The sequence below is a fragment of the Thermosipho japonicus genome, assembly GCF_014201655.1.
GTDB classification, from domain to species: domain Bacteria; phylum Thermotogota; class Thermotogae; order Thermotogales; family Fervidobacteriaceae; genus Thermosipho; species Thermosipho japonicus.
In genome coordinates, this window is the sequence record NZ_JACHEX010000006.1 from 1 (window position 1) to 53,796 (window position 53,796).

A 53,796-nucleotide genomic window follows, 5' to 3' on the forward strand; every position below is an offset into this window, starting at 1 on the left:
TTGCTAAATTTATCACTAATATCAGGTGTAATTTCTCCTGTGTCATCAAAGGTTGTGCCATCGCTTAATATTAGGTATGTCCCTAGATAGCCTTCCTTTTTTAGAGAATTTTTTGCATTCCTAACTCCCCAAGAAATTTGTTTTTTTCCAAGGTCGGTTGTTGAGTTCATCAAATAAGGAGCAAGAGAGCCACCAGTAGCGTATTTGTATAGAGGGTCAATGATAGTTTTAAGGCCAGCTTGAATGTCTTTTGAGATAGAAGTTAAAACAAGGTGATTAATTTTTTGAGCACTTTGTGAGATATTTTTAAAAGAAAGGTAAGAAGATATTGTTACGCTAGTAACAGTTGCAAGAATTGAAACAAGAACAAGCGCAAGTACTAACTTTACTTGTAATTTCATTCAAAACACCTCCAATAGGTTCATTTTACATTATATTATATCATATACTATTTTATCAGTTTTTTAATTGTTTAGAAGTCTTTTTCTTTAGGGAATACGTGCTTGATATACGATTATATTTATTTTTCTTTTCTATTTATGTTTATTTTAAACTTTTTGTTTTTTTAGTAACAAGTTTGTAAGAGGGGATTTTTGGGTTTGAAAATAATCCCCTCGTTTTTGAGGGGATTATTTTTGTCAATATAGATGGCAGGAGACAATGTGATTTTTAACTTTTTTTAGAGGAGGTTCTACTTCTTTGCAAATATCCATTGCATATGGACATCGTGGGTGAAATTTGCAACCTTTTGGAGGGTTAATAGGATTTGGAACTTCACCTTCGGGAATAATTTTTTCCTTTTTTCTTTTTGGATCAGGTTCTGGAACAGCTGAAATTAATGCTTTGGTATATGGATGCAATGGTTCTTTGTAGATTTCTTTAAAATCACCAATTTCTACTATTTTTCCAAGATACATAACACCAATTTTGTTACATATGTATTTTGTTGTTGCAAGGTCGTGGGTGATAAATAGGAAAGTTAAATCAAATTCATTTTTCAGATCTATTAATAATTTTAAGAGCTGAGATCTAACAGAAACATCGAGCATTGCAATTGCCTCATCAGCAACTACAAACTTTGGTCTTAAAATCAAAGCACGTGCTATAACTATTCTTTGCATTTGCCCGCCGGATAATTCGTGAGGATATCTATAGTAAAAATCTTCAGGAGGTGATAAATTTACTCTTTCAAGCATTTTCATTACAAGCATTTTTCTCTCCTGATTGCTACCACCTATATTATGAATTTCAAGACCATGTTTGATTGCATCGCCAACTTTCATATATGGATTCAATGCTGCCATAGGATCTTGAAATATTATTTGCATGTTTTTCCTAAATTTTCTTAATTCTTCTTTTGAAAGTTTGGTAATATCGGTATCTTCAAAAAATATTTTTCCAGAAGTTGGTTCAATTAATCTTAAAATTAACCTCCCTGTGGTAGTTTTACCACTTCCTGACTCTCCAACCAACCCGAATGTCTCGCCTTTTGAAATACTAAAACTAACTCCATCAACAGCTTTTACAAATCTTTGAGGAACTCTCAAAAGAACTTCTCCAACCGTTCGTTTAACTGGAAAATATTTTTTTAGATTTTCGACTTTAATCATTGTTTCACCTCACTATATAACCAGCATTTAACTTTTGATTCATCAACCTCAACTACCGGTGGTTCCTTTAGTTTACAAATTTCTTTTTTGTATGGACATCTATCTACGAATCTACATCCAATTGGTGGATTTGAAAGATCGGGTGGGGAGCCAGGTATGTATTTTAAGTCTAAGTCGTTTATGTTTGTGTTTGGAATACTTTGTAGCAGTAATTTTGTGTAAGGATGCTTTGGCTTATAGTACAGATCTTCACTTCTAGCTTCTTCTACGATATGTCCACCGTACATAACGCAGATTTTATCAGCCATTTCAGCGACAACACCTAGATCGTGTGTGATTAGTATCATTGACATATTGTATTCTTTTCTTAGTTCATTTAGTAGTTTCATAATTTGTGCTTGGACAATAACATCTAATGATGTTGTTGGTTCATCGGCTATTACAAGAATTGGGTTTAAAACCAGTGTAAGAGCAATCATAACTCTTTGTCTCATTCCACCACTGAATTGGAAAGAATATTCTTTCATTCTTTCCGGTTCAATTCCAACCTTTTCGAGAACTTTTGCTGTTCTCTTTCGAGCTTCTTCTTTTGTTATTTCTGGTTCATGTGTCTTTAAAGTTTCATAGAATAATTTTTCTATTTTCATTACAGGATTAAGTGAAGTCATTGGGTCTTGGAAAATCATTCCTATTTTTTTGCCCCTTATTTTCCTCATTTTATATTCGGGAAGATTTATAAGTTCCTGATTTTCTATCTTTACACTACCATCGTAATATGTTGTTGGTGGAAGAATTTTTAATAATCCCTGCCCAAAAGTTGATTTTCCGCATCCCGATTCTCCAACAAGGCCAACGGTTTGACCTTTTTCTATATTTAAACTAATATTGTCTACAGCTTTAACAAAACCTTTTTTTGTTTTGTAGTAAATTTTCAAGTTTTTTGCTTCAAAAAACACAAGATCACCTTCTTTCCCTTATAGTAGGATTTAATAATTCATTTAATCCTTCACTAAACATGGAAAAGCCAAGAACAACTGTTATAATAGCTATTCCGGGGAATAGAAGGCCCCACCAAGCCCTACTTAAAACGAATCTTTGACCATTACTTAGATCGAATCCCCAGTCAGGGGTAGGAGGCGCGATACCTAAACCTAAGAAAGAAAGCCCTGCTTCAGTCATTATTGCATCTGCAAGGTTCATTGAAAGTACAACCACTATAGATGGTAAAACATTTGGAAAGATATATTTTAAAAGTATTTCACTATTTTTTGCACCTAATGCCCTTGCAGCCTCTACATATAGTTCATTCTTTACTGAGGAAACCTGGTTTCGTATCACTCTAAAGTATGTAGGAGTATACACAACTGCAATTGAAATTGAGATATTTATTATTCCAGGTCCCAGTACTGCAGCTATCGCTATTGCAAGTATCAATCCTGGAAATGAATAAATTGCATCCATTATTAATGTTAATGTTCTATCTAAAGTTCCACCGATAAATCCTGAGATTAATCCGAGAGGAACTCCTATTCCTGCAGCGATTGCAACAGCAATAAAAGCGATCATAAGTGCAATTCTTGCTCCGTATATTACCCTACTTAATATATCTCTTCCAAGATTGTCGGTTCCAAAAACAAATTGGTCATTAGGTGCTGTTAGAGATCTACCAACTCTTTGTGTAGGATCATATGGTGCAATTTGTGGAGAAAATATTGCAAGTATAATGAAAAATATTAAGATCATCGCACCGATGAATGTTAGCCAACCTGTTCCTGTTCCAAACAAATCACTTATAAATTCTCCTATTCTTTCGCTAATAAATTTTTTTCTCACATTATCACCTCTTAATACCTTACTCTAGGATCAACTAAAGCGTTAACAATGTCTATAATAATGCTTATAATCACAACAAAAATAGCAAAAAATATTATTGTACCCTGAATAGCTGGAAAGTCTCTGTACTTTATTTTTAAAACAAGATAACTACCAATTCCAGGCCAAGAAAAAGTTGTTTCAGTTAAGACTGCCCCTGCAAGTAGCAATGCAAATTGCATACCCATAATTGTAAAAATTGGGACAAATGCGTTTCTTACAGCGTGTCCATATAAAATAACTTTTGGTTTTAAGCCCCTTGCTTTTGCTGCTTTTACAAAATCTTTTGAGAGCATTAAGACAGTGTTGTTACGTACCATTCTTAAGAAAATACTCGAAATAACAAGTCCTAAAGTAATACCAGGAAGAAGAAGGTGTTTTAAAACATCCCAAAAAGCTTCCCAGTTCCAATTAAGGATACTGTCTAATAACAATAAACCAGTTTTTATATCCAAACTTACACGTGGAGATAATCTACCACCTACTGGAAGCCATCTTAGATAGATTCCAAATAGCAGTTGAAGCATTAATCCTAGCCAGAAAACTGGTACAGCGTATATAAAGATAGAATAAACTCTTGCAGAAATATCCAAGGTTTTATCTTTTCGCCACGCAGCCTCAGCTCCCCAGAAAATTCCGATAATTAATGCAAAAATAAAAGAGAATATTGTTAATTCCAAAGTAGCTGGGAATCTATCTTTTATTTCGCTCCAGACAGGTCTATTAGTCAAAGTTGAAATTCCAAGATCACCTTTTGCAACATCTTTTAAATAGTCGAAAAATTGAACTACTATAGGTTTGTCAAGACCAAGTTCATGCCTTTTCGCCTCAATTACTTCAAGTGGAGCCTTACCACCAAGAATTGCCAAAACAGGGTCACCAGGAATTATTCTAAGTATAAAAAATATCATTACTAAAAGAATTAAAATCATTGGAAGTGCTAATATTATTCTCGTTATTATGTAGCTTTTTAAGGACACATTATCTCCTCCTTTAAAATATCCCGCCCGCAAGGGGCGGGATATTTCTGTAACTTATAGTATTATTTTCTTTCAAGTATGTAATAGCGGAAGATTTGTGTTGGTTCAAGAACAATTCCATCAATGTAATCATGTGCTTCACAGTCTGCAGAACCTTGCCAGAGAGGAATGTAAGGAGCTTCTGCTGCATGGATATTTTGAACAAGTTTGTATATCATTTCACGTGAGAATTGGTCTGTAGCAGCTCTTGCAGCAGTCATTAAATCTTCTACATTTTTATTTTCGTAAAATGAACCCAAAGATTTTGCACCGTTAATACTTAAGAATGGCCATAAATAATCGTCTGGATCAAGGTAGTCTGGATACCAACCGAGTAAGAAGAGACCCATAGTTCCATTTAAGAAATATTCAACGTAAGTTGACCATTCAGCATATTTTATATTTACTTTTATAACACCTGTTTGTTCTAAAGATTCTTTTAATACTTGTGCAACGTCTGCCTCAGTTGTTCCATAGTGAGATGGAGTATACCAGAGATCTATTACAAGGGGATTGTCCTTAGTATAACCTGCAACCTTTAGAATTTCCACGGCTGCTTTTAGATCTCTTTTTGGGAATACATCTTCATGGCTCCACATTCCAGCTGGAACCATTGAATATAACGGTTTTGCAAGGCCTACAAATATATCATTAACTATAGTTTCTCTATCAACAGCAAGTGCAATGGCCTGTCTTACAAGAGGATTATCAAATGGTTTTTGTTTTACATTGACAACAAGGTATCTTATTTGTGGGCTTGGACCAAGATAAACTTTTATACCAGGTACATTTTTAAGGTCTAATATGTCTCTTGGATCTAGGTGTCTGTATGCTATGTCGACTTCTCCGGTTTCTAGTGCTAATCTTAATTGTTGTGCATTTTCATAGAATTGGATAATAATTTTTGGTGTTTTTGGTTTTGGACCAAAATATTTTGGATTTTCTTCTAATACAAGTCTTACATCTCTGATCCATTCAGTAATTTTGTAAGGACCAGAGGCAGATGGAGCTCCCTCATAGAATTTATCTTTAGGAAATACTTTTGGATTCACTGGAAATGCAACTGTATAACCCAACACGGAAACAAATGCTGAATATTTATTTTTTAAAGTTACTCTGAAAGTAAATTTGTCAACAACTTCTGTTTTTTCAACTGCGTCAGTTAATAAAAATGCAGGATCTCCATTGAGTTTCATTACCCTGTCAAATGAATATTTAAAAACATTTGCATCAATTTGTGTTCCATCTTCAAAATATGCATCTTTTCTTATATGGAATGTATATACAAGTCCATCATCAGAAACATCCCAACTTTCAAATAACCACGGTTTTATGTTTGCTGTTCCAATTTCATAATCTACCGGTCCAGATAAGATATTTTGAAGGATATTACTCGAAAAGTAATCATAACAATTTGCAGGATCAAGCGTTCTTATTTTGTCAGTTGTTCCAACTACAATAACATCTTTCGATGCAAAAGAAAATACAACAAGCAGCAACCCGATGATAATCATGAATTTTTTCATGAAAATCCCCCCTCGTCAAGTTTGGTAATCTTATTTTATCATAAAGTAATATTTAAAATCAAATGTTAACAAATGAAATTTTTTATTAAACTAATGAAAGTAAAAATTTTTAAAAAAGTATTTTTATAAAAATCTTTGTTATTGGATAAAAATGGTCTATATTTGAGTTTTTAAATGCCTAACTTACTATTTTTAAACTAGAGTTTATTGTTTGTTTAAATAAAAGTATGTTATAATTTAATAAAATTGCAATATAAGATAATAATATCAATTGGAGGAAAAATATGAGGCTAAAGTTAGAATTTATTTCGGATGATGACATAATCTTGCCGGTTGGTTTCAACAAGTATATACAAGCATTAATTTATAATTTATTTAGTATAAAATTAAGAAAATTTGTTCATGAAGAAGGATTTAGGGGAAAGAAAAAGTTCTCACTCTTTTGTTTTTCATCTATTTTAGAAAGAGGAAAATTTTTCAAAAATATGAAAGTCTTTAATTTTGGAAAAAAGATAAGTTTTTTTATTTCATCTCCTGTTAATATGCTAATGGAAGATTTAGTTACGAATTTATTCAAAGGTGATGAATTTATGTTAGGTGAAAATAAAATATATTTATCATCAGCTATGGCTGTGATAAAGAACGTTTCTGGAAATAGTATTAAAGTAAAAGCTTTAACGCCAATTGAAGTTCATAGAACATATAAAGAAAGTGGAAAGAATAAGACTAGATATTTTACCCCATTTGAAAGTGAATTTGCAGAGTTAATAAACCTTAATATAAAGAACAAATGGGAAGCATTTTATAAGGAAAGGTTAGATAAAGATATTGAAATAGTTCCACTTTTTGATGATGAAAGATACAAGAGTGTTGTTTATTATGGTTTTGGTGAAAAAAGGTTTGTTATAGAGGGCTGGAAGGGAAGTTATCTATTAAAAGGAGATAAAGAAATTCTTTCTTTTGTATACGATACAGGGCTTGGTAGTAAAAATTCACAAGGATTTGGATTTGTAGAGTAAGGGAGGGATTTAATGTTAAAGCAGATGATAGATTTTTCAAAAAGATTGAGAAATGAAAATTATTATTCTCAAGATGAAAATGTTAATGAAAATATTGTTTTTGTAATTATTCCTATAGAAAGTAAAAAGAACTTTTATTATGTTTTAAAAGATAACTTTTACGACAGGCTTGATTTACTAGAAAGAGCAAAAAAATATGACGATATTGATGATGAATTTAAAATGATTTTAAAGAATGTGCAGTTGTTAACAAAAAAGCTTCCTGGAGATGAAAAAGGGAATAAAAGTATTGGATCAAATAAGGGTACAAATTCCTATAACTTATTTATATTTCAAGGAGTTAAGGGTGATTTATCTGCAAAAATAATGAAGGTTTATAATGAAAAGTTTTTAAAAAAATTTAAAAATGAAGTTGAAGAATCTATTTTAGAAAAGCTTGTATTTACAAAAGAAGAAGCAGATTTACTCTTTGAAAGTGTAAAAGAAGCATCGATAAAATTATTTGAAAAAGATTATCAAAGTATATACGGAAATTTTTATTTTGTGTTTGAATTGGAAGATAAGAAAGTCTATGAAGATTTTTATTTAAATTATTTAAAACAAAAGGTTTTCGTTGGAAAAAGTGCTGAGAAAAAAGAAGGAAAATGTCCAACATGTGGCAAGGAAGGCATTATTTCTATACCAGATGCGTTTAATACGTTGAATGATAAAAAGCCGTTTTTACTTCACCTTGGAAGACCTATTGGATATAACGTTATGATTTGTCAAGATTGTGCACTTGAGCTTATAGACTTTGTTGGAAAGTTTTTAAGTCGTTTTACAATATTTCCTTTGTTTATGGATGAAAAGATTCAACAGATGGAGATAAGATTTTTGAAAAGCGATGATCAGAAAATGGGATTTAGGGAAATTTTAGAGCAAATACATGAGGAATTTGATAAAGAAGATATGCTGCTTGATTTTTATCTAATAATACACAAAGATGATTTTGTGTACGTAGATTATGTGTTTAATTTTAAGTATGACTTTAATGGAAAGAGTATTTTTGAGATAGAAGATAAATTAGATAAACTATTTGATAAACGTTTAAAGAGTAATTATTTTAATCAAGTAAATATTAAGGATAGTTTACTTGCAAAAAACATTCTCAAATATCGAGAAATTATTTTTGATTTTGTATATAGAGCAAAATATGATTCGTTGAATAAAAAAGTAATTGATGATATTTTCTATGACTCACTGAGTTGCTATTTGAAAGGTTTACATAATGAAGAAAAGAGATCTTTAAAGCAAATTAAAAGTGCTTTTGAAAGTTATAAAAGTTTAAATAAAATATTTGGGGGTGATTTCATGGAGAACTTAGAAAATATCGAAATGGAAAAATTGGAAAAAATAGAGAATAACTACCAATACTATTATCTTATTGGAAAATTGACAAGGTATCTTCTTGAACAATCAAAAACATCGGAAAAGACTCACGGTTTAGTAGAACCATTTATTAATGTTAACAATTCAAAGGTTTTACTTGAAAGAGTTTTTGAGCTTTTTAACAAGTACAAACATGCAGTTGATTTTAAAGATGAAAAGTTTGACAAGACTTTCAGGATAATTTTGAACTATTTTAACAGCGGAAAATTACCAGAGCAGGTAACGAAAAATGATAAGTTTTATTTCTTTGAAGGGTATTTTTCAGGGAAAAATTTATAGAGGAGGGATCTGAATGTTTTCAAAAAGATGCTATGGAATATTTATTTTAAAGAGTGAAAATAGCAATTGGAATGCCGATTTTACTAAATATCCAAGAAGACTTCCAGATGAAAATGCAACAATATTTGCAACTGATAAATCTGCTAAATATGCGATAAGGAAATATTTCGTTGATTTAGGAGAAAGGGTTTTTGTTTGGAGAACCTTTAAAGAAAATGGCCAGCCAAAATCTCTTGAGGAGACATATAAATATTGGTTAGAAGTTTTAAAAGATGAAGTGAAAAAGATAAAGATAAAAGTAAAAAATAAAAAAACTAAAAAGGAAAAAGAAGAGGAAGTGGTAGACAAAAAAGACTTTTTTAATAAATTTATAGATGTAAAATTATTTGGAATAACTTTTGCTGTTGGTGATGAGCAAATGTCGATTACAGGTCCTCTTCAAATAAGCTATGGAGTAAATAGATACAACGTTAATGTTCCCTATGTTGTAGATATTGCCTCACCTTTTAGAAACAAAGAAAATGACATGCAAACAACTCTTGGAAATGAGATAAAGAACTTAAAATCTTACTACGTTTATGATTTTGTATTAAATCCAAGAAATTTACCAGAAGGTATGGAGATTAGTGATAATGAAATTGAAAAATTAAAAGATGCATTGAAAAAATTTGCTACTAATTTAAATACAACTTCTAAAATTGGCACAGAAAATGCTTTGCTTTTGTTTGTAACTTTAAAAGAAGGTTCAAAATTAGTTCTTCCAACAATGAAGAATTTAGTTGATATAAGTGAAAGTGAAGTTTTGGATCTTTCAAAAATTTCAGAGTTATTGAATAAGTACAGAGATGAAATAGAAACGGTTGAAGTTTATTACAATGAAAACATCTGCAAGGTTAATGGAATAGGTGAGAGCTGGAGAAAGGGTGATATTTTACTTTGAGGAGGGCTATTCATGAAAGCCTTTTGTTTTGATATAAAAGCCGATATGGGTTTTTTTAAAAAGAACGATTCAAATGCTAGGGTATTTACTACTTACAATTTTATTCATAAACCTGCAGTTTTAGGGATTTTCGGTGCAATTTTAGGATATGGTGGTTACGATAGAGATAAAAAAAATAATAGTATTGAATACTATGAAAAGCTTAAGAACTTTAAGATAGCAATAAAGCCACTGTATAGAAAGCCTTTGAAAAAAACGGTGGTTATATTTAACAATTCATCTGGCCTTGCATCACAAGAACCAGGAGGTGTACTTCAGGCAAAGGAACAAATTATTGTCGAAAGTTTAGGATATACAATTTTTGTCCCCTTTTTTGAAACATTTAGCGAAGATGAAAAAGAAATCTATGAAAAATTAGAATATATGGTTAAAAATAAATATGCAGAATATCCTATATATTTTGGAAAAAATGAATTTTTGGCATATTTTGAAAATTACAAATCACTTAACGTTGAAGAATTAGAAAGAAAAGAAGTAGTTGTTAACTCTCTTGTTAAAATGAAAGATGTTGATTTTTTTGTAAAAACCGATGAGGAAGAATTTGGTTTGTTTGAAGATCATAAAGGAGAGAAAAGTGTAACGATAATTGAGGAATTACCATACGATTTTGATGAAAATTATATGTATGTAAAAGATTTATTCATCTTTACAGATAAAGAGTTGAAAATAAAAAACAACGAAAGTTTTTGGAGGACAAATGATAATGAAGTTATTTACGTTTTCTAAGTCCATAAATGATAAAATGGCTCATAAAAATGATGAAAAATTTGAGACTTTTATTGAACATGTTAGAAAAACAGAATTTTATTTGAAGCAATTAATAGAAAAACATGGTATTGAAGAGATATTAAAAAATTTATTTTATGAGTTTGAAATCAATGATTCATATATTGAAACTGTGTATGAGTTTATTAAATACCATGATATAGGAAAGTTAACTGAAGAATTCCAGAGTGGTTTAAGACTTGGAGATATTTCAATTACTCACAGTGATATAGGATTTTATACAATTTCTTCACTTTTGACAGATAAAGTGTTGTCAGGAAAGTTAAAAGAAAAGGAGTTTGTGTTTTTACTTCTTATTTCAACTGTGGTGTCAAGACACCACAGTTTTTTGTTAGATATTAACGAAAGTATTTATTGGAATGAAGAAAAAGAAAAGTATGTAAGTTATATTCTTGAGTTTTTAGAAACTGATAATGATAAGGATAGAATAATAAACATGACAAAAAGTGTTTTTGGTAAATTAAATATGAAAAAAATGAGAAAGGTCATCAAGATAGAATTTTTCTTGATTTATAAGCTATTGAATTCTTTACTTATTACTTGCGACTATCTTGCAACCATGGAATTTATGAAAGGTGTAAAGTTTATTCCAAAAATAATAGATGATGATTTGAAGAATGAAATTTTGGAGAATATATCCTCGAGAAAAATTAATGGAAATTTTAACCCAACTATAGATGAAAAGATTGATAAGCTTAGGCTAATGAAAAAAGAAGAAATTTTTGACTTAAATACTTTAAGAAGCGTCATAACTGCAAAAATTGAGAAAAAATTTGAAAACAGTAAAAAAGATGTATTTTTTATTGAAGTTCCAACAGGAGGTGGAAAAACAAATATTTCTCTGAGATTGGTTAGAAAGTTGTTGGAAAAAAAGAAAAAGGTGTTTTATGTAATACCTTACGTAAATATAATTGAACAAAGTTTCGATTACTTTTCCAAATTTGTTCCGAGCGAATATATAACAAGATATGATCATAAGTATATTGATATATCAAATGATGAAAACAAAGAAAAAAGTTATACTCAAACATTATTTTTGAATTTCCCATTTGTTTTTACGACTCATGTAGGATTTTTTGATATGTTCTTTAGAAATGGAAAGTCTGATAATTTTAATTTTTATCAAATAGCAAATAGTGTAATTATTTTGGATGAAGTGCAAGCGTACAATCCAAAATTTTGGAATACACTTTCAAATCTTTTTTATTATCTAAGTAAATATCTAAACACAACAATAATTATAATGAGTGCAACGCTTCCTGATTTTACAAAGTTTATTGAAAAAGAAGACTTTGTTGAAAATTTAACACCTGATGTTGTAGATCATAAATTGTTTGAAAGAGCAAATTATGTGTTTTTGGATAAAGATGTTGAAGGAAAAATTTTAGAAGAAGTAAATAAATCAAAAAAGACTTTGGTAGTTGTGAATACGATTAAGGAATCATACAGAATGTATGAGAAATTAAAGAGCAAAATAGATGGAGAGGTATATATTTTAAATTCGACTTTACTTGATCTAAGAAAAAGGGAGTTAATTGAATATATAAAAAAGTATGATAAGGAAAAGCCACTTGTGCTTGTTTCTACACAATCGATTGAAGCGGGTGTTGATCTTGACTTTGATGTAGGGTTTAGAGCATTTTCAATTCTTGATTCTATTATTCAAACCATGGGGCGTGTTAATCGAAATGCAAGGTTAAAAAATGCTAAATTATACTTGTTTGATGATGGAATGTGGAAGAGAATTTACAAAAGTGATGAAAGAGAAAAAATTTTAGAAGATAATTTTTCAAAGTTCAAATCGGGGAACTTAAGTTTAAATGAGTTTTATTCATTAACAATAGAAAAGTTAAGAAGAAGGTTAAATGCATTTACATTAGACTATTTTGATTATTTTAAGGATTTGAAATTCAAATATATAGATAAAGAATTAAAACTAATCGAAGGTGATAATTTTTCGCTTTTTGTACCTCTTGAAATTCCTTTGTACAAATTAAATAGTATAAAGAATTTATTGTTAGAATACAAATTAATATCTGATAAAGATGAAGTTTTACAAGGGGAAAAAGTATGGGATGCTTACATAAATAACGATTTTAATTACGTTGAAAATCACCTGTTTTCAAAAATATTTTCTTTATTTGTCGTTTCGCTTTATAACTATAGAGTTGAAGGAAAAAGCATAAAAGAAATATTAAAAGAAGAGATGAATGGTGAATTTTATTTTGCAAAAGATTTTGAAAGATATTATAGCTATGACTATGGTTTAAACGTTGAAAAATTTTTGGAATTAAAATCTTCTAGGGAGTATGATTTTCTATGATTACTGGAAGTATAATTCAAGCATACCTTATTTGTAAAAGACAAGCTTGGCTTCTTTCACGGCAGTTAGTAGGTGAGCAAGATAGTGATTTTCTTGCGATAGGTAGGCTTATTTCTCAAGAGTCGTATAGCAGGGATAAAAAAGAGATAACTATAAATGGTGGGAAAGTTGATATTATAAGGTTAGAAAATGGTGAGATTAAATTGGTTGAAGTAAAAAAATCATCGAGAATGATTAAAAGTGCTAAATTTCAGCTTTTGTATTATATGTGGAAGGCGAATGTAGATTATGGAGAGATTAGAATTCCAAAAGAAAAGAAAGTTATAGAAGTCCATATGACGGACGATGCTAGAGGGGAATTGTTAAATTTAATGAATGAGATAGAAGATATTATAAATAGAGATAAGGTTCCAAAAGCAGAGAGAAAGAAATATTGTAAAACGTGTTCTTTTGAATATTTTTGTTGGAGTTGATATTTGTGAAGGAAACAATATATATTTTTTCAGCTGGAACGTTAAAAAGAGAAGATAATTCTTTAGTATTTATAACTGAAGAGAATCAAAAAAAGCATATTCCTGTTGAAAATCTAAAGGAAATTTTTGTTTTTGGAGAGGTAAATTTAAATAAAAGGCTTATTGAATTTCTTTCTAAAAAAGAAATCATGATTTCTTTTTTTAATCATTATGGGTTTTACGTTGGAAGTTTTTATCCAAGAGAGCATTATAATTCCGGATTTATGATTTTAAAACAAGCACAGTATTATATAGATAATGAAAAAAGAATCTATATAGCAAAAAAAATTGTAGAAGGTGCTGCAAGAAATAGTTTAAAGATTTTAAGGTATTACAAAAATAGGGGTAGAAAATTAGATAACCATATATCAGAAATAGAAAAAAACGTGGAAAAGATATTTAGAATAGAAGAAATACCTAAGTTGATGCAAGTTGAAGGAAAAATAAAGAAAATTTACTATGAATCTTTTAATGAAATAATAAATTCTAGTGGTTTTAAATTTACAAAGAGAGGAAGAAGGCCACCTATTGATAGGATAAATGCGTTGATAAGTTTTTCAAATTCTTTGATTTATAGCATAGTTTTAAGAGAAATTTATGCAACACACCTTGATCCTAGAATAGGTTATTTACATTCAACAAATTTTAGAAGATTTTCATTAAATTTGGATATTGCAGAGATTTTTAAGCCTATTATTGGTGATAGAACAATTTTTAGTGTTATTAATAAAAATATAATTGGAGTTAAAGACTTTGAAAAAAGCTTAAATAGAGTATTTTTGAACGATAGAGGTAAAAGAAAATTTATTGAAATTTTAGAAAAAAGATTGAATGAGACAGTGAAACTGAGAAAGATAGGAAGAAATGTGAGTTATAGGACGTTGATAAGAATGGAGCTTTATAAATTAGAAAAACATCTTTTAGAGGATGAAGTATATGAGCCTCTAATAATGGAGTGGTGATATGTTTGTTATTCTATACTATGATGTTGGTGTAAAAAGAGTTTCAAAAATGCTTAAAGTGTGTAGAAAATATTTGACGTGGGTTCAGAATTCGGTCTTTGAAGGAGAAATAAGTTATTCAAATCTTGAACGTTTAAAAAGCGAAATAGGAAGGATTATAAAAGATGAGGATTCAGTAGTAATATACGTTTTTAATCAAATGTTGTACAGCAAAAGAGAAGTTTTAGGAAAAGATAAAAAAGAAGAAACAAAATTTTTATAGTTAAATTCAGTCGATGTGTAGTAGTGTAAAAGGTCCTGGAGATCGACTGAAAAAAATCAAAAAAATGTGTAACTTTAAAATATTTTACGTTAATATTGTTTATCATTTATTATGATTTTTTCAAAAAGGTTGCAAAAAGTAATAATATGTAATATAATTATAACGTAATCTATGGTTTGTACCTTACCTTGTAGGAATTGAAATTTCCAATTGTATGTATAAGATCCATCTGATATATCGTTTGTACCTTACCTTGTAGGAATTGAAATGAGCTAATAACAATTCTTTTTGAATATTCCTTTGAGTTTGTAGCTTACCTTGTAGGAATTGAAATTTAGCATCGCTTCGTACAAAACTACCTGCGTGTAAAGTTTGTACCTTACCTTGTAGGAATTGAAATTAAGTTCTGCTGTGGAAGAAAATGGTGTTTTAACTATGTTTGTACCTTACCTTGTAGGAATTGAAACATCATTGGTTGCACCAACCTTTTTGGAAATACAGCAGTTTGTACCTTACCTTGTAGGAATTGAAACAGCCATTTACGTGCTTCCGGTGTTTTATCTTTAATCGTTTGTACCTTACCTTGTAGGAATTGAAACAAATATTGCTCTAAAAACTCAATACTTAACTTTTCAAGTTTGTACCTTACCTTGTAGGAATTGAAACATGGCTTATGCAACTGTCATATGTGATGGAAAATACAGTTTGTACCTTACCTTGTAGGAATTGAAACAAGTCTTCAAAAGACAATACCTTTTCTTCAAGCATTGTTTGTACCTTACCTTGTAGGAATTGAAACATTCACCTTTACCTTCCAAAGAAGGTACTTGATACCTGTTTGTACCTTACCTTGTAGGAATTGAAACTAAATATCTAACGATTAACGGTAAGAGCAGTCGTATGTTTGTACCTTACCTTGTAGGAATTGAAACTTTAGGTAGTTTATGGATTGTAATATGTCGTTTATCGTTTGTACCTTACCTTGTAGGAATTGAAACTTTAATGGGATTTCTGTAATGTTTTGAGACTGCCCAGTTTGTACCTTACCTTGTAGGAATTGAAACTTAAATTCTTTACTGATTATCAAACATTTGAAAAATTGTTTGTACCTTACCTTGTAGGAATTGAAACCTGTTTTTACTAACGAACCTCCACTACTTCCTACATCGTTTGTACCTTACCTTGTAGGAATTGAAACTCACTTATACCTAACATCTTTAATACCATCATATTCATAGTTTGTACCTTACCTTGTAGGAATTGAAACGTTATTTCAGGGCTCCTCCAACCATACTTCTCATAGTTTGTACCTTACCTTGTAGGAATTGAAACCAAAACGACTGTGATGTTCTGTAATATCTAAGCTTGTTTGTACCTTACCTTGTAGGAATTGATACAAGAAAAATTGGTAAAAAATAATGGCTCCACAAGGAGCCATTATTCTTAGTTTTATTATTTAATTTTCTTTAAACTTCCAGATTTCCTTCTATTATAATCTTTGCTTTCCCACCTATGAAGACTTTTTCATTTTCAATTTTTCCAAATATTTCCGATTTCCTGTTCATTGATTCACCTTGAATAATTTTGTGTACTTTTTTTTCATCAATTATGTTATTTTTGTATAGATAGTATAACAATGCACCATTTGCTGTACCAGTTGCTGCTTCTTCATTTATTCCATATAATGGTGCAAAATCTCTTGTGTTTGCAAGCGCTTCCCTTTCATCTAAAGTAAATAAGTGAAAACTTACAATGTTGTTTTCTTTTGTGAACTCTTTTATTTTTTCAAGATTTGGTTTTAATTTAAGTAATGTTTCTTTCTTTTTTATTGGAATAAGTAGATCCCATAGTCCAGTATACGAAGCTTGTGGTTTAAAACGTTCATCTAAATCTTCAAAGTTTATGCCTAATATTTCTGTTATTGCATCTTTATCATAAACTTTTCCAAGCTCAGGTTTTGCTTGCTCCATCAAAACTAAGTCATTTTCTATTAAAATACTTAGTTTTCCAACGTTTGTATGTAGATTGTATTTATTGTTTGAAAAAACTAAGTTTTTTTCTTTGAGAACATAAAAAGTTGCAATTGTTGCATGGCCACAAAGATCAATTTCCGAAACAGGTGTAAAATATTCTATTTTAAAGTCATTTTTAGATATCTTTTTAATAAAAGCTGTTTCAGAAAATTTAACTTCACTTGCAATAAGCTGCTTTATATTTTTTGGAATATCTTTTTCTAAAATAACAACACCTGCAGGGTTGCCTTTGAAAGGTTCACTAGTAAAAGCATCTACTATGTAAAAGTTCATTTTGCAATTACCTCTTCTACCTCATTGTATGAAGGTTCTTTACCAGGATCATCTGAAACCCAAGAATATATTATTTTTCCTTCTTCATCAATTATATAGACCGCTCTTTTTGAAACTGTGTAATTTTTGATTCCTACAAAATTTTCGTGTACTCCTCCATATTTTCTTGAAACTATGCCACCAAAATCAGAAAGTAGATCAAAATTTAGTCTGTTTTTTTCGGCAAACGCTTTGTTTGCAAAAGGTGAATCTACACTGATACCAAAAACTTTTGCATTTAAATTATTGAATTTTGCCATCATATCCCTAAAAGAACACAGTTCTTTTTCACACACACTTGTAAATGCCCCAGGATAGAAAACTAAGACTATTTTTTGCCCTATTAATGATGAAAGTTTAACCTTTTCAAGTTTTGTGTTTACAAGTTCAAAATCAATATACATACTACCTTTTTCTAACATAATCTCACCCCTTAATTAGTTATGCCTAACTGAACAATTAAATTATAACATATTTAAAAAAATAACAAAATCTTAAAATTATTTATGATATACTCGAGTGATATAATATATTCTAGAAAGGAGAGTGAAAAAGTGGATTTGACTAATGTAAAAAAGATAGCTCTTGTTGGAGCAACTACTAACAAAGAAAAATTTGGAAATATAATTTTGAGGGATTTAACAAAAAAGGGGTTTGAAATTGTTCCTGTTACTCCAAGGTATGAAGAAATAGAAGGAATAAAGACGGTAAACTCAGTTAAAGAACTTTCCAAGGATATTGATTTAATAGTTTTTGTTGTTCCTCCATCAGTTGGGATAGAAGTTACAAAAGAGGCAGTAAGTGAAGGATTTAAAAATCTATGGTATCAGCCAGGTGCTTATTCTCAAGAAATTGATGAGTATTTAAAAAGTGTTGGTATTGAAGCTGTGCATGATATATGTATTATGGTAGAAACAAATAGGAGGTGATTATATGAATTACATGGAAGAATACAAAGCGTGGCTTGAAAGCCCTTATATTGATGAGGAGACAAAAAAAGAACTTTTATCTATTAAAGATAATGAAGAAGAAATAAAAGAAAGATTCTTTAAATATCTTGAATTTGGTACAGCAGGTCTTCGTGGGAAGATAGGAGCAGGTACAAATAGAATGAATAAGTACATTGTTGCAAAAGCAACTCAAGGTCTTGCACAATTTATTCTCGAAAATAGCGATCCAAAAATGGGAGTAGTTATTGCATACGATGTTAGACACTTTTCTAAGGAATTTGCAAAGATTGCCAGTGAAGTGTTAGCCGGAAATGGAATTAATGTGTATATCTTCGATGATATAAGACCCACACCTATGCTTTCTTTTGCAGTAAGGCATTTAAAGGCTACTGCAGGTATTGTGATAACTGCAAGTCACAATCCACCAGAATATAATGGATACAAAGTTTATTGGAAAGAAGGTTCTCAAATTTTAGATGATGTTGCAATTCCTGTACAAGAAAACATCAAGAAAATAAAGGATTTTGGAGAAATTAAATATCTTGACTTTGATGAAGGTGTAAAAAAAGGAATCATTAAGGTAATTGGAAAAGAAGTTGATGAAGTATACTATGAAAAAGTCTTATCCCTTGCTTTAAATGATGATATTGATAAAAATATAAACATTGTATACACTCCTTTGAATGGAACGGGGAATATTCATGTTAGACATGTATTAAAGGAAAGAGGTTTTAATAATGTTTATGTAGTTAAAGAGCAAGAACTTCCAGATCCAGACTTTAAGACGGTTGGTTATCCAAATCCAGAGGATATAAAGGCGTTTAAACTTGCACTTGAACTTGCAAGAGAAAAAGATGCTGACATTGTTCTTGCAACCGATCCTGATTGTGATAGACTTGCCGTTATGGTAAAGCACAATGGTGAGTATGTTGCATTAAATGGCAATCAAACAGGTGCTGTTTTAATTAATTATTTGCTTTCTCAAAGGAGCAAGAAAGGATTACTAAAGGAAAAGAGTATGATTATAAAGTCTATAGTTACTGGAAATTTGGGTAAGAATGTTGCAGAAAAATATGGTGTTTTAACCTTTGAGACGTTAACTGGTTTTAAAAATATTTGTGGACTTGAAAACAAACTTGAAAAAGAAGGATACCAATTTGAATTTGGATATGAAGAAAGTATAGGATTTGTTACAGGAAATTTTGTTAGGGATAAAGATGGAGTTATCTCCGCTATGATGCTTTCAGAAGCTGCTGGTTATTACAAAAAACAAGGTAAAACTCTTGTAGACGTCTTAAATGATTTATATAGAGAATACGGTTATTATCTTGAAAACAACTTTTCTCTAATATATGAAGGGATAGAAGGTATGGAAAAGATAAAGAGGATCATGGAATATTATAGAAACAACTTCCCAAAAAAGATAGGAGATTTAAATTTAGAAAAGTATATTGACTATCTTGACGGAAATGTTTACAACGTAGATGGTGGAAAGATCGGAGAAGTAAATAAGGATCATATTCCATCATCCAATGTTTTAAGATTTTTCTTTGAAGATGGTAGCTGGTATGCAGTAAGGCCATCGGGAACCGAACCAAAATTAAAGGTGTATATTTATTCTTTTGCAACTGATAGAGAAGAATCAGAAAGAAAATTAAAACTAATAGAGGAAACGTTTAGAAATATTGTTGATAATATATAGCGAAAAATTTTAATATGTAAAAAACACCCCCAACTCATTTTTATATTGGGGGTGTTTTTTATATGTTTCAATTGAACTAATTAATTTTTACTTGATTTACCGCTGTTTTTTTGATGTGGTATAAGTAATTTTCCATTTAATGTTCCTATTAAGGATCGGACAAATGTACTAACCCATATTAATGTTAATATTGATGCCAGAAATATAGCGTACCAATATATCAGTTTTATTTTCGTGTACATGTAAACATTTAAAGTTGACATTGTGTATGCAGAAAGTGGGAAGATAAAGGCCCACCAGGAAAGTGAAAACGGTATTCCACCTCTTCTTATGTAGTTTAACGTTACAATGATGGTTAATAGGAATGCCCACAATCCAAATCCCCATAGTATTATTGATAAAAGTTTAAGTGTGGCTCCTGATGAAATAAGTCCTAATTTTTTGGAAATATCTGCTATTCCTGATAAGGTAACCTGACCAATTCCAATAGGTCCCAAGATAATCCAAAAAGTAGGTGTAGTTGCAGCATGTGGCATGGAATGATTTATAAATCTATTTAGTATTATACTGCTTAAAATAATAAAGAGTATCATTCCTATTCCATAAAAGGAAATATCTATTATATTTATCAGCTTTGCAAATTCTATGTTTGTTTTTAGATAAAAATTTGCTAAGATATTTCCTAAGAGTGGAACTGCAACGCTTGCCACTGGAGTTATATACCATGAATAATTTGTAAGTTCCGGGCCAATGTTTTCTGAAAGCATCATATTGTAGGTCACAAATACTCCAAAAATTAGTGAGAGTGCAACAGAAAAAATCCAAAAGAATATTCCAAATCCTAAAATTATTGACATACTAATGAATTCTTTTCCGATTATAAAAAAGTTTGTTCCAAGAATTAGACCACCTATTGGCATAGTAACAAAGAAATTGGACATAACTGGATGTTTTAAATCTTCTATAACTTTATCAAAAGCAAGAATCCATCTAAGAATCCAAGGAATCAAGAGAAAGAAAAAGAGAAAAATATTGAGAAAAAATAAACTAATTGCGAATGATTTTAAAAAGTGCATTTTGGAACTTAACATGTAAAATACATTTGCAAGTCCACCTGTTCCCATAACAGATGCATACCATGCTGGTGAAAAATATTTAATAATCTCGCTGAACTTGACCTTTTTCTTCATTTTTGTACCTCCTTTTCGTAATTTTTAATAAAGTTCTTCGATATAACATTATATATTAATATGATAATATTTTCAATAATTTTGATAAAGTTTATCGATTATTAACAAATTCAACATTGTACTTTCAAAAATAGGTGGTAAACTTTGTAGAGACACAAGAGTATATTGATATTATTATATACCTAGGTCAAGAGGTGATAAAATGAGCTTAAAAGCCATTTTAGTACTTATTTTAGTGTCGATAGCATATCTCTACATAATATTTGGTAAAAAAAATAAGTCTGTTGTAGTTTTTAGTATTGCATTGCTAATTTCTGCTTTTAGACTTGTTGATGGGATGGTTACAGAAAACTTCAGTCACATAGTGGACTTAGATACGTTAGGCCTTCTGACAGGAATGATGATAATAGTTGCTTTTCTCAACAAGTCAGGATTTTTTGAATTTTTTTCGATAAAGATTATAAAGATTGGTGGAAAGAAATTTTATTTAACAGTTACTTTGTTGATGATTATTGTTGCTCTAACTTCGGCATTTTTGGATAATGTGGTAACAATATTAGTTATGGCTCCAATGATATTCTTAATTTCGGACATGCTTGAAATGGATCCTATACCTTTGATAATGCTAACAATTCTTATGGATAACATTGGAGGTTCTGCAACATTAATCGGAAGTCCTTTGAATCTTGTTATAGGTTCTATAAGTGGTTTATCATTTAATGACTTTTTGATAAAAATGGGGCCGGTAGCGATTTTGGCTTTTATTGGAGTTTTGTTTTATTTTAAGAGGCATGTGAAAGTAAATGAAAAGATGTTGAAAAATATAGAAAAACTTTTTGAGCTTGATGAAAATAAAAGTATAACAGATAAAAAGATGATGGTGTTTTCTTTAATAGATTTTGTGATTGTAATAGTTTTATTTATTTTACACTCTCTTTTAAATGTAGAATTAGCTGTAATTGCTTTGCTTGGTGGTTCATTTTTGATCTTTAAATTTGCAAATGGATATGAAGATGTAGGCAAAGAAATTGATTGGGACATGCTGTTTTTCTTTGCAGGATTATATATGACATCATATGCGCTTGAAGAGATAGGATTTACAGAGAAAATAGCTTCAATGTTTAATCCTATTATTAACCATCATATATTAGTATTATTTGTTTTTTATATAATTTCAATTTTAACTGTCCCAATTCTTAACAATGTTCCAACTGCACTGATCCTTGCCCCTGTTATTAGAATATTAGTTTCAAGAGGAGTTTCACCAGTTTTGTGGTGGACTTTTGCCGTTGGTGCAAACTTTGCAACGAGTTTAACCCCCCTGGGTGCGGTTCAAAATATAGTGGCTGTGAATTTTTTGGAGAAAAATTTAGGAAGGAAATTTGGATTTTTTGAATACTTTAGGTGGAAAATAGTACCTGTATTAATAACATTATTCATAGGTGCTTTGTACATAATGTATCTATTGTTATTCTAATTTCCAAAAAAATACTTGACAAGATGAATTTTAAGGATTATTATTTTTATAGAAACGAATCAGTATATGTTCATATGATGTTTTATTAATTTTCGAGGAGGTGGAATTATGACATGGAAGGGTTGGACAGTGTTAATTTTATCATTATGGTTAATTATTTCAGCATTTATTCCTGGAATAACTGGTTCATCAACGGGTAATCTTGTAAACTTTTTGATAGTTGGTATTATAATGCTTGTTGTTTCATTTCCAATGTTTAGAGGTTCAAGAGGTATAGCTACAACCGTTTTGATTTTTTCAGTATGGTTAATTATTTCGGCGTTTATTTCAGGGATAACTGGTTCAAAAGGTGGAGCTTTAACAAATTATCTTATAGTTGGTATAGTCACCTTAATTTCTTCAATTTTTTATAGAGACTAATAAAAATTAAAAAAAGATATGGCCCTGGTTTTTCCGGGGCCATATCTTTTATACGGTGAGTATTAAATTATGTCTGATTGTAAAATCAATTAAAAAAAATTCATTCATCGTTTTTAGATGAATATTTTTCTCCGAGTTGTATAATTTCCTTAATTTTGTCATCTGATATTTTGTAACGAATAAATTTTCCATCTCTTATGGTTTTGACAACTTTGTGTTGTCTTAATAGTTTTAATTGATGCGAACATGTGGATTGTTTTATACCAACAATTTCACAAATCTTTTTTACACACTTTTCCCCATCAAGCAATGCATGTAATATTTTAAGCCTGGTTGGATCTGAAAAAATAGAGAAAAGTTCTGCCATATTTTCATAATAATCGTGGGTTTCTATAATTTTTTTTGTTTTATTCAAACCACTTCCTCCTTCATGCATAAAATGATCATTTGTTGATATATTTATCTTAATTATAATATAAATAATATATTAATGTCAATAAAAAAGGCCCTGACAGGGCCTTTTTTATTTATTAAAATCTGATTGTGTTTCTTCTTCCGGTAGATTCTGCTTGCATTCAATTATAGGGGAGATTATTTCAAATGATTTTTTTACTACATTGTGTTTGGCTACAAGTTTTTTCATTTCGGAAGGATCTGGAAATGTTATAGCATTTGTTGGGCAAATATTTGAACATGTTTGACAACCTACCAAACAGTTGTATTTGTACTTTACAATTGGCTTTGATAACTCTTTATCAAAATCAAAAACTCTACGTCCGCATGTAACAAAACACAAGCCACATCCAGCACATTTGTCATGATCGATAGTTGGGTACCATTCAATTTCTGTTCTTTTAACTCCCCACCATGGGATTACTGATAAATCTTTCACTGGCCTTTCAAGAGCATCTTTTCCAATTACTGGTGCATTTTCAGGTGTTGACATATTTTCACCTCCGTATTTTAGTTTCTAAGTATATTATAATATGCTTATATTTCAATATATTTATTTGTTGATTAATTTTTGGTTTCTAAAACTGAGTTTGTTGACAGGGTTATATTGCTGGTATATAATTTCATATGAAGATATTAGCAGATATTCATTTTTTAAATAAACAATATGAAATGAGATAAGTTAGTCAAAAGGAAGTGAAAAAATATGATTATACTAGGGTTTATTTTGTTTGGAGTTACTTTAGTGCTTTCAATGTTGGGAAAAGGTGGGGGAGAATTTTTTGTTCCAATTTTTTTAGCAGCGGGTATACCGTATCAGCAAGCTGCTTCAGCTTCTTTATTTATTTTAATGGTTTCAGGATTAATTATGATGTTAGTTTTTCATAAAAAAACGCTCATTGATTGGAATGTTGGGTTAATTTTAATTCTTTCTGTTGCTTCCGGATCTTTTTTTGGTGGATTTATCTCAGCAAGTATAAATGAAGTTGTATTAAAAATTACCTTTTCAGTTTTGCTTATAATTTCAGCTTTCTTTATTGCAAGGCCAAAAAAGAGGTCAATTGTTAATTTTGGAATAAAAATCAAAAGAAAATGTTGTGGAGAAAGCTATGAAATTCCAATATTAATAATTATTCCAATAGTATTTGTTATAGGCTTTATAGCAGGTATGGTTGGTATTTCAGGTGGAGGCTTGATCGTGCCTTTGCTTATAATCATAGGTAATATGCCAATGAGGATTTCATTTGCGACAAATTCTTTGATGGTTTTGTTTTCAGCAACTACAGGATTTATTGGTAGGGGAATTTCAACAGATATTAACTGGAAATTTAATATAGTTATGGCTTTGTTTGCTGCTATTGGATCTTTAATTGGTTCGCACTTTTCTACTAAAGTAAAAATAGAAAATCTAAAGAAAATATTTGTTTTCGTACTTGTATTTGCATCTGTTTGGATGTTTGTAAAAACTTTGGTTGGATAATGGAGGTGACAATCTTGCAAGTTTTAATGAAGATTTCGTCTAATTTAAAAAAATATCTTATATTTTATTCAATTGGTGCTATAATTTTAGGTTGGTATTTGGGAGTACAATTTTCAAATTTTGCGATGGGTTATAAAGCAGTATTTAGTAAATTAATTGTTTTCTTTGTATTTTTCATGATCTACCCCATGATGATTAATATTAACTGGTTAAAAGTGAAAAATATAGCAAAGGATCCTAAAGCAGTATTAATGAGCATTTTCTATAATTATATTTTAACTCCAATAATTGCTTTTATTTTAGCTAAGTTATTTATTCACGACGAAGAATTGTTTCTTGGATTTCTGCTTGTAATGCTAATACCAGTAAGTTCTTCTAGTGTTGGTTATACAGGAATTGTTAAGGGGAGTATTGAAGTTGCATCAATTGCTCAAGCGATAAATTTTTTGTTAATTCCAGTTTTGACACCTATATATTTTCATTTTATTGGAAAAGGAGTAAGTATACCAATCCCAATGGGACAAATACTTAAATCATTATTGTATGTAGTAATTTTACCTATTGTTTTGGGAGCTATTACACGTTGGGGATTAATAAAGGCAAAAGATGAAAATATTTTGATTAAATTAAAACCTTTGTTTTCGTTCATTACGTTAATTTCAATGTTATTTATAATATTTACCATATTTTTCTTAAAAGGAAAAATGTTATTGACAAAAGTTCATTTAGTAATTATATTGGGAATTATAACTTTGATCTATTTAATAATAGCTCTTTTATTGGAAACATATTTGAATAGAAAAATAGGGTTATCATATGAAGAACATATGGGAATAGTTTTTTTAAGTACGGGCAAAAATAATGGCACAGCAGTTGCTATTGCATCACTTGCTTTTGGTCCTATGGTAGCTATTCCTGCCGCAGTCCTTCCAATTTTTCAGATAATTTTTCTTATAGCATATATTCACATGGAAAATTTGATAAGAAAGTATTTTAAAAATAATTAGAAAAAAATACCCCCAAAATGTAATTTGGGGGTATTTCATTAATCTTTATTTAGTCTTGATCATCATATATTCTTTTTTCTCCGGTGATTTTCTGAAGAGGTGCAATATCTTGAGTAACTTCTAAAGTTCCAATATATTTCCCATTTTCGTCTCTAACTGCAAAATATTGAATATAGACATATTTTTCGCCAAGTTTAAGCCAAAAATCTGCTTTATCTCTCTTTCCGGATTTAAAATCGGAAAGGATTTTGTTTACTATTTCAATACTTTTTTCTGGATGACAATTTTGAACCTTTCTTCCAATTATTGTTCTACTTCTAACAAATATTCTATCTTTTGTTTCACTGAAATATTTTACTTCGTCATTTTCATCTACAAAGGTTATATCAACTGGTAAGGTATTTAATATCCAAAGAAGTTGTTTTTTTGTCAAAACACCACTTGGAAATTCAATTTTATCACTTGAAGATTTTTCAAGATATTTTTTAATCATGTAATTGATCTTTTCAATTGTTATATCTTCATCATTGGTATTATCATTTTCTTTTGGATATTCTTCAGGCTTGTAGCAACAATATCCTATTTTATCGAATTCTTCCCTAATTGTTTTCCATTCTTCATCTGTTATTGTTTCAAGGGCCGAAGGAAATAACACAAAATGCTCTTTGTATATATGGTTTAATATTAGATCAACCATTGCGGTGCTAATATTCCACAACTTTTCTTTTAGATCTTTAAAATTGATCTGCCTATTCTCTTTTAATTGTTTAAGCTCTTTTCTTAAAGTTCTAAAAACGTCATGTTCTTTCCACATTACCATAGGTGGTTTTTCAATTCCGTGTTTTTCAATTACTGAGAATAAAACATTTTCTTCCTTTTGAAAATAAAGTTCAAGATTTTCAAATTCATCGATAAATTCTTGAATTTTGATAATTAGTGGCATAGCTTCAGAAAAGTTATCTTTTTGATTTATTTGATCAACTAGTTTTTTAAATTCGACAACCTTTTCTTGAAAATGTTCGTGTTCCTTTACAAGTATATAAATAGGATGCCACTTTGGAACATCAAGATTTGGACCTTTTGTTTTGCTTTCTAACACATCGATATGAATATTACATACTTTTCTAACTTCATCGACACTTATTCCTTCTTCGTTCATAAGCTCTTGCTCGACAATTGCTATTTCAAGTGGTGAAATTTCAGAAAGAATTTGCTGAATTTCTTTCTTTAGCTTTTCGCTATCTTCTGTTTTAGTTCTTTTGATAAGATTTTTTAAATATTCTCTTTTGTTAAATACCTCGCTCATATTAACACCTCCAAAGTAACTTAGTTTTTACTAATTACATTATATCATTAATTTATTTTGTTGCGTGTAATATAGATTACAGTTTTAAAATTAAGTTTAAAAATTTTTTGAGTTCATGATAGAATATTCGAGAGAATAATCTAATTAAGAATAAGGGGGGAAGGTGCGTGTTTAAATTTATCTTTCTATTTATTGTTGTATTTGAAGTTTTATGGGAAGAAATATTATTATTTTTGAACCTTAAATATTCTACTTCTAAAAATGCCAGCGTTCCTGAAGTTTTGAAAGATAAAATTTCTGATGAAGATTTTGAAAGATCTAAAAGATATTTGAAGGATAAAACTTTGCTTGAATCAGTTTCTCAGTTTGTTAAGCTTGGCGTCACTTTAATACTTTTACTTCACGGTTTTCCATTTCTTGAAAATGTAGTTTCGTCATTTTCAAATTCAATAATCATTCAGGGGTTATTATTTTTTGCACTATATGGATTTATAACTTTTCTTGTAAATCTACCTTTTAATATTTATTCAACTTTTGTTATTGAAGAAAAATATGGTTTTAACACAATGAATGCTAAGACTTTTGTTGTTGATATAATTAAAACTTTTGTTGTATCAATAATATTATTTGCCCCTTTAATTTCTCTTCTATTGTGGGTATTAAGTATAGATCAGAATTGGTGGTGGAAAGTTTCTATAGGATATATACTATTTCAGGTTATTTTAACTTTAATATATCCAATATTTATTGCACCAATGTTTAACAAATTTACTCCTTTAGAAGATGAAAAACTAAAAGAAAAGATAAATAAATTACTTAAAAAGGCAGGATTTAACATATCAAATATTTACGTAATGGATGCATCAAAAAGGACAAAAAAACAAAATGCATCACTTACGGGAATTGGAAAATCAAAAAGAATTGTATTATACGATACAATTTTAAAATATTCAACAGAAGAGATTTTAGCAATTATAGCTCACGAGCTTGGACACAATAAAAGAAACCATATTCCAAAACTTTTGACAATTATATCAGTACTGTATACGCTTATATTTTACCTTGTAAATGTTGTTTACAACTATATATTAAATAACAACGTATTCGGAATAAGTATGAGTTATACAGCATTTACATATTCATTCATATTTATTAGCTCAGTTGTATATTTTGCAATACCGATTATTAATTTCTTGCAAAGAAAGTTTGAGTTTGAGGCAGATAGATACTCATCAGAGCTTTTAGGAACACCAGAATACCTAATTTCATCTTTAAAAAGCCTAGTAAAAGAAAATCTCTCCAATGTAAATCCTTTGCCTTTATATAAAATTTGGCACTACAATCACCCATCGCTGGAAGAAAGAATAAATAATCTTCTTAATAAAAAGAAATAATTGCGAATTTGTGATACTAGAATATAAAAAAGCTACACCTTTTTTGACTTTTATTGCAAGAGGGGTGTAGCTTTTTTTTGTAATTGTTTTAATTTTTTATTTTCCTATAAATTCGTAAATTTCGTAAAAAACTTTTAAGGAATTAATAATATATTAACTTTTTTGTTTGTATTATTACATTTTAATTTTTATTTTGATAAACAAATTACTTTATTATTAATGATATAATAATTTGACATGAAAATTTTAATTTCTAATTTATTTATCATTATTATTTTTTACAAGGGGGGAAAAAATGATTAAACTCTTTGGAGATTTTTTCATTCCTGAAATAGAGGAATTTTGCTTTGCTAAGTCAGAGGTTTTACTATTTTCATTTTTAATTTCAAAGAAAAGTATAGTAAGTTTCCTAAATGTAAAGCAGTTATTTGCTGATTTAAAAGATATTGATGATAGATACATAAGAAGGTTAGTGTCGAGGCTCAATGGAAAAATTGAAAGTATTGGGAAGATAGAGCTACTGAATAACAAGCGTATTGAACTTGTAATGAAGGATAATGTTAATGTAGATCTATGGGAAATGGAAAAAGTGTTAAGTACTTTCGATAGTTCAGAGAAAGCTTTGGAAAAAATTTTAGATTTATATACTGGACCATTTCTTGCTGGTATAGAATGTTTGTGGGCAAGGCAGATGAGAAGATATTACAATGTTCTTGTAAAGAATATTGTAGATGACTATTTAGAGAATATGGGGTTTGAAAGTAGATTAGCTGTAAAATTAATGAAAGTATTTCCTGATTTGTCTATTTTTGACGAAGAACTTGAGAGGGAATATTTGTATGATTTTTTTTAAATTGTTTGGTGATTTTAAAATATTTGTTGATGGTAAACAAATAATAATAAAAAACAATAAAAATTTGAAATTGCTTTTTTATATTATCTCTTCTAGAAAGACTTATATTTCAAAAGAAGAGATATACGAAATATTTTGGAAGAATATGACAAGAAGTTATGCAAGAAAAAACTTAAATGTTCAAATGTATAATTTAAAGAAGACATATGAATTTTTAAAAGATGTGATAAAAAACTATAGGGAAAACATACACATAGACAGAGATAAAATTAGTTCTGATTATGAATTTTTTATGGATAATATAGAAAAAAATAGTTTAAAAGCGCTTAAGGTATATTCTGGTGATTTTTTAGAGGGATATGAGGATGATTGGATCATTGAAAAAAGAAAGCAGTGTAGAAAATTAGCAAACCTTGCTTTATATTTTCACACAGAAGAAACAAAAAAGATTGAGGCTTTATTAGAAATTCAAAAGGATATGAGAGAAAAACCGTACGTAATACTATTTTTAAATGAAATAAAAAAATTCAGGATGAGAAAAGGAGATTTTCTTTTAAATCTTGAAAATGGAGCACTTGTTTTATTAGAAAAAGGTAATAAAACAGTCTCTCAAGTTGTTAATGGATTTCTGAAAAGGTCAGGTATAGAACATGCAAAAATATTAAATGAAGATGAAGCATTGAATTTGATAAACTTTAAAAATTCTTGAGAAAAGGAAATTTTTAATATAAAATTTCAAAATTATGCAAATGGTTGTTTTAAGTTAAAAATAAAAATACAAAACGGTGCCTCCAGTTAGAAGCACCGTTTTATAAAATCTATTATTTTTACTAAATTTTAATTTTCTACTTGCATTGCAATATCAATTGGTCCATAAGTTCTGCCAGAGATAAATGTGTAGCTTCCTTTGTATCCAAAGTAATCTCCTGTATCTATAACACCATTGTTATTGTAATCTCTCCAAGCGCATACATAGGAATAGTACCCTGGAATTACAGATTTTAATGTGTAATTTCCGTTACTTACTTTTCCAAATTCACTAACTACTTCATAACTTCCAGTCCAGAAATTGTATCTTAGTACGAAAACTTTTGTTTCTACATCACTTGGTTGAGGTTCTGGATTTGGAGGATTTGTACTTCCACCATTATAGTTAATAGCTGCGTATGCGTCTATTAAACCTGCACCGTAGTAGTCATCTTCACCAGTTGGTCCTAAATCTTTTGCAGTATTTTTCAAAGCGGCTCTAATTTCTTCTGGTTGTGTTTTTCCAGAAGCATACAATAATGCAGCAACGCCAGCTACGTGTGGCGCGGCCATTGATGTACCCTGTAAGAACATATAAGTATCACCATTGCTTGGAGTCCATGCTGTACTTAAGACGCCATCTGCATAACCATCTCCATTTTGATCAACGCTTGTGTCTCCACCTGGTGCTGCAACATCAACTTCTGGTCCATAGTTTGAATAAGGTGCCCTTTGAAGGTCATACCTTACTGCTGCAACAGCTATTGTTTCAGGATATTTGGCTGGGTATGAAACAGGTCCATTTTCATTACCTGCAGCACAAACAATTGTAACACCTTTATTATATGCGTATTGGATTGCATCTCTTAAAATTTGAGAATCTCCACCGCCGCCAAGGCTCATATTTATTATTTTTGCTCCATGATCTGCAGCGTATCTTACACCTTGAGCAACTGCGTCAAGTGTTCCACTGCCGTCCGCCCCAAGTACTCTTATAGGCATTATCTTTATACCGTATCCACCCCAGTTGACTCCTGCAACACCTTTTCCGTTGTTACTTAATGCAGCAATCGTACCTGTTACGTGTGTTCCATGACTTACGTCTTTTGCAGGATCTGTTGGATCACTATCATTATCAACAAAGTCGTAACCTTGTACAAAGATACCTTGCAAGTCTGGATGTGTAAAGCTTACTCCTGTGTCAACAACTGCAACAACGACGTTTGCACTTTTTATAACGTCCCATGCTTTTGGCAAATTGATTGCTTCATAGTGCCATTGATAGCTGTAGTAAGAATCATTTGGAACAGCAAATGCTCTATAAATATAGTTAGGTTCTATGTACTTTACTCCACCAAGTTTTTTCAAAACATTTAATTTTTTGTCATCTGCTTTGACTTTGAATATATAAGCTTTTTTTCCATCAAGGCTGTTAGTTGAATATGCATTTTCTACAGAAATTCCCAGTTTTGAAATATTTTGAATATCTCCTTCATAGTAAACGACATATTCGCCTTTTACAAATTCTGCATTTTGATTTTCTACACTGTATGGTGCATATGTTCCATTGGGAAGTTTTACTGTACCGTAAACTGTTGCATAACTTGTTGCTTTTGAGCTAACAAGTGTAAGATCTGATAAACTTTTTCCTTTAAGAAATTCTAGTGGATTTGTAGAAACAGCTCCATCAGTATTTTTTGTAACATTTGAATCCATACATCCAAATAAAACAAAAGTAACTACTGCCAAAACAATCAACAAAACTTTTTTCATATCCTTCTATCCCCCCTACTAAAATGTGGTAAAGTAATTTATAAAGACATGGAGTATTTTATCTATTTTTATATTCATTTTTAAAACCAAAACGATAAATTATTGATAAATTTTCAATCAAAATTTGATTTGTTAAAATTCTATTCCCTTTCTTGCCTTGACACCTTTTTTGTAATAGTGCTTAATTTCTTTCATTTCAGTTACAAGGTCTGCAATTTCTATAAATTTTTTTGGAGCATATCTTCCAGTTAAAATAATTTCTACATTTTCATCTCTTTTATTTAGAACTTCTAAGACGTCTTCAACAGAAAATAACTTGTAGTAGATTGCAACGTTTACTTCATCAAGGATTACCAAATCGTATTTTTTATTTTTTAATACTTCTTCAATTCTCTTGAGTCCCTTTTTTGCAGCATCGATGTCTTCTTGAGTTGGTTTGTTAAAAATGAAGCAATTTCTTCCAAATTGTTCTATTTCTATGTTCTTTATAAATTCTGGAACTCTTAGCTCGCTATAATCCATTCCTTTTATAAATTGACCAATAAACACCTTTTTATCGGCACAGGCTGCCCTAAGTGCAAGTCCAAAAGCCGCAGTTGTTTTTCCTTTGCCATTACCCGTGTAAACATGGATGTATCCCATTTTATCCCCTCCATTTCCTAAGAGTATTAAGCAATTTTTCATTGCTTTTTTCATCTTTAAGACCTATTCTCACAAGGTTTAGTCCAAAATTTCTTGCGTCCCTAACATGGATTTTTCTACCGTGGCAAAAATTTAAAAAGTTATCTATATCTGAGACATCTACTAGAAAGTAGTTGGTATCACTTTTTGTGTAGATAAAGTCTTTAAATTTTTCTTTTTGCTCCTTTATAAATGAGATGGATCTATCTTTAAAACTATTAACTGTCTTGATGTTTTTTAAAAGGGTATTTAAAAATGTGTAGCCCATTCCACCTATAGCCCATGACATTCTATATTTTTTAAATATTTTTTGGTATTTTTTTGTTTTTACATATCCTACCCTTATTCCTGGTATTCCAAAAAATTTTGTAAAAGTTCTAATCAATAGTACATTATCAAAGTTTTCATAATCTTTTGGATTTTCTACAAAATCTATGAAGGCTTCATCTAGAACAATTTCTATATTTTGGTTTAATTTAAAAAATTCTTCTAAGTCTTTATAAATCCCTGTTGGATTATTTGGATTTCCAAGTATTAACACTATCTTTTTAAATTTTTTACTAGCAAGTTTTATTTCGTGATCAATAACATTTAGGTCAAGGGTTTTATTTACAAAATACCAAGGAGTTTTAATTTCTTTTGCTGAAAATTGTGCAACTTTAAAGTATTCTGAATAATTGGGTCTGGGTATAATAACACAGGCATCGTTTAAAATGTGATATCCTATTATGTGAAATGCTTCGGTTGCACCAGCAACTATTACACTTTCTCCAAAAATTTTTTGAAATTTATCTTCTATCCAATCGACGTAGGTATATCTAAAAATATCCTCTTTTCTTATAACATTATCAATCCAGTCAATTTTTATTGGATTTACAGATATTGAAAAATCTAAAAAATTTTCGTCTTTAATACCACCGTGAACAAAACTATTGCTATCCACACAAACACCACCTTTGTATATAAAGATAGTCCCTTTAAAATATCCTCTTTTTCAACACATTTTCCTTCAAGTTTATAAACTCCAACTTTTTCAAATCCAAGGTTTAAAACACCAGCAAACGCGCTCATTGGATACATGGAGTTTATTTTTAGTCTTCTGTATTTTTTTAGATAAGAAAAGGCATCTTTAAAGTTAAAAAGGGCAATTAATAAAGCAGTAATTCTTGCGGGAATAAAGTTTAATACATCATCGAATCTTGCAGGAAATTTTCCAAACCATTCATACCTTTCATTTCTATATCCAAATAGCGCATCGTAGGTGTTAACTACTCTATATATGAGCGCACCATATATTCCAAAAATCAAATAATAAAAGAGTGGTCCGACGATACCATCTGATATGTTTTCAGATAAACTTTCAAGGGCTGCAGAATAAAGTTTATCTTTGCTTAATTTTGAAACATCCCTACTTACAATGTATGATACGTTTCTTCTAAGTTTTTCTACATCATCTTCATAACACCTTTTTACATGAGAATATAATGACTTTATAGAAAAAGTGGATGTTAAAAAATAAATTTCAAACCATTTTGAGATTGATAATAAAGTTTTACACAAAAAAAACCAAAACAAAATTTCTAAAAGTAAGGCAAACATTCCTAAAAGAAAACGTGCATGCTTTGATTTTTCAAAAATCTTTCCAATAAATCCCATGTATACAACAGGATGAATAAAAGTAGGAAACTCACCAATAGTTATGTCAATTAGAAGACTAATTAAAAGAATAAACAATTTTCTCAATCTCCTTCATATTAAGACTAGACGTTATGATTTCAGTAACTTTATCTATTTCTTCTTCCAGTGTTCTAACCACAATTTCTTTTTTTGAGTAACCCCTTTGAATTCTTAAAAAATTTAAGAATTTTTCTAGAAAATCATTGTTGTGGAATATGTTATGAATGTATGTTGCAAAGATATTATCTTTAATGGCACCGTCTTTTATAACTTTTTTGTTGAAATATAATTTTGAAAAAGGTTTTTCAAATGATTTTGTAATTCCATGGTGAATTTCAAAGCCTTTTATGGTTGTATTAAATAATTTTTCTTTTGCAAATACATTTCTTACAGTTTTTTTGTCTATAAAGTATGTATATGAATTGAGATATCCAAGTCCTTCATATTCTTTTTTTTCTTCTACGAGTTTTTTGCCAAGCATTTGATAACCACCACATATACCGAACAAAAATGCACTTTTTGAAAGAGCCTTTTTGATTTGTGTGTTTTTTTCTTTTAGCCATAGCAAATCGTGAATTGTTGATTTTGTACCAGGAATTATAATTAGATCAACATCTTCCCTTATGTTTTCTACATACCTTGCATTTGTGTTTAAAAAGAGAGGTTCAAAATCAAATGTATTTGATATATGTGGAAGCTTTAGTATATCAACTTTTAGATCACCTTTTCCTTCTTTAAATGGAGTAATATCTTCTTCAAAGAGGTTGTGATTAAAGTATTCTATAGTCCCAAGAAACTTTATATTAAATCTTTTTCCAAACTTTTCAGGAAAGTCTAAAAGAAGCCTTTTGTCTCCTTTGAATTTGTTGAATATATACCCTTTTACTAATTTTCTTTCTTCTTTATTGAATAAAACCATAGTTCCTGCAATTTGTGCAAAAGCACCGCCTCTGTCAATATCCGCAACCAATATTACATTTGCGTTTGCCTTTTTTGCAATTGCCATATTTGAGATATCTTTTATATTTATCTCGGCAGCAGATCCAGAACCTTCTACAATGACAAGATCATGTTTTTTTTCTAAATTTTTAAGACATTCATATGCAACATTTAAAAGTTCTTCTTTGGATGAATACATGTATTTTTTGTTTTTAATCTTTTCTACTGGTTTTCCTTTTACAATAAGCTGGGAGCCAGTGATATCAGGTTTTAAAAGTATGGGATTCATAACATAGCTTGGCCTTTTGTTGCAGGCAATTGCCTGTATATATTGTGCAATTGCCATCTCTCCACCGTCATCGCTTACTATGCTGTTTAGAGAAATATTTTGAGCTTTAAACGGTACTACGTCTACTCCTTTTTTTGCAAAATATCTGCAAAGAGCTGTTGCAATGATAGTTTTACCAACATTTGAGGCCGTTCCTTGTATCATTAACACCATCTATACCACCTCAAGTATAAGTAAAATAAGTCCATGAACGAAAAGGCAAGTCCCACCAAGAACATCTCCTGTCACACCACCAATTTTGTTAGTAGCAATCTTGGATATTAAATAAGCAGTTATTAAAGTTACAGCCAATGAAATGATATATTGTTTAAAGAATATAATAAGGAAAAATGTAAAGATTGTTGAAAGTAATAAATTCTTTTTTTCAAAAGGAAAAAATAATGCGCCAAGTCCTTCTTTTTTGGCAGGCTTTGAAAATGCCATTAAAAGGACCATAGAATATCTTCCGAATGTTGAAGATATAAAGAAATGAAATGGTTTTGCATTTAGATAAAGATTCCAGAAAACGACTACAAACAGTGTTCCAAAAAAAACGGCAAATGGACCAACGTCTCCTTTGCTCATAATTTCTAGTCTTTTTTCCTTATTGGATTGATTTAAAAATCCATCAAGTGTGTCTAAAAATCCATCGAAATGGAAAAGATCGAAAAAGTAAAAAGCTAATACAAGGAAAAAGACTTTAAGCGCTAAGTTATTTGATAAAGCTCCAAGATAATATATGCTACCAACTATGTAACCTACGAGTGGAAAAAAGCTTGGAAGTTTTTTAACCCTTCTATCAAAATCATTTACTTTAATATTTAATGGTAGTCTTGAGATAAAGGAAAGTGAAAGAAGAAAATTTTTTATCATAAATTTTCCCTCCAGAGTTTGTAGGAGTCTAAAAAGTCGTTTAGATCGAAGACTTCAAAACATATATATTTAAGATTTGGCATTAATTTCATGTATTCTTTTGAAAGTAAAAGGGTCTCTTTGTCAAGTTTTAGGTGATCTTGATCTCCTTTTACTCCCATTAAATGAAATTCTACGGTATTTTCGAAAAATTCTTTTGTTACTTTCATGCCTAAAATGTGATGACCTATATCAAATACCGTTCTATTGTGTATTAAAATGTCCTTTTTTAGATTTTCTACGGAAATTTTGTCTGATTTTTTCAATAAAGGTTCTATACAATCTATTGGGTGGGCAACATAATTTAATATTGGTAAGTTACTTTCTTCAAAAAAATTAAATGCATCTTCAACGTTGTTTATACAGTCCGTTGGAAGGTGTACGGTATATTTTAGCCCATATTTTTTTGAGATTTTATAAAGTTCTGGAAGTTCATTTTTTAGCATATGCCTTGTTTCCTTGTCAAATGAAAAAACAAGAAGTTCTACAAAATCGACTATTTCTGCAACTAGTTTAACATTTTCAAGATATCCACCTGGAATAAGCCATGAAGTGGTTCCTATTTTCATTTTATTTTCACCCCTATTCCCGATACCATTAAATAAACATTATCTGAAATTGATGCAACTTTTTTATTGAGTAATCCCAAGCTGTCTACATATTTTCTTGAAAGACTGTTTTCAGGTATTATTCCCCATCCTACTTCGTTTGTGACGATGATTAAGTTGTAATTGACTCTTTGCAGTGAATCAATGAGTTTTTTTGTATAGTATTCTATATCTTTTTCATAGTAAAATAGGTTTCCAAGATAGGTTGTGAGACAGTCAAGTATTGCAACTTCATATTTTTGATTTAGACTTTCAATGATTTTGTAGATCTCTACAGGTTCTTCAAAGGTGTCAAAACCTATTCTTTCTTGTTTATGTTTTTCTATTCTTTTTTTCATCTCTTCATCAAAAGCAACACCAGTTGCAATGAATGCCTTTTTTTTAAAGTTTTCAGATAATTTTAAAGCAAAACTACTTTTTCCAGATTTTACACCACCAGTTATAAGGGTTATCATGATATCACCTTTTCATTTTTAAAGTTAAAATATTTTATAGCGGCTTCTATTAAATAAACAGATAAAGCTGCGCCAGTTCCTTCTCCAAGTCTCATATCAAGATCTAAAATAGGTCTTACACCTAGGCTATCTAAAATGACTTTGTGCCCTTTAACTTTTGATAAATGTCCGAAAAAGGCGTAATCTAAAACTCTTTCATTTATCTTGTATGCTAGATAAAATCCAGCGGTTGTTGGAAATCCATCTATAACCACAGGAACTTTGTTTTGAAAAGCGCCTAAAATAAAACCTGCCATTTGGCCTATGCAATATCCGCCAACCTTTGAGAGGACATCAATTGGATCATTTGGGTTTGGTCTATTTATTTTCAAAGCTTTTTTTACAATATTTCTTTTCTTTATTACGGAAGAAGGAGGTATAGGTGTTCCAATATCAGTTATTTTATCCACATCAAAACCAAATGCGGCAAATATTGCGGTTGCTGTTGTTGTATTACCAATACCTTTGTCACCTATTACAAGTAAATCAGCCCCTTGTTTTATGGCTTTTTTTGCAACTTTCATTCCATAGTCAATACATGTAATTGCTTCTTCTCTTGTCATTGAAGGTCCCTTTGAAAAGTCTTTTGTACCATGTCCTACTTTCATTTTTATCAATGAAGGATTATCTTCAAAATCATAATCTACACCACTATCCACCACAAAAAATTTAAGACCCATATGCCTTGCAAAGACGTTTATGCCTGCGCCACCTTTAAAATAATTGAGAACCATTTGATAGGTGACATTTTTAGGATATGCGGAAACTCCGTTTTGTACTACTCCATGATCTGCTGCAAATACATAAACTCTTTTGTCCTTGAACATTGGCAATGGAGTTTGCTTTTTAATTTTAAAAAGTTTATTAGCAATTTCTTCAAGGTACCCCGCCTCTTTCATTTTAATTCCCCCTTGAGTATGTTTGAAACTATTTTTGAAAATTTATCGAAATTATCTATATAATATAGATTAGTCTGTACTTTTAAATCTGAACTGCCAAACCCTTTAGGACCTGTAAAAAATTGAGACATGTAGAGTGAAATCTTTTCCTCGCATTTTGTATTTGAAGAAACCATTATAACTGATTTTACGCTTGATTTATCGAGAAGATAGTCAATATGCCAGTGTAACTTTTTAGATTTTGACAGGTGTCTAGATACTCTTTTTTCGAGGTTGTTCATAGCAGAGCCCACATATACGTAAGTACCTTTTTTTAGATTCCATTTTTTAATTTCAATATCCATTGGTAATTCGATTAATAGTAAGTAGCATCCTTTCATATTTTCACCTTAATAAAAACAAAAATTTCCCCGAAATGCCCTAGCATTCGGGAAGTAACTTTCATCATAGGCAGGTCTCCCGGCTCCCGGATCAACCTACTCTCCACGCCTTCCCAGGAAATGCTCCCAGTGGCATTCTGTGGATTTCGTCCCCGGTTACGGTTGCTGGGCAGCCCCGGCCTTTCACCGGTGTTCCCTTAGCCTATGATGGTTTTCTATATTATATACTATAAAAGGCCGGATTACCCGGCCTTTTGGTCGGGGTGACTGGACTTGAACCAGCGACCTCTTGCGCCCCATGCAAGCGCGCTAGCCAACTGCGCTACACCCCGATACATTAAAATTATATTCTATCTTTTTTTTTATGTCAAACAATGTAAAATTGTTGAATCTTGTAAAATATGCTTTTTTGATTTGTTCTTTGCTAAAAAGCATTAATTTTTGAAGAATCTTGAAATTAAAAATTATTGTATAAATCTGGAATCTTTATGTCGGATTTTTAGTTTTTTTTATGTTAAAATTAAACGTAGGAGGCGTTTTAGATGTTTAGATTTTATCTAAAATATTTTTTAATTGCTTTTTTAATTTTTTTATTATTTCCTATGTTTTTTTATTATTTTTCGCATCCAAAAGGAGTGAAGATAGAAAAAGCAGAGAATGGAATAAAGCTTCCTATTTCAATGGTTTTAGATTCCAGGAAAACTATTAATCTGGAATTTAAAATTCCAAGCGGGTATAGATATATATATTTTCCATATGTTGAATGTTCATATATTAAAGTACATTCTTCAGGAAAATTGATAGGGAAATATGGATTTAATGACAGGAATGCTCATTCTTGGTTTATTCCGATGTTGTTTGAGATTCCAGAGAATATAAAAACTTTGGAAGTTGAAATCAGTGGAGTTTATTCAATTGGACTTGATGGTTTTTATTTGATAGATAGCAAAGAAAGGATAAAATACTTCTGTTTAAAATTTCTATCTGATAATTTAATAAATATATCTATAGGACTAGTTTTAACACTTGGGATATTGCTTTTAATGCTTTCAAAAAATACGACACTTTCAAGAAAAAATGCATATATATATTTTGGACTTTCAAGTATTTTTGCCTCTATATGGGTTTTTGATCTTGTATCATTTGAAGCTTTTTGGTTTCCTATGAGGAAATTATTTATATCATTTGCATATTTTTCGCTTTTATTAATAATTGTTGGATTTGAAACTTATAACTTTTCAAAAGTTGGTAAAGTGGGAAAGATTGTAGCATTTTTGAATTTTACAGCGGGATTCTTACCTTTACTAACACTTTCTGAATACCAATTGAAAGTTGTTTCGACATACATATCTCCTCTTTTAATGATTGATGCATTGTATATAGTATATATAACTTTTAGGGCATATATACCTCTTGATATGCTTTTTTCTTCATTTTTTGCGATAGCTGTATTTCATGATGCTTTAGTTATGATTTTGAAAGTTCCAACAAGATTTTTTTCGCCGTATGGAATAATTGCAATTTATTTAAGTTTTGCGTCAAATATTCTTTTTGAATACAAAGAAAAATCTACGGAGGTAAATATATTATATGCACAAAGTATTATAGATAAATTAACTGGGGCGTATAACAGAGGAGTTTTAAATAGTAATTTTTTGAAGAAAGGCGATGTGCTAGTTTTTGTTGATCTAAATAAATTTAAGCAAATCAATGACACGCTGGGGCATGATGTCGGTGATAAGGTATTGCAAAAACTTTCAAGTATAATTAAGTCGAATATTAACTCTTCAGATCTTCTCATTAGGATGGGAGGCGATGAATTTTTAATTGTTTTGAAAAGTAAAGATGAGAATATAGCAGAAGATTTGATTAAAAAAATTTTTGAAGAATTTAAAAATTCTTTTGAATTTTCACCAACATTTTCATGGGGTATTTCAAAGATTGAAGATGATAATATAGACAATGCTATTAGGGATGCAGATGATTTAATGTATAAGATGAAAAGAAAAAAATAATTATATAGTAATGCTTTTTTGGTATATATTCCAAAGATGCAGAGCAGGATCGTAGCTTTGTACAAAAAGATTTACTTTATTTTCTTTTAAAACTTTTTTTGTTTTGTTATTGTATGTAATAATAATCTTTCTTTTTTCATCGTATATAATGAATTTTTCATTTTTGAGTCTTTCAAGAAAGTATAAGAATAAAAGATCTATTATATTAGAATTAGAGAAAAATGAAGATATAAATACTCCATTGTATTCTAAAAAGTAAAGCTTTCTTTTAATTTTTTCAAATTCATTCAATACATCTTTAGAAATTTTTCTAAGTGTTTTTTCTAAAAAGATATTTTTGGTAATAACATATTTTATAATTAGCGATTCAATATTTCTGATTTCAGAAAGAAATGGTAAAAAAACGGAATTGTCATGTATAAATTTTTTAGTAAATTCTATTTCAGAAAGATCGATAAGAATTGAATTTTTCCTTTCTTTTTTTAAGACAAAATCTGGTATTATGTTGTTTTTATAGCAAAATTGAATTAGTTTAAGCAGTCCATTAAAGGTTCCATCATATGATACCACCATTTACAAGTCCCACCCATTTTGAGAAAATTCAAATAAAGGCATATAAGTCTTTGAATCTTTAAAGTTTTTTCCTTTAATAGTGATGAAGTTTTTTGCTTTTTTTAGAGAAATTCCTGCTTTTTTTAGAGTTTCAAAGTTAAGTATTCCATGTTTTCTTAGCATGATTATTTTTTGAGCAGATTTAAGGCCAATCCCGGGGATCCTTATTAATTCATCAAATGTTGCTTTGAATATATCTATTGGAAAGAATTCTGGATGTTTGAGAGCCCACAAAGATTTTGGATCGATATTTAAATCCAGATTTTCACAGTTATCAAAAATTTCTTCTATAGAGTAATTGTAGAATCTTATGAGAAAATCTGTTTGATACAATCTGTGCTCTCTTAAGGAATTTTCACTCCTTTGTGGAAGCCTTTTATCTTTGTTTATGGCTATATATCCAGAATAATACACCCTTTTAAGTTTATATATTTTATAGAGTTTACTTGAAAACTCTATAATTTTTTTATCTGATTCGTTAGTTGCCCCAACTATTATCTGTGTTGTTTGTCCCAAAGGAGAATAAGGCTTTACATGTGAATATTTCTTTTTTTCTTCAATGTATTGAAGATATTTGATTGCGGAAGTTTGTAGTGGTTTTTGTATTGCTTCTGGCTTTTTTTCAGGTGCAAGATTAAAAAATGCATCTTTTTTTAAAAATTCTACATTTATACTTACCCTGTCTGCGTACATCCCAGCCTTTTCAACTAACATTTCATCTGCTCCTGGAACTATTTTTAAGTGAATGTAGCCAGGAAATTTTTCTTCTTCTCTTAGCTTTTTTGCAACGTTTACCAATTGCTCCATAGTATAGTTTGGATCCTTTATTATAGCCGAACTTAAAAAAAGACCTTCTATGTAATTTCTTTTGTAAAAATCCACAGTTAGTTTCACAACTTCATCCACTGTAAAACTTGCACGTTTTATATTATTTGATTTTCTGTTTATACAGTATGCACAATCGTATATACATGCATTTGAAAATAATATTTTTAAGATAGGAACATACCTACCGCTTGCCACGCTGTAATACACAAAATCTTTTTTTCTCTCTCCAAAAGAGCATGAAACATCGTATTTTGCAGCAGCAGAAAGAATACTTAGTTTTTCCTCAAGTGTCATACCAACCCCTCCAAGTATACGTTTGTATATATTATATCATGAAAAAATACATTTTTCAAAATTTTGAGATATAAAAGTTGTGTTGAAGTTGAGTTTTAAACAAATTTTATTTATTTTTAAAAGGCTAAAGATACTGGGAAGCTTGGCTACACAAGGATATGTATTATAAATATAGAAAAGTACTGAACTGATTTTTTGTGTGATAAGGAAAGGTTTGGTAGTATGAAACCTATCGAACTAAGAACCGAAGGAGACAATTATCTCGGCTTGAATTCGCTTGATATTCTTTATTTGTTTTTTCAGATTTTTCTTTATATCCTCAAGTGTTTTCATTTTTTTACCTTCATGTCAGTTACTCTTTTAAAGTTTTGAACTCACAAAAACGATTTTCTGACTTCTAAAAAAGTAACGACAGGTTCTTTTCCAATACTTTTTCTACTTATATTATATTTATTAATTTTTGGATGATTTTACTTTGGAAATAGCATTCAGAGATTTTCACAACTTCTCCTGAGTAAAAACCATATTTGTCTTTTTCAATTGTCACATAGAGCTCTATCACTCTTTTACCTCTTCGAAAGTTATTAGTTATTATTTAAAATTCTCTGCGTTTAATTAATTGAACAAGTTTAAGTATCAAAACCTTTTCCATTTGTCACTTTTCCTTCTAGATATCTTTACATCAATAATACCAAAAAAGCAAGTGATAATGCTATCTTGCTATGATTTCCAAATTGTGAATGTTTTCATTTGGAATCTTATCGAAATCATTATCATAACTCACAACAATAAAATCGTACTTTGCAGATGCGATGTACTGATATACGCCTTTTGACTTGAATTTCAGTTTTCCTATTTTTTATCTTTGAGGTAATTGATGCCTACGCTCACCGTGAAAATTTATTCATCTTGAAGCTCTTTAAGAAATATAGGGTAAAGATCTTCTAACCTGTTCTTCGACAAGAACACATCTATATTGTGCGATGAAAAATCCGTAATTATCATGTTAATTATGCCAATGGTGATGATAAAATTCCAAATTCCCTCGAAGCGAATGATTCGATGAATAAGTTAGTATCGATCAAAACATCTTTTTTCTTTATTCTAGCATCTCGTATTGTCAGTAAATTCCATTGTGGTCTATATCATTAACTATCTTACTACAATCTTTCTTTTGTTGGAGAAAAACTTTATTTTCTTAGCAAAGTCAATGCGATTTTTACCCCCTTTTCTCAAAAACATTATAATAACATACTAATTATGGCCTTCTCACTTTTTAATGTTTCAAACAGATATTTTTCTTAAAACTCTCTCCAATCTTCCTCTTGTCCTTTTATCATCCACACACCAGAATGCCAAAATCGTTGGTTGTATCTTTAGTTGGTATTTCTTCGCAAATTCCCTTACCACTTCTGGTGCCATCAAGCTTATCCCAAACTCTATCCCATCATATCTGCCATAGTTTCTCAAAAAACTGTCTATTAGTTTTCTGTCTGGTTCGTCAAGTTCTATATATCTCTGAATGATTTTCCTTAATTTCTTTATCTCTATTTTATCTATTGCTTTCTTAACTACCGCTTTTCGCCCTTCTACATAAGGGTGCGCTTTTATCATTTCTACCACAAATTTCATTGTTTCGTATCTTCTTGCCATGTGCTTTCCAAATTTCTCGATATCCCCAAGCAGTTTGTATGTTTCTTTAAATTTGTCTTTTCTTGACAGATAAAACTTTGCTCTTTCAACCTGCGCTGTGTATGTGCATATAAAAAATCGCTCTCTTTCAGAAAGTGGAATCTGTTTTAATTTTTTCAGCGCCTCTTCAAATTGCTTTTTTATCAATATCTTTATATATTCGTTGTACAAGGGATAGGGAAGTTTTAAACTTTCCACTCTCTTTCCGTCCAATATTTTTCTCAACGTGTTGCCCCGGATCCTTTTCTCCTTCGTGGTTATTATCTCCGATATCCTTCCGGTTGATACCTTCTCTTTTCTGTACGGTTCTATAATCTCTCTTATGGACTTTCTCAAACTTTTTGTGTTTACATAGATCGACACGTCAAATTTTGGAATGTATTTCTCTGCTTCTTTCAAAAGCTTCTCGTATCTTTTTGGAACTTCCAGTGATTTTATTATCTTCGATGTTTTGTAAATGGAAAACGCGTTGATTATTTTTTCAGTCACGAACAGGGTATCTATTACACCGAACAGATTACCAGGTGATTCACGGTAATATCCAAGCCAAAAAACAGCTCCTTGAGAAATTTTGTAGGCGAGCCTTGGATGTTTTTCTTTAATATCCCATGCAAGATCGTTCAAGGAGGAAACAATACAGGTAGGATGAGGAATTTCTTTAGCCTGTTTATAGGCTTGTATGTAATTATGTACAGCTTTAGAGAATTTTTCAGAACTTGCCTCTCTTCTCGCCAGAGAAAGATACAAAAGTGAGAGTGTGGATTTTCTGTAATCGTTTTTCCACACCCGTACTTTTCGCAGAGAATTAACTTTATCTGCTTCAAAACTTATCAAAGTAACGATAACAGTATCTCTTATGGACTTTGACATTTTAGGAAGTTTTCTTTTCAAGTATCTGTATAAATCCAGATTCAGTTGACCTATATATTTTAAAAACACAAGTTTGTTCGCTAAAAGAATATACTTTACTGTTTCAGACTTGTAGTTTTTTAAAGTTTTATCTATTTTCTCGAGTGCTTCCTTGAAATTACCTTTCCATGCAAGCTTCAAGATACAGAGAATTTCCCTGTAATCTTTTGGAATATTTCCTTCACAAGATAGATAATTCGCCGCCGGTAAAGAAAACGCACCATACTTGAAAATATCGTTCAAGCTCTCTATGACTTTCATTTCCAATCCCCCCTTTATATTTATACCTCAAAAAATTCAATTAGTCCAGATTCCATAAAATTTGGTTTTGTGAATGCCATATTAAAGAGGATTTCGGAAAAGACAAAAGTTGAAAGCCATATAAGATATAGTAAGATATAAAATAAGAATAGGTAATGTTTATTTAATTGTAATAAAATTAAAATTTATTTTGCTGAGGAGATTAAATTTAGATTGTTAATCAACTTAAAAGATATAACTGTTCTGCGCTTTACAATCAATTGTCTCTTGATCCAGATGGTTATTTGTATCCTTGCAGTGAATTAATAAGTTATAGATTTAAAATTTGTCACATTACTGAACAGGAAAAACTAAAGGAAATGGTTCATCAGTTTCGATCTTAAACAGTTTTTGGATTGCCTATTGTTCAAGAGATTTGCCTAGATTGCCCCATAAAATATTTATGTTGTGGTGGACACAGAACAGTTGACTTACTTTCTGGAAAAAATTACTTTGATGCACTGGCTAATGGTTTAATTTGTAATATATTTTTATTAAGTATTTTTAATGTTTTGTGGTAGTCTGCTATTATAAATTAAATACAAAAATTTTTCAATAAGTTTGTTTTATCCCAACAGAATTTTAAAGGAGGTATATGAATGTGAAAAAATACACTAAAAAGCAGATATTGCAGTTGTTTAAAGAACATTTTTTATACCTTCTTTTTGCCTTTTTGTTGCTTGTTTGTGCAACAGGGATGACAATTCCCATTCCGTTGCTCTCGAGAAATATCATTAACTCCATATTGACTAAGAGTATTTCGAGCAATCTGTTCAAAATTCAAATAATACTGCTTCTAATGGTAAGTCTATCGAAGGAATTCTTAATGTATATTTCGTATTACATCTTTGAAAGTAGAATGAGATTTTTTTCCTCATCGCTAAGGAAAACTATATTTGAAGTGGCTCAGAATAATTTCAACCAGATTTCTTCTTTAGAAACAGGTAGATTGTTAACCTACATTAGTTCAGATACGGAAAGAATTCAAAAATTTTTCTATCCAAGTTTAGTGTTTTTCATGAAAGACTTACTCACGTTTTCATTTGCCTTAACTGTTGGGCTCTTTTTAAATCCCTTGACCATTGTTGTATCAATCCTTCCTTTGGTGATTTTTTTCGTATTGGCTCACTACGTGAATCCTAAGATTAGAGTTTTAACACACAAAGCTCTTGAGTCACAGACAGAGTTTGTAAGTAGGTTGAAGGAATACATCCAGGGTATGGAGATGTTCAGGGTGTTTTTGAAGCAAAAATTTTCTATAACAAAATTTAAGGAGTTCAATGAGGAGTATACAAAGAATGATATCAGACGAGTAAAGTCAATTATTCTATTTAACATACCACTTACTATACTCTTTAATAGTGGCTATGTCATAGCAATTATCGTAGGGGTTTATCAAATGAAAATAGGTACTATGCAAGCTGGTGGTTTGGTGGCGGTATTGATGGTGGTAAACTACATTTACGATTCAGCTAGAAACTTCTGGGATTTCAACATACATCGCCAAGAGATAAAAGTTGTGTCCAAAAGACTTTCAGAAATTTTGGAAACACCGTTTACAAAAAGATGCGATATTACTGCCGTGCAACAACACTTGAATGGAAAAATCGAATCGCTGAAGATATACATACCAAGTTTTTCTTACAAAAGTGGAACTTTGTTGCTTGAAAACTTCAAACTGCATGCCCAAAAAGGTGAAATTGTTGGGCTTTTTGGAAAAAGCGGAATAGGAAAGAGCACGGTAATAAAGATCATTCTGGGGCTTTTAGGTATAGAAAAGAACTATGTTTTTGTCAACAACGTACCGCTGAATAAAATCGAGATAAATTCGTATTATAGCAGAATTGGTTATCTTCCTCAACATTCGGTTTTATTCAAGGGAACGGTTAAAGAAAACATACTTCTTGGAGAAGAGAAATCTCTTGATAATAAGCTACTGGAATTTCTTGATGATCTCTCACTTGAAAAAGAAGTGGAAGAAGGCGGTCGCAACCTTTCCGGGGGAGAACGACAGAGGATATCGATAGTAAGAACATTTGCAAAAGGTGATAAAGATCTGTATCTTTTAGATGAACCAACAACTTATTTGGATGGAGCAAAGATTAGAACATTAAAAGAACTGATAAAAAGCAAATCAAGCGAGTCTATAATTCTGATTGTTTCGCACTCCCGGAATTTCTTGGAAAATTTATGTGATAGTATCGTAGAATTTTCTTAATGGATAATTTATCACTGAAAGAGAAAACGCGCCGTACTTTAAAGTTTCTTTCAAGCACTCTACGCCTTTCATTTTTAATTATCTCTTTATAGTTATACCTCAAAAAATCGAATTGTTTCAAAATTCATAAAATTTGGTGCTAGAAATGGCCTTCTAAAGAGGATTTCAGAACAGGCAAAAGTTGAAAACCATATAAGATGTGATAAAAGGTGAAGTGAGAGAAAGAAAAGAGGGGATAAGGGGGGATGAGGAGAATTCTTTTAGCTGTATTTCTAATACTCTTACTTTTACCTGGAATCATTTTCGCTGATAAGACAAATGCGGATAACGAAACACACAGATTGTTCTGAAAGTACAGTTGCTTGCAGATGCAGTTGTGGTGGTTATCAAGCAATGTCGAGGAAAGAAACAGGTATTCATACTCTATTGTTAGAGAGGAGATTTTAATTGAGTGTTTCTGTTATACGCGAAAAAAATCAAGTGCTTCAAGTTTACAAAAATATTACACACCGGAAGAGTCTTTAAAAACTAAATTCATGATACTCACATATTGGTTGCTGTACTTGAAAACCATATAGGTTGTATTAGTGTTTGTCGATGGGCTGGGAGAATGAGGAAGTTTTTTGCGGTTATGATCATTTTTATCTTTGGATGTGAATTGATCTTTGCTGGTGAGACGGAGGTAAATGATGCAACGGACAGCCCACTACCTCCACCGAGTAAGCACAGCGTTGGTGTGAAGGAGATGGTGGAAAGTATGGAAGTCTTGATAGGTATTGATAGTCAAGCGAAGGGGGTGGGATGTTTAGATTCCAAATATATATATATTATGAATACTAAGAACGAGATGTTTGAGACATTACTTCCTGCTGAATCATGTAATTTTGCATGTCCTTATTGTTTTCAATATCGGGAGCGAAACAAAATTATGAATCCAAGCTGTTTGAGCGGAGCCTGCTGTCAAAGCTCAAAGCTAAAGGGATAAGCACAGAATGAGGAGGGAAAACTTCTCCCTCCTCACTCTCATCGTCAGTTAGGTATCATTATCAATAATATGCAGGAGGGGGGAAAGCATGAATCTTAAGAGCATTCGAAAAATCTTTCGCTTTTATTCTTTGGTCAGAAAACGCTTTCTGGTACTCATAGTTATAGGCGGTTTTCTCGCGACATCTTCAGTTGCGTTTGATTTTTTTGTTCCTCTTCTTGTGCGGGATGTTATTAACGGGTTAACAAAAATGGAACTGAAACTGAACACGCTCTACCTTCTCGGACTAGTCTACGCTACATCATTTGTTTTGACATATGTTGGAGATCAGATCTACTTGAGGGCAAAGTACAGAGCTGTTGCGGATCTTTCCAGTCGTATCTTTAACCTATCGTTCTTCTTTCCCTGGAAGAAGCTCAAGCAAAAGGGTTCTGCCTATTATGCCACTTTGATCAATCATCAACTCAACGACGCTTTCCTCCTGTTAGATTACGGCTTTTTTGAAAATGCCTTAGTAATAATCCGGAGCATATTCATTCTGGCGACGGTTTTCGTGTGGAGCAAGATCTTCTTTATTTTATTCGTGATCAACGCCTTGATAGTTGGAATTTATTTGAACATAATTGGTAAGGTAACAGAACGACCGTATGCAAAAACATACGAGATGATTCGGCGTGTGACAAATTTCATAACCGAAACCTTTGAAAACATCCACGAAGTTCTTGCAGGGGGAGCTCAGAAAAAGTGTCAGAAAGAGTGCGAAAGGATGTACCAGGAGATAGCAGACACCGCTTTGAAGGCAGAGCTTCCTCGCTCAAGATTCGACAAACTGATGGTGAATCTACCGGAATATTTCACACGACTATTCATTCTGGCCTACGGAGCTTATCTGGTAATAGGTGGAAAGATGACCGTGGGAACGATATGGGCGTTGTGGAGCTATTTTTCTTTTGTGGTGGCGCCCCTGTACATGTTCCGGGAGCTGGCTCGTGTTACCACGCGAGTATCAGCAAACTTGGATGCTGTACTTGCTTATTTCGATGAGGTAAAGCAAGCCGAGGAAACCTTCAAGAGCTCTAAAATAAAACCCATTCCTGGAAGTCCCGTATACGAACTGATAGATGTCGCTTTCGGTTTCGATCCGGAGAACCCCATTTTAAAACAGATCAGTTTCAAGATACAACCCCGTGAGATCGTTGCCATAGTGGGACTTTCCGGAGAAGGGAAATCCACCTTGCTGAACATATTGCTCGGTCTGGAAGAGAACTACGAGGGAGTGGTAAAGTTTCTTGGAAATGATTTAAAACGATTGCCGTCTTCAGCCGTTTTTGAACATGTAGCTTTTTACTCTCAAAATGTTGGTATATTTAACGACACACTGGAAAACAACATAATCCTTGGAAGGGAGTACGATGAAGATAAACTCAACAGAGTGATAAAAGAGCTCGGAATAGAACACTTGAAAGGAAGGAACTTAGGAGAAGGGGGAAGCTTCGTTTCAGGGGGAGAAAAACAAAGAATCCAGCTTGCCAGACTTTTCTACGCAGATAAACCCGTTGTTGTTCTGGACGAACCTCTCACAAACCTCGATACGATAACCGAGAAGTTTTTGCTGGAAAAGCTATCTGAATTTCTGAAGAAAAGAACGACTGTCATGATTTCGCACAAACCAAACATCATTGGCATTGCCAGCAAAATAGTCTTCCTTGAAAATGGTAGGATTTCCGCGATTGGGGAATTCGAGGATTTAATGCAAAATAACGAAACATTCAGAAAAATAATAGAAACGTATGTGAGTGAATCGAAAAAGATCGCTGATAGAAATATCTGACATGCTTACTGGCATAAATCACAAGGAAATGAAGTGAGTTTCTATAACATCGCTGGAGTTTTTTCAATCCAGGTGAAATAGATTTTGTTTAATGGAAGATCTTTCTCTGATCTCAAGGATTTTCGAGTGTTTTCTTGAATTCTTTCACTTATATACCCCTTATATACCAGTTTCTGCACTGACTCCAGTAAATGAGACAAGATAAAAAAGAAGTGAAAACACCTCCGAAGTGATACAATATAACCAACAAGGGGGTGTTTTTCTTTGGCTAAGAAAGGTCAAAAGCATTGTATGCTTTGGATATAAAACAGGAAGTCATTAGACTTTACATGGATGAAAAAATTCCTAAGAAGATTATTGGTTTTCTCTTAGATTTCCCTGAAAGTAGAGTTTGATTGTGGAGAGATTAAAATCTGAGTATGCTTACTTAAAACTTTTGATAGAAAAGATACTTGAAGAAAGAGAAGTAAAAAAACAAAACTTGAGATAATAAATAAACTAGCAAAAGATTTTCATATTAAAGAAGAAATGGTAAAAATAAACAAAGAAAAAACAAAAGAAGAATACAAAAAGTTAATAGAAGAATACATAAAATTCTGCAACGAAGAAAGATATCAAGCAAGATTAAAAAACATGGCTCTGGTGGAGTACCGAAGCCATGCTGTTTGAAAGAGACCATAAAAAAATTTGTGTAGATGAAAAATATAGGAAATAGGTAACCCTCTTCTTGGTATGGTAAAATAAAACCAAGAAGGGGGTATTTTAAATGGTAAAGAAGAAGAAAAAGGAAGAAAGTAACATTGAAAAATTAGCAAAGTTAATAGCAAGGGATCCAGAAGTAAATACAATGAAAGACGTATATTTTTGACAAGATTAAAGAATTGATGGGACCGATAATACAAGAAATATTAGAAACGGAATTAGAAGATGAATTAGGATATGAGAAATACGATAAGGAAAATAAAGAAACGGATAACTCCAAAAATGGATACAGCTCAAAAAAGGTAAGATCAAGCATGGGTGAGATAGAATTGAAAATAACCAGAGATAAAAATGGGGAATATGAACCGAAAATAATACCAAAGTATAAAAAGGATATCTCAGATATTGAAAGTAGAATAATAGGGATGTATGGTTTAGGATTAAGTACGAAAGATATAGCTAAGAATGTTGAAGATATATATGGTGTAGAATTATCAGCTGAAATGATAAGTAAAATTACTAATAAGATATTACCAGAAATTAGAGAATGGCAAAGCAGACCATTAGAAGAGATATACGCTTTTGTTTTCATGGATGGAATAGTATTTAAAATAAAAGATGTTAAACTTTTTTTATTTTCCCATCCTCCATGCGAAAGCTAACACAATCTATATGGTTTTCAAGTCATGAAGGCAATTTCAGGGTGTTCTCAAACAATCTTGTAAAGCTATTTCTGGAGTGTCATGTTTTTTGTAAACTCACAGCGTTTGAATTTTTCCGTGTATAACAGAAACATGGAGGTGATGGGTATGGGGTTTACTCTATTTTAGGATACAGGGCCTCTTGTTATTTTTACATCAACTGTTTTATGCTACCTTTTACCTCTAAGTGATAAGGCACTTAAGTTCAAAAATACTGTGACCTTGCGTATCTGATAAGCCAAAAAGAACAAACCGGGCAACTGCGACTTTGTAATTTTGTAATATAAGGTTATTATTTACCAAGAATGTCCTTGCTCGACATCCTCTACATAAAACGATATAACAAGTCAATTTCCATTTTCTTGACAGGTATCATAGTCTTTGCATCGCTTATCTTTGTTTTAACAGGAAAAATTTAGCACACACGAAGATAGAATAGATAAAATAATTTGATTTACATGAAGTGGAAGTTACCACACGCTCAGTTCACTCTGGAATTGTAAGGACCACTGTCTCTTGATTTACACCCTTTCCAAAAAATATTCCCAATGTGAGGAATCCCACTCCTGTGATGAGCGAGAAAGTCAGCAAAAGCGTGAAGATATCACCTTGAAAGTTTTTCACAGTCGTGTTTATCAAAACATTTCCCCCATAACCGATTGCAAACACACTGGTCATTGTGAGAAATCTCATAATGGCAACCCTTCTTATTCTCAGCACAACACTGCTTATAAAAGCCGACACGCCCAGATTTACGAAAGTTATGTAGACGAAGATTATCAACATGTCTGCGATGGGCGTTTTGGGAAGGTAACGCTGTTTCAGGATGAAAAAGACTGTCAGAAAGACAGCAAGGTAAATCTCTCCGGAAAGCCACATGATAAGCAAGGCACTCTTCAAATAACTCTTTATCCTGAATCCATTCGACAGGAGAAATTCAATCCTTCCACTCTCTTTTTCCGGAATGAGTATCTGCTGAAGATTTGCAAAGATGCCCATTATGATCATACTCAAACTCATTACATATACCGTCTCTGTAACATATACTCTTGCAACATCCCGGCTTGCGAGGATCTGTTTTATCGATTCGTCTGTAAACAGTTGAAACAGCGTGAAAGAGAAAAGAGCCATTATGAAAATCATCACGAAGTAAAAAGGAGGTTTCTTAAAGTTCATTTCACAGAAATACCCGAGTTCTTTTTTCATGATTTTCCCTCCTTAACCATATCGATGAAAAGTTGCTCAAGGGTTTGGTATTTTGACAAGATATCCCATATCAGATCATCAGCCAGAATTTTGCCGTCTTTTATCAGGACGAACCTGTCGGCGAGCTTTTCTACCTCAGCAAGGTCATGCGAAGTTATGAGGACGCTCTTCCCCATTTTTTTGAGCTCTTTTATCATCTCCCTCATGTTTATTCTCGATATTGGATCGAGCCCGCTCATTGGCTCGTCAAGTATCAAAAGATCAGGATCTGGAAGGAGGGCAAGCAAGAAAGATAATTTTCTTTTTGTACCTTTTGAATAAGTGTGAACCTTCTTTTCCAGAAACTCCTTCAATCCGAGCTTTTCCGAGTAATGATTTATCTTTTCTTTACTCAACTTTCCTTCGAAATACCTGTAAACCCTCTCGATATTTTTATAGCCGCTATCCCCTTCCCATAGAAAGTCCTTTTCGCTCATCACAGAGATTCTAAGGTTGTGATTCTTTTCAACATCACCAGAATCGATTTTGTAAATTCCAGATATACAACGTATGGTGGTCGTTTTTCCCGCACCGTTGGGACCTATCAATGCAAGTATCTCATCCATGAAGATGTCAAAAGAAACATTCTTCAAGATATGTTTTTCTCCTATCCTTTTATTAGCTTTTCTAATAGCAACGGCTTTGATTCTAAAATCTCTTTTCTCCATAAGCATCCTTCTCCCTTCTCTGATGCTTTTTGCATGCCCCTTGTTATACATCCGTGACAAAACCATAGATCGCTGCAATCCATGCATATCTCATCTTTATCCTCTGCTTCAGTCTTTCTATATACCATTCTATTTCCCATCTTTTGCTATATATCAACCTATTTATTTCTCTTTCCATAAATT

The 53,796-nt window shown here is 31.1% G+C and carries 50 protein-coding genes, 1 tRNA gene, 1 pseudogene, 1 CRISPR repeat array and 1 riboswitch; of the genes and pseudogenes, 23 read left to right on the top strand and 29 right to left on the bottom strand.

Annotation, left to right across the window (positions count from 1 at the left end; translation table 11 throughout):
* The 6 genes and pseudogenes from HNP65_RS08935 to HNP65_RS08960 form a co-directional block, all read right to left on the bottom strand.
* Nucleotides 1-401, bottom strand: a pseudogene (locus HNP65_RS08935) (methyl-accepting chemotaxis protein); the annotation flags it as partial.
* A gap of 237 nt (nt 402-638) precedes the next feature.
* Nucleotides 639-1,610: an ABC transporter ATP-binding protein gene (locus HNP65_RS08940; protein WP_184619910.1), complete on the bottom strand. Its 972-nt coding sequence runs from the start codon at nt 1,608-1,610 to the stop codon at nt 639-641.
* A complete protein-coding gene (locus tag HNP65_RS08945) occupies nt 1,607-2,566 on the bottom strand; it encodes an oligopeptide/dipeptide ABC transporter ATP-binding protein (protein ID WP_184619911.1) in 960 nt (319 codons plus the stop codon). Before HNP65_RS08945 ends, HNP65_RS08940 begins: the two co-directional genes overlap by 4 nt.
* Before the next feature lie 4 nt (nt 2,567-2,570).
* Nucleotides 2,571-3,443 (bottom strand): ABC transporter permease subunit, encoded by an 873-nt coding sequence (locus HNP65_RS08950; RefSeq protein WP_184619912.1) that lies wholly within the window; start codon nt 3,441-3,443, stop codon nt 2,571-2,573.
* 11 nt (nt 3,444-3,454) lie between these two features.
* Complete coding sequence (locus HNP65_RS08955; protein WP_184619913.1) at nt 3,455-4,462, bottom strand: ABC transporter permease subunit; 1,008 nt, start codon at nt 4,460-4,462, stop codon at nt 3,455-3,457.
* Between the two features lie 62 nt (nt 4,463-4,524).
* Complete coding sequence (locus HNP65_RS08960; RefSeq protein WP_184619914.1) at nt 4,525-6,027, bottom strand: ABC transporter substrate-binding protein; 1,503 nt, start codon at nt 6,025-6,027, stop codon at nt 4,525-4,527.
* Between the two features lie 284 nt (nt 6,028-6,311).
* Here HNP65_RS08960 and cas6 point away from each other — a divergent pair, with 284 nt between their 5' ends.
* The 8 genes from cas6 to cas2 are packed head-to-tail and all read left to right on the top strand — an operon-like array spanning nt 6,312 to nt 14,598.
* Complete coding sequence (gene cas6, locus HNP65_RS08965; RefSeq protein WP_184619915.1) at nt 6,312-7,046, top strand: CRISPR-associated endoribonuclease Cas6; 735 nt, start codon at nt 6,312-6,314, stop codon at nt 7,044-7,046.
* 12 nt (nt 7,047-7,058) lie between these two features.
* Nucleotides 7,059-8,753 (top strand): hypothetical protein, encoded by a 1,695-nt coding sequence (locus tag HNP65_RS08970; RefSeq protein WP_184619916.1) that lies wholly within the window; start codon nt 7,059-7,061, stop codon nt 8,751-8,753.
* 13 nt (nt 8,754-8,766) lie between these two features.
* Nucleotides 8,767-9,693, top strand: coding sequence for a type I CRISPR-associated protein Cas7 (locus HNP65_RS08975; protein ID WP_184619917.1), 927 nt, complete (start codon nt 8,767-8,769; stop codon nt 9,691-9,693).
* A gap of 12 nt (nt 9,694-9,705) precedes the next feature.
* Nucleotides 9,706-10,479 carry a CRISPR-associated protein Cas5 gene (cas5, locus tag HNP65_RS08980; RefSeq protein ID WP_184619918.1) on the top strand — a complete coding sequence of 258 codons (774 nt, stop codon included), beginning with the start codon at nt 9,706-9,708 and terminating at the stop codon, nt 10,477-10,479.
* Entirely contained in the window at nt 10,457-12,862 is a 2,406-nt protein-coding gene (gene cas3 / locus HNP65_RS08985) for a CRISPR-associated helicase Cas3' (protein WP_184619919.1), read from the top strand. The genes cas5 and cas3 overlap by 23 nt, the downstream gene beginning before the upstream one ends.
* A complete protein-coding gene (gene cas4 / locus HNP65_RS08990) occupies nt 12,859-13,335 on the top strand; it encodes a CRISPR-associated protein Cas4 (RefSeq protein WP_184619920.1) in 477 nt (158 codons plus the stop codon). Before cas3 ends, cas4 begins: the two co-directional genes overlap by 4 nt.
* 5 nt (nt 13,336-13,340) lie before the next feature.
* Complete coding sequence (cas1b, locus tag HNP65_RS08995) at nt 13,341-14,336, top strand: type I-B CRISPR-associated endonuclease Cas1b (protein WP_184619921.1); 996 nt, start codon at nt 13,341-13,343, stop codon at nt 14,334-14,336.
* Nucleotide 14,337: 1 nt separating this feature from the next.
* Nucleotides 14,338-14,598 carry a CRISPR-associated endonuclease Cas2 gene (gene cas2 / locus HNP65_RS09000; protein WP_184619922.1) on the top strand — a complete coding sequence of 87 codons (261 nt, stop codon included), beginning with the start codon at nt 14,338-14,340 and terminating at the stop codon, nt 14,596-14,598.
* A 174-nt stretch (nt 14,599-14,772) separates the two neighbouring features.
* A CRISPR array of direct repeats spans nt 14,773-15,996; the repeat unit is 31 nt; unit sequence GTTTGTACCTTACCTTGTAGGAATTGAAACA.
* Between the two features lie 68 nt (nt 15,997-16,064).
* Here the strand turns inward: cas2 and HNP65_RS09005 are convergent.
* Together HNP65_RS09005 and HNP65_RS09010 are read right to left on the bottom strand one after the other, a co-directional pair.
* Nucleotides 16,065-16,904: a PhzF family phenazine biosynthesis protein gene (locus HNP65_RS09005; protein ID WP_184619923.1), complete on the bottom strand. Its 840-nt coding sequence runs from the start codon at nt 16,902-16,904 to the stop codon at nt 16,065-16,067.
* Nucleotides 16,901-17,365, bottom strand: a complete 465-nt coding sequence (locus tag HNP65_RS09010) for a peroxiredoxin (RefSeq protein WP_184619924.1) — start codon at nt 17,363-17,365, stop codon at nt 16,901-16,903. The genes HNP65_RS09005 and HNP65_RS09010 overlap by 4 nt, the downstream gene beginning before the upstream one ends.
* A gap of 132 nt (nt 17,366-17,497) precedes the next feature.
* Here HNP65_RS09010 and HNP65_RS09015 point away from each other — a divergent pair, with 132 nt between their 5' ends.
* Together HNP65_RS09015 and HNP65_RS09020 are read left to right on the top strand one after the other, a co-directional pair.
* A complete protein-coding gene (locus tag HNP65_RS09015) occupies nt 17,498-17,872 on the top strand; it encodes a CoA-binding protein (protein WP_184619925.1) in 375 nt (124 codons plus the stop codon).
* 4 nt (nt 17,873-17,876) lie between these two features.
* On the top strand, nt 17,877-19,595 hold the full coding sequence (locus tag HNP65_RS09020; protein WP_184619926.1) for a phospho-sugar mutase: 1,719 nt from the start codon (nt 17,877-17,879) through the stop codon (nt 19,593-19,595).
* 80 nt (nt 19,596-19,675) lie between these two features.
* On the opposite strand, the gene HNP65_RS09025 is transcribed toward HNP65_RS09020, so the two are convergent.
* Nucleotides 19,676-20,785, bottom strand: a complete 1,110-nt coding sequence (locus HNP65_RS09025) for a TDT family transporter (RefSeq protein WP_184619927.1) — start codon at nt 20,783-20,785, stop codon at nt 19,676-19,678.
* A 202-nt stretch (nt 20,786-20,987) separates the two neighbouring features.
* On the opposite strand from HNP65_RS09025, the gene HNP65_RS09030 reads away from it, so the two are divergent.
* Together HNP65_RS09030 and HNP65_RS09035 are read left to right on the top strand one after the other, a co-directional pair.
* Nucleotides 20,988-22,262 carry an ArsB/NhaD family transporter gene (locus HNP65_RS09030; protein WP_184619928.1) on the top strand — a complete coding sequence of 425 codons (1,275 nt, stop codon included), beginning with the start codon at nt 20,988-20,990 and terminating at the stop codon, nt 22,260-22,262.
* 108 nt (nt 22,263-22,370) lie between these two features.
* Nucleotides 22,371-22,682 carry an SPW repeat domain-containing protein gene (locus HNP65_RS09035; protein WP_184619929.1) on the top strand — a complete coding sequence of 104 codons (312 nt, stop codon included), beginning with the start codon at nt 22,371-22,373 and terminating at the stop codon, nt 22,680-22,682.
* 100 nt (nt 22,683-22,782) lie between these two features.
* On the opposite strand, the gene HNP65_RS09040 is transcribed toward HNP65_RS09035, so the two are convergent.
* Nucleotides 22,783-23,097, bottom strand: a complete 315-nt coding sequence (locus tag HNP65_RS09040) for an ArsR/SmtB family transcription factor (RefSeq protein ID WP_184619930.1) — start codon at nt 23,095-23,097, stop codon at nt 22,783-22,785.
* 108 nt (nt 23,098-23,205) lie between these two features.
* A complete protein-coding gene (locus HNP65_RS09045; protein WP_184619931.1) occupies nt 23,206-23,628 on the bottom strand; it encodes a 4Fe-4S dicluster domain-containing protein in 423 nt (140 codons plus the stop codon).
* Nucleotides 23,629-23,841: 213 nt separating this feature from the next.
* On the opposite strand from HNP65_RS09045, the gene HNP65_RS09050 reads away from it, so the two are divergent.
* On the top strand, nt 23,842-24,615 hold the full coding sequence (locus HNP65_RS09050; RefSeq protein ID WP_184619932.1) for a sulfite exporter TauE/SafE family protein: 774 nt from the start codon (nt 23,842-23,844) through the stop codon (nt 24,613-24,615).
* 14 nt (nt 24,616-24,629) lie between these two features.
* Nucleotides 24,630-25,622: an arsenic resistance protein gene (locus tag HNP65_RS09055; RefSeq protein WP_184619933.1), complete on the top strand. Its 993-nt coding sequence runs from the start codon at nt 24,630-24,632 to the stop codon at nt 25,620-25,622.
* 49 nt (nt 25,623-25,671) lie between these two features.
* Here HNP65_RS09055 and HNP65_RS09060 read toward each other — a convergent pair whose 3' ends face one another.
* Nucleotides 25,672-26,928, bottom strand: coding sequence for a DUF438 domain-containing protein (locus HNP65_RS09060; protein WP_184619934.1), 1,257 nt, complete (start codon nt 26,926-26,928; stop codon nt 25,672-25,674).
* A gap of 167 nt (nt 26,929-27,095) precedes the next feature.
* Between HNP65_RS09060 and HNP65_RS09065 the strand changes: the two genes are divergently transcribed.
* The 3 genes from HNP65_RS09065 (at nt 27,096) to HNP65_RS09075 (ending at nt 29,884) form a co-directional block, all read left to right on the top strand.
* The gene (locus HNP65_RS09065) at nt 27,096-28,322 is read left to right on the top strand and encodes a M48 family metalloprotease (protein ID WP_184619935.1); all 1,227 of its coding nucleotides are present in this window, start codon (nt 27,096-27,098) and stop codon (nt 28,320-28,322) included.
* A 295-nt stretch (nt 28,323-28,617) separates the two neighbouring features.
* Nucleotides 28,618-29,175 carry a hypothetical protein gene (locus HNP65_RS09890; RefSeq protein WP_246348251.1) on the top strand — a complete coding sequence of 186 codons (558 nt, stop codon included), beginning with the start codon at nt 28,618-28,620 and terminating at the stop codon, nt 29,173-29,175.
* On the top strand, nt 29,162-29,884 hold the full coding sequence (locus HNP65_RS09075; RefSeq protein ID WP_184619936.1) for a hypothetical protein: 723 nt from the start codon (nt 29,162-29,164) through the stop codon (nt 29,882-29,884). The genes HNP65_RS09890 and HNP65_RS09075 overlap by 14 nt, the downstream gene beginning before the upstream one ends.
* A gap of 128 nt (nt 29,885-30,012) precedes the next feature.
* Here HNP65_RS09075 and HNP65_RS09080 read toward each other — a convergent pair whose 3' ends face one another.
* From HNP65_RS09080 to HNP65_RS09130, 11 genes are all read right to left on the bottom strand, one after another.
* Nucleotides 30,013-31,695 (bottom strand): S8 family peptidase, encoded by a 1,683-nt coding sequence (locus tag HNP65_RS09080; protein WP_184619937.1) that lies wholly within the window; start codon nt 31,693-31,695, stop codon nt 30,013-30,015.
* 132 nt (nt 31,696-31,827) lie between these two features.
* On the bottom strand, nt 31,828-32,337 hold the full coding sequence (cobO, locus tag HNP65_RS09085) for a cob(I)yrinic acid a,c-diamide adenosyltransferase (RefSeq protein ID WP_184619938.1): 510 nt from the start codon (nt 32,335-32,337) through the stop codon (nt 31,828-31,830).
* Nucleotide 32,338: 1 nt separating this feature from the next.
* Complete coding sequence (locus tag HNP65_RS09090) at nt 32,339-33,319, bottom strand: aminotransferase class I/II-fold pyridoxal phosphate-dependent enzyme (RefSeq protein WP_184619939.1); 981 nt, start codon at nt 33,317-33,319, stop codon at nt 32,339-32,341.
* Nucleotides 33,268-34,110, bottom strand: a complete 843-nt coding sequence (gene cbiB / locus HNP65_RS09095; protein ID WP_184619940.1) for an adenosylcobinamide-phosphate synthase CbiB — start codon at nt 34,108-34,110, stop codon at nt 33,268-33,270. Before cbiB ends, HNP65_RS09090 begins: the two co-directional genes overlap by 52 nt.
* Nucleotides 34,091-35,494, bottom strand: coding sequence for a cobyric acid synthase (locus HNP65_RS09100; RefSeq protein ID WP_184619941.1), 1,404 nt, complete (start codon nt 35,492-35,494; stop codon nt 34,091-34,093). The genes cbiB and HNP65_RS09100 overlap by 20 nt, the downstream gene beginning before the upstream one ends.
* On the bottom strand, nt 35,495-36,193 hold the full coding sequence (locus HNP65_RS09105; RefSeq protein WP_184619942.1) for an adenosylcobinamide-GDP ribazoletransferase: 699 nt from the start codon (nt 36,191-36,193) through the stop codon (nt 35,495-35,497).
* Nucleotides 36,190-36,801, bottom strand: coding sequence for a cobamide remodeling phosphodiesterase CbiR (gene cbiR / locus HNP65_RS09110; protein WP_184619943.1), 612 nt, complete (start codon nt 36,799-36,801; stop codon nt 36,190-36,192). The genes HNP65_RS09105 and cbiR overlap by 4 nt, the downstream gene beginning before the upstream one ends.
* A complete protein-coding gene (gene cobU, locus HNP65_RS09115; RefSeq protein WP_184619944.1) occupies nt 36,798-37,295 on the bottom strand; it encodes a bifunctional adenosylcobinamide kinase/adenosylcobinamide-phosphate guanylyltransferase in 498 nt (165 codons plus the stop codon). Before cobU ends, cbiR begins: the two co-directional genes overlap by 4 nt.
* A complete protein-coding gene (gene cobT, locus HNP65_RS09120) occupies nt 37,292-38,233 on the bottom strand; it encodes a nicotinate-nucleotide--dimethylbenzimidazole phosphoribosyltransferase (RefSeq protein ID WP_184619945.1) in 942 nt (313 codons plus the stop codon). The genes cobU and cobT overlap by 4 nt, the downstream gene beginning before the upstream one ends.
* A complete protein-coding gene (locus HNP65_RS09125; RefSeq protein ID WP_184619946.1) occupies nt 38,230-38,613 on the bottom strand; it encodes a GIY-YIG nuclease family protein in 384 nt (127 codons plus the stop codon). The genes cobT and HNP65_RS09125 overlap by 4 nt, the downstream gene beginning before the upstream one ends.
* Nucleotides 38,614-38,665: 52 nt before the next feature.
* Nucleotides 38,666-38,834: riboswitch (cobalamin riboswitch) on the bottom strand.
* 34 nt (nt 38,835-38,868) lie between these two features.
* Nucleotides 38,869-38,945, bottom strand: a tRNA-Pro gene (locus HNP65_RS09130).
* A 210-nt stretch (nt 38,946-39,155) separates the two neighbouring features.
* Between HNP65_RS09130 and HNP65_RS09135 the strand changes: the two genes are divergently transcribed.
* A complete protein-coding gene (locus HNP65_RS09135; RefSeq protein WP_184619947.1) occupies nt 39,156-40,628 on the top strand; it encodes a GGDEF domain-containing protein in 1,473 nt (490 codons plus the stop codon).
* On the opposite strand, the gene HNP65_RS09140 is transcribed toward HNP65_RS09135, so the two are convergent.
* The 4 genes from HNP65_RS09140 to HNP65_RS09150 form a co-directional block, all read right to left on the bottom strand.
* Nucleotides 40,629-41,201 carry a DUF4130 domain-containing protein gene (locus HNP65_RS09140; RefSeq protein ID WP_184619948.1) on the bottom strand — a complete coding sequence of 191 codons (573 nt, stop codon included), beginning with the start codon at nt 41,199-41,201 and terminating at the stop codon, nt 40,629-40,631.
* A complete protein-coding gene (locus HNP65_RS09145; RefSeq protein WP_184619949.1) occupies nt 41,202-42,362 on the bottom strand; it encodes a putative DNA modification/repair radical SAM protein in 1,161 nt (386 codons plus the stop codon).
* A 439-nt stretch (nt 42,363-42,801) separates the two neighbouring features.
* Nucleotides 42,802-42,924, bottom strand: a complete 123-nt coding sequence (locus HNP65_RS09930; protein WP_281364583.1) for a hypothetical protein — start codon at nt 42,922-42,924, stop codon at nt 42,802-42,804.
* Between the two features lie 722 nt (nt 42,925-43,646).
* Nucleotides 43,647-45,224, bottom strand: coding sequence for a hypothetical protein (locus HNP65_RS09150; RefSeq protein ID WP_184619950.1), 1,578 nt, complete (start codon nt 45,222-45,224; stop codon nt 43,647-43,649).
* A gap of 284 nt (nt 45,225-45,508) precedes the next feature.
* On the opposite strand from HNP65_RS09150, the gene HNP65_RS10000 reads away from it, so the two are divergent.
* The 5 genes from HNP65_RS10000 to HNP65_RS09175 all read left to right on the top strand — a co-directional run bounded on the left by HNP65_RS10000 (nt 45,509) and on the right by HNP65_RS09175 (nt 51,661).
* On the top strand, nt 45,509-45,607 hold the full coding sequence (locus tag HNP65_RS10000) for a hypothetical protein (protein ID WP_425506726.1): 99 nt from the start codon (nt 45,509-45,511) through the stop codon (nt 45,605-45,607).
* Nucleotides 45,608-45,858: 251 nt separating this feature from the next.
* Complete coding sequence (locus HNP65_RS09160) at nt 45,859-47,481, top strand: ABC transporter ATP-binding protein (protein WP_221236910.1); 1,623 nt, start codon at nt 45,859-45,861, stop codon at nt 47,479-47,481.
* A gap of 1,073 nt (nt 47,482-48,554) precedes the next feature.
* The gene (locus tag HNP65_RS09165; protein WP_184619953.1) at nt 48,555-50,297 is read left to right on the top strand and encodes an ABC transporter ATP-binding protein; all 1,743 of its coding nucleotides are present in this window, start codon (nt 48,555-48,557) and stop codon (nt 50,295-50,297) included.
* 516 nt (nt 50,298-50,813) lie between these two features.
* Complete coding sequence (locus tag HNP65_RS09170) at nt 50,814-50,966, top strand: IS3 family transposase (RefSeq protein WP_425506727.1); 153 nt, start codon at nt 50,814-50,816, stop codon at nt 50,964-50,966.
* A 203-nt stretch (nt 50,967-51,169) separates the two neighbouring features.
* Nucleotides 51,170-51,661: a transposase gene (locus HNP65_RS09175; RefSeq protein ID WP_343043477.1), complete on the top strand. Its 492-nt coding sequence runs from the start codon at nt 51,170-51,172 to the stop codon at nt 51,659-51,661.
* Nucleotides 51,662-52,186: 525 nt separating this feature from the next.
* Here HNP65_RS09175 and HNP65_RS09180 read toward each other — a convergent pair.
* Together HNP65_RS09180 and HNP65_RS09190 are read right to left on the bottom strand one after the other, a co-directional pair.
* On the bottom strand, nt 52,187-52,906 hold the full coding sequence (locus HNP65_RS09180; protein WP_246348253.1) for a hypothetical protein: 720 nt from the start codon (nt 52,904-52,906) through the stop codon (nt 52,187-52,189).
* A complete protein-coding gene (locus HNP65_RS09190; protein ID WP_246348254.1) occupies nt 52,903-53,613 on the bottom strand; it encodes an ABC transporter ATP-binding protein in 711 nt (236 codons plus the stop codon). The genes HNP65_RS09180 and HNP65_RS09190 overlap by 4 nt, the downstream gene beginning before the upstream one ends.
* Between the last annotated feature and the right edge of the window lie 183 nt (nt 53,614-53,796).

Coding starts and splice junctions, on each gene's coding strand:
- HNP65_RS08940 (WP_184619910.1), bottom strand. CDS start 1,610: ATGATTAAAGTCGAAAATCTAAAAAAATATTTTCCAGTTAAACGAACG.
- HNP65_RS08960 (WP_184619914.1), bottom strand. CDS start 6,027: ATGAAAAAATTCATGATTATCATCGGGTTGCTGCTTGTTGTATTTTCT.
- cas6 (WP_184619915.1), top strand. CDS start 6,312: ATGAGGCTAAAGTTAGAATTTATTTCGGATGATGACATAATCTTGCCG.
- HNP65_RS08970 (WP_184619916.1), top strand. CDS start 7,059: ATGTTAAAGCAGATGATAGATTTTTCAAAAAGATTGAGAAATGAAAAT.
- HNP65_RS08975 (WP_184619917.1), top strand. CDS start 8,767: ATGTTTTCAAAAAGATGCTATGGAATATTTATTTTAAAGAGTGAAAAT.
- cas5 (WP_184619918.1), top strand. CDS start 9,706: ATGAAAGCCTTTTGTTTTGATATAAAAGCCGATATGGGTTTTTTTAAA.
- cas3 (WP_184619919.1), top strand. CDS start 10,457: ATGAAGTTATTTACGTTTTCTAAGTCCATAAATGATAAAATGGCTCAT.
- cas4 (WP_184619920.1), top strand. CDS start 12,859: ATGATTACTGGAAGTATAATTCAAGCATACCTTATTTGTAAAAGACAA.
- cas2 (WP_184619922.1), top strand. CDS start 14,338: ATGTTTGTTATTCTATACTATGATGTTGGTGTAAAAAGAGTTTCAAAA.
- HNP65_RS09005 (WP_184619923.1), bottom strand. CDS start 16,904: ATGAACTTTTACATAGTAGATGCTTTTACTAGTGAACCTTTCAAAGGC.
- HNP65_RS09010 (WP_184619924.1), bottom strand. CDS start 17,365: ATGTTAGAAAAAGGTAGTATGTATATTGATTTTGAACTTGTAAACACA.
- HNP65_RS09020 (WP_184619926.1), top strand. CDS start 17,877: ATGAATTACATGGAAGAATACAAAGCGTGGCTTGAAAGCCCTTATATT.
- HNP65_RS09025 (WP_184619927.1), bottom strand. CDS start 20,785: ATGAAGAAAAAGGTCAAGTTCAGCGAGATTATTAAATATTTTTCACCA.
- HNP65_RS09030 (WP_184619928.1), top strand. CDS start 20,988: ATGAGCTTAAAAGCCATTTTAGTACTTATTTTAGTGTCGATAGCATAT.
- HNP65_RS09035 (WP_184619929.1), top strand. CDS start 22,371: ATGACATGGAAGGGTTGGACAGTGTTAATTTTATCATTATGGTTAATT.
- HNP65_RS09045 (WP_184619931.1), bottom strand. CDS start 23,628: ATGTCAACACCTGAAAATGCACCAGTAATTGGAAAAGATGCTCTTGAA.
- HNP65_RS09050 (WP_184619932.1), top strand. CDS start 23,842: ATGATTATACTAGGGTTTATTTTGTTTGGAGTTACTTTAGTGCTTTCA.
- HNP65_RS09060 (WP_184619934.1), bottom strand. CDS start 26,928: ATGAGCGAGGTATTTAACAAAAGAGAATATTTAAAAAATCTTATCAAA.
- HNP65_RS09890 (WP_246348251.1), top strand. CDS start 28,618: ATGATTAAACTCTTTGGAGATTTTTTCATTCCTGAAATAGAGGAATTT.
- HNP65_RS09075 (WP_184619936.1), top strand. CDS start 29,162: ATGATTTTTTTTAAATTGTTTGGTGATTTTAAAATATTTGTTGATGGT.
- HNP65_RS09080 (WP_184619937.1), bottom strand. CDS start 31,695: ATGAAAAAAGTTTTGTTGATTGTTTTGGCAGTAGTTACTTTTGTTTTA.
- cobO (WP_184619938.1), bottom strand. CDS start 32,337: ATGGGATACATCCATGTTTACACGGGTAATGGCAAAGGAAAAACAACT.
- HNP65_RS09100 (WP_184619941.1), bottom strand. CDS start 35,494: ATGGTGTTAATGATACAAGGAACGGCCTCAAATGTTGGTAAAACTATC.
- HNP65_RS09105 (WP_184619942.1), bottom strand. CDS start 36,193: ATGATAAAAAATTTTCTTCTTTCACTTTCCTTTATCTCAAGACTACCA.
- cbiR (WP_184619943.1), bottom strand. CDS start 36,801: ATGAAAATAGGAACCACTTCATGGCTTATTCCAGGTGGATATCTTGAA.
- cobU (WP_184619944.1), bottom strand. CDS start 37,295: ATGATAACCCTTATAACTGGTGGTGTAAAATCTGGAAAAAGTAGTTTT.
- cobT (WP_184619945.1), bottom strand. CDS start 38,233: ATGAAAGAGGCGGGGTACCTTGAAGAAATTGCTAATAAACTTTTTAAA.
- HNP65_RS09125 (WP_184619946.1), bottom strand. CDS start 38,613: ATGAAAGGATGCTACTTACTATTAATCGAATTACCAATGGATATTGAA.
- HNP65_RS09135 (WP_184619947.1), top strand. CDS start 39,156: ATGTTTAGATTTTATCTAAAATATTTTTTAATTGCTTTTTTAATTTTT.
- HNP65_RS09140 (WP_184619948.1), bottom strand. CDS start 41,201: ATGGTGGTATCATATGATGGAACCTTTAATGGACTGCTTAAACTAATT.
- HNP65_RS09145 (WP_184619949.1), bottom strand. CDS start 42,362: ATGACACTTGAGGAAAAACTAAGTATTCTTTCTGCTGCTGCAAAATAC.
- HNP65_RS09150 (WP_184619950.1), bottom strand. CDS start 45,224: ATGAAAGTCATAGAGAGCTTGAACGATATTTTCAAGTATGGTGCGTTT.
- HNP65_RS09160 (WP_221236910.1), top strand. CDS start 45,859: ATGAATGTGAAAAAATACACTAAAAAGCAGATATTGCAGTTGTTTAAA.
- HNP65_RS09165 (WP_184619953.1), top strand. CDS start 48,555: ATGAATCTTAAGAGCATTCGAAAAATCTTTCGCTTTTATTCTTTGGTC.
- HNP65_RS09180 (WP_246348253.1), bottom strand. CDS start 52,906: ATGAAAAAAGAACTCGGGTATTTCTGTGAAATGAACTTTAAGAAACCT.
- HNP65_RS09190 (WP_246348254.1), bottom strand. CDS start 53,613: ATGGAGAAAAGAGATTTTAGAATCAAAGCCGTTGCTATTAGAAAAGCT.